General features: G+C 72.5%; 50 protein-coding genes and 4 pseudogenes (2 of these 54 cut by a window edge). 19 read left to right on the top strand and 35 right to left on the bottom strand.

Annotated features, from left to right (window positions below; all coding sequences use genetic code 11):
• The 3 genes from PSED_RS00530 to PSED_RS00520 all read right to left on the bottom strand — a co-directional run.
• A protein-coding gene (locus PSED_RS00530) for an MmgE/PrpD family protein (protein ID WP_013672319.1) crosses the window boundary here: on the bottom strand, window positions 1-1041 show its 5' portion. Its footprint begins 396 nt before the window's first position; 1041 of the gene's 1437 nt are visible here — the first part of the coding sequence; the start codon lies at window positions 1039-1041; its stop codon lies beyond the left edge, outside the window.
• On the bottom strand, window positions 1038-2129 hold the full coding sequence (locus PSED_RS00525) for a zinc-binding dehydrogenase (protein WP_013672318.1): 1092 nt from the start codon (window positions 2127-2129) through the stop codon (window positions 1038-1040). Before PSED_RS00525 ends, PSED_RS00530 begins: the two co-directional genes overlap by 4 nt.
• Window positions 2130-2269: 140 nt before the next feature.
• Complete coding sequence (locus tag PSED_RS00520; RefSeq protein ID WP_049803266.1) at window positions 2270-2812, bottom strand: MaoC family dehydratase; 543 nt, start codon at window positions 2810-2812, stop codon at window positions 2270-2272.
• 134 nt (window positions 2813-2946) lie between these two features.
• On the opposite strand from PSED_RS00520, the gene PSED_RS00515 reads away from it, so the two are divergent.
• Together PSED_RS00515 and PSED_RS00510 are read left to right on the top strand one after the other, a co-directional pair.
• Window positions 2947-3696, top strand: coding sequence for a FadR/GntR family transcriptional regulator (locus PSED_RS00515; protein ID WP_013672316.1), 750 nt, complete (start codon window positions 2947-2949; stop codon window positions 3694-3696).
• Between the two features lie 123 nt (window positions 3697-3819).
• Window positions 3820-4365, top strand: a complete 546-nt coding sequence (locus PSED_RS00510; RefSeq protein ID WP_013672315.1) for a dihydrofolate reductase family protein — start codon at window positions 3820-3822, stop codon at window positions 4363-4365.
• A 22-nt stretch (window positions 4366-4387) separates the two neighbouring features.
• On the opposite strand, the gene PSED_RS00505 is transcribed toward PSED_RS00510, so the two are convergent.
• The 11 genes from PSED_RS00505 to PSED_RS00455 all read right to left on the bottom strand — a co-directional run bounded on the left by PSED_RS00505 (window position 4388) and on the right by PSED_RS00455 (window position 14151).
• Complete coding sequence (locus tag PSED_RS00505; RefSeq protein WP_013672314.1) at window positions 4388-5068, bottom strand: trimeric intracellular cation channel family protein; 681 nt, start codon at window positions 5066-5068, stop codon at window positions 4388-4390.
• A 115-nt stretch (window positions 5069-5183) separates the two neighbouring features.
• Window positions 5184-6464, bottom strand: coding sequence for an RNA polymerase sigma factor (locus tag PSED_RS00500; protein ID WP_013672313.1), 1281 nt, complete (start codon window positions 6462-6464; stop codon window positions 5184-5186).
• 3 nt (window positions 6465-6467) lie between these two features.
• Window positions 6468-6890 carry a YciI family protein gene (locus PSED_RS00495; protein WP_013672312.1) on the bottom strand — a complete coding sequence of 141 codons (423 nt, stop codon included), beginning with the start codon at window positions 6888-6890 and terminating at the stop codon, window positions 6468-6470.
• Between the two features lie 117 nt (window positions 6891-7007).
• Window positions 7008-7355, bottom strand: a complete 348-nt coding sequence (locus PSED_RS00490; RefSeq protein ID WP_013672311.1) for a VOC family protein — start codon at window positions 7353-7355, stop codon at window positions 7008-7010.
• A 30-nt stretch (window positions 7356-7385) separates the two neighbouring features.
• Window positions 7386-8489, bottom strand: coding sequence for a lysylphosphatidylglycerol synthase transmembrane domain-containing protein (locus PSED_RS00485; protein ID WP_083845045.1), 1104 nt, complete (start codon window positions 8487-8489; stop codon window positions 7386-7388).
• Window positions 8490-8619: 130 nt separating this feature from the next.
• Window positions 8620-9624: a MerR family transcriptional regulator gene (locus tag PSED_RS00480; protein ID WP_013672309.1), complete on the bottom strand. Its 1005-nt coding sequence runs from the start codon at window positions 9622-9624 to the stop codon at window positions 8620-8622.
• On the bottom strand, window positions 9611-10279 hold the full coding sequence (locus PSED_RS00475; protein WP_013672308.1) for a HEAT repeat domain-containing protein: 669 nt from the start codon (window positions 10277-10279) through the stop codon (window positions 9611-9613). Before PSED_RS00475 ends, PSED_RS00480 begins: the two co-directional genes overlap by 14 nt.
• A gap of 65 nt (window positions 10280-10344) precedes the next feature.
• Window positions 10345-11982 (bottom strand): solute symporter family protein, encoded by a 1638-nt coding sequence (locus tag PSED_RS00470; protein WP_013672307.1) that lies wholly within the window; start codon window positions 11980-11982, stop codon window positions 10345-10347.
• Entirely contained in the window at window positions 11979-12329 is a 351-nt protein-coding gene (locus PSED_RS00465; RefSeq protein ID WP_013672306.1) for a DUF485 domain-containing protein, read from the bottom strand. Before PSED_RS00465 ends, PSED_RS00470 begins: the two co-directional genes overlap by 4 nt.
• Window positions 12330-12589: 260 nt before the next feature.
• Window positions 12590-13252, bottom strand: coding sequence for a hypothetical protein (locus tag PSED_RS00460; protein ID WP_013672305.1), 663 nt, complete (start codon window positions 13250-13252; stop codon window positions 12590-12592).
• A gap of 143 nt (window positions 13253-13395) precedes the next feature.
• Entirely contained in the window at window positions 13396-14151 is a 756-nt protein-coding gene (locus PSED_RS00455) for a GAF and ANTAR domain-containing protein (RefSeq protein ID WP_013672304.1), read from the bottom strand.
• 493 nt (window positions 14152-14644) lie between these two features.
• Here PSED_RS00455 and PSED_RS00450 point away from each other — a divergent pair, with 493 nt between their 5' ends.
• Window positions 14645-15652 (top strand): chemotaxis protein CheB, encoded by a 1008-nt coding sequence (locus PSED_RS00450; protein WP_013672303.1) that lies wholly within the window; start codon window positions 14645-14647, stop codon window positions 15650-15652.
• Window positions 15653-15701: 49 nt separating this feature from the next.
• Here the strand turns inward: PSED_RS00450 and PSED_RS00445 are convergent, their stop codons facing one another.
• Window positions 15702-16154 (bottom strand): Lrp/AsnC family transcriptional regulator, encoded by a 453-nt coding sequence (locus PSED_RS00445; RefSeq protein WP_013672302.1) that lies wholly within the window; start codon window positions 16152-16154, stop codon window positions 15702-15704.
• Window positions 16155-16261: 107 nt separating this feature from the next.
• Here PSED_RS00445 and PSED_RS00440 point away from each other — a divergent pair, with 107 nt between their 5' ends.
• Entirely contained in the window at window positions 16262-16894 is a 633-nt protein-coding gene (locus tag PSED_RS00440) for a LysE family translocator (protein WP_013672301.1), read from the top strand.
• Window positions 16895-16941: 47 nt separating this feature from the next.
• Here the strand turns inward: PSED_RS00440 and PSED_RS00435 are convergent, their stop codons facing one another.
• Genes PSED_RS00435 through PSED_RS00420 form a run of 4 tightly spaced genes read right to left on the bottom strand, consistent with a single transcriptional unit; the run spans window position 16942 to window position 21693 of the window.
• The gene (locus PSED_RS00435) at window positions 16942-18378 is read right to left on the bottom strand and encodes an ABC transporter ATP-binding protein (RefSeq protein WP_013672300.1); all 1437 of its coding nucleotides are present in this window, start codon (window positions 18376-18378) and stop codon (window positions 16942-16944) included.
• The gene (locus PSED_RS00430; RefSeq protein ID WP_233899252.1) at window positions 18375-19217 is read right to left on the bottom strand and encodes an ABC transporter permease; all 843 of its coding nucleotides are present in this window, start codon (window positions 19215-19217) and stop codon (window positions 18375-18377) included. The genes PSED_RS00435 and PSED_RS00430 overlap by 4 nt, the downstream gene beginning before the upstream one ends.
• Before the next feature lie 14 nt (window positions 19218-19231).
• Window positions 19232-20173 carry an ABC transporter permease gene (locus PSED_RS00425; RefSeq protein WP_013672298.1) on the bottom strand — a complete coding sequence of 314 codons (942 nt, stop codon included), beginning with the start codon at window positions 20171-20173 and terminating at the stop codon, window positions 19232-19234.
• Entirely contained in the window at window positions 20170-21693 is a 1524-nt protein-coding gene (locus PSED_RS00420) for an ABC transporter substrate-binding protein (protein ID WP_013672297.1), read from the bottom strand. The genes PSED_RS00425 and PSED_RS00420 overlap by 4 nt, the downstream gene beginning before the upstream one ends.
• Window positions 21694-21797: 104 nt before the next feature.
• Between PSED_RS00420 and PSED_RS00415 the strand changes: the two genes are divergently transcribed.
• A complete protein-coding gene (locus tag PSED_RS00415; protein ID WP_013672296.1) occupies window positions 21798-22553 on the top strand; it encodes a class I SAM-dependent methyltransferase in 756 nt (251 codons plus the stop codon).
• Between the two features lie 85 nt (window positions 22554-22638).
• On the opposite strand, the gene PSED_RS00410 is transcribed toward PSED_RS00415, so the two are convergent.
• Complete coding sequence (locus PSED_RS00410) at window positions 22639-23391, bottom strand: IclR family transcriptional regulator domain-containing protein (protein WP_013672295.1); 753 nt, start codon at window positions 23389-23391, stop codon at window positions 22639-22641.
• Window positions 23392-23533: 142 nt separating this feature from the next.
• Between PSED_RS00410 and PSED_RS00405 the strand changes: the two genes are divergently transcribed.
• The 7 genes from PSED_RS00405 (at window position 23534) to PSED_RS00380 (ending at window position 29434) form a co-directional block, all read left to right on the top strand.
• A complete protein-coding gene (locus tag PSED_RS00405; protein ID WP_202946335.1) occupies window positions 23534-24733 on the top strand; it encodes an aromatic ring-hydroxylating oxygenase subunit alpha in 1200 nt (399 codons plus the stop codon).
• On the top strand, window positions 24730-24864 hold the full coding sequence (locus PSED_RS35235; RefSeq protein WP_267939112.1) for a hypothetical protein: 135 nt from the start codon (window positions 24730-24732) through the stop codon (window positions 24862-24864). The genes PSED_RS00405 and PSED_RS35235 overlap by 4 nt, the downstream gene beginning before the upstream one ends.
• Window positions 24864-25328 carry an aromatic-ring-hydroxylating dioxygenase subunit beta gene (locus PSED_RS00400; RefSeq protein WP_013672294.1) on the top strand — a complete coding sequence of 155 codons (465 nt, stop codon included), beginning with the start codon at window positions 24864-24866 and terminating at the stop codon, window positions 25326-25328. The genes PSED_RS35235 and PSED_RS00400 overlap by 1 nt, the downstream gene beginning before the upstream one ends.
• Window positions 25325-26287 carry a PdxA family dehydrogenase gene (locus PSED_RS00395; RefSeq protein ID WP_013672293.1) on the top strand — a complete coding sequence of 321 codons (963 nt, stop codon included), beginning with the start codon at window positions 25325-25327 and terminating at the stop codon, window positions 26285-26287. Before PSED_RS00400 ends, PSED_RS00395 begins: the two co-directional genes overlap by 4 nt.
• Entirely contained in the window at window positions 26284-27291 is a 1008-nt protein-coding gene (locus PSED_RS00390) for a 2Fe-2S iron-sulfur cluster-binding protein (RefSeq protein WP_013672292.1), read from the top strand. Before PSED_RS00395 ends, PSED_RS00390 begins: the two co-directional genes overlap by 4 nt.
• Before the next feature lie 86 nt (window positions 27292-27377).
• The gene (locus tag PSED_RS00385; protein ID WP_013672291.1) at window positions 27378-28082 is read left to right on the top strand and encodes an alpha/beta hydrolase; all 705 of its coding nucleotides are present in this window, start codon (window positions 27378-27380) and stop codon (window positions 28080-28082) included.
• Complete coding sequence (locus PSED_RS00380) at window positions 28079-29434, top strand: MFS transporter (RefSeq protein WP_013672290.1); 1356 nt, start codon at window positions 28079-28081, stop codon at window positions 29432-29434. The genes PSED_RS00385 and PSED_RS00380 overlap by 4 nt, the downstream gene beginning before the upstream one ends.
• A 353-nt stretch (window positions 29435-29787) precedes the next feature.
• Here the strand turns inward: PSED_RS00380 and PSED_RS00375 are convergent, their stop codons facing one another.
• The 6 genes from PSED_RS00375 to PSED_RS00350 form a co-directional block, all read right to left on the bottom strand.
• Window positions 29788-30162: a VOC family protein gene (locus tag PSED_RS00375; RefSeq protein WP_013672289.1), complete on the bottom strand. Its 375-nt coding sequence runs from the start codon at window positions 30160-30162 to the stop codon at window positions 29788-29790.
• Window positions 30159-30893 carry an arsenate reductase/protein-tyrosine-phosphatase family protein gene (locus tag PSED_RS00370; RefSeq protein WP_013672288.1) on the bottom strand — a complete coding sequence of 245 codons (735 nt, stop codon included), beginning with the start codon at window positions 30891-30893 and terminating at the stop codon, window positions 30159-30161. Before PSED_RS00370 ends, PSED_RS00375 begins: the two co-directional genes overlap by 4 nt.
• Before the next feature lie 160 nt (window positions 30894-31053).
• Window positions 31054-32574, bottom strand: coding sequence for an FAD-dependent monooxygenase (locus tag PSED_RS00365; RefSeq protein ID WP_013672287.1), 1521 nt, complete (start codon window positions 32572-32574; stop codon window positions 31054-31056).
• Window positions 32571-33077: a DUF1269 domain-containing protein gene (locus PSED_RS00360; RefSeq protein WP_013672286.1), complete on the bottom strand. Its 507-nt coding sequence runs from the start codon at window positions 33075-33077 to the stop codon at window positions 32571-32573. The genes PSED_RS00365 and PSED_RS00360 overlap by 4 nt, the downstream gene beginning before the upstream one ends.
• 110 nt (window positions 33078-33187) lie before the next feature.
• On the bottom strand, window positions 33188-35995 hold the full coding sequence (locus PSED_RS00355) for an AfsR/SARP family transcriptional regulator (protein WP_013672285.1): 2808 nt from the start codon (window positions 35993-35995) through the stop codon (window positions 33188-33190).
• Between the two features lie 93 nt (window positions 35996-36088).
• Complete coding sequence (locus PSED_RS00350) at window positions 36089-37444, bottom strand: FAD-binding oxidoreductase (RefSeq protein WP_013672284.1); 1356 nt, start codon at window positions 37442-37444, stop codon at window positions 36089-36091.
• 123 nt (window positions 37445-37567) lie between these two features.
• Between PSED_RS00350 and PSED_RS00345 the strand changes: the two genes are divergently transcribed.
• Window positions 37568-39193, top strand: coding sequence for an FUSC family protein (locus tag PSED_RS00345; protein WP_041759134.1), 1626 nt, complete (start codon window positions 37568-37570; stop codon window positions 39191-39193).
• A 1797-nt stretch (window positions 39194-40990) separates the two neighbouring features.
• Here the strand turns inward: PSED_RS00345 and PSED_RS00340 are convergent.
• Together PSED_RS00340 and PSED_RS00335 are read right to left on the bottom strand one after the other, a co-directional pair.
• Window positions 40991-41158: pseudogene (locus tag PSED_RS00340) on the bottom strand (IS110 family transposase); the annotation flags it as partial.
• 31 nt (window positions 41159-41189) lie between these two features.
• Entirely contained in the window at window positions 41190-42392 is a 1203-nt protein-coding gene (locus tag PSED_RS00335; protein ID WP_013672282.1) for an IS110 family RNA-guided transposase, read from the bottom strand.
• A gap of 360 nt (window positions 42393-42752) precedes the next feature.
• Here PSED_RS00335 and PSED_RS00330 point away from each other — a divergent pair, with 360 nt between their 5' ends.
• On the top strand, window positions 42753-43937 hold the full coding sequence (locus PSED_RS00330) for an IS30 family transposase (protein WP_013672281.1): 1185 nt from the start codon (window positions 42753-42755) through the stop codon (window positions 43935-43937).
• On the opposite strand, the pseudogene PSED_RS00325 reads toward PSED_RS00330, so the two are convergent.
• The 4 genes and pseudogenes from PSED_RS00325 to PSED_RS00310 all read right to left on the bottom strand — a co-directional run.
• A pseudogene (locus PSED_RS00325) lies at window positions 43922-44256 on the bottom strand (transposase); the annotation flags it as partial. The gene PSED_RS00330 and the pseudogene PSED_RS00325 sit on opposite strands and share 16 nt — an antisense overlap.
• 107 nt (window positions 44257-44363) lie before the next feature.
• Window positions 44364-44668, bottom strand: a pseudogene (locus PSED_RS00320) (FtsW/RodA/SpoVE family cell cycle protein); the annotation flags it as partial.
• Window positions 44669-44707: 39 nt separating this feature from the next.
• Window positions 44708-44902: pseudogene (tatB, locus tag PSED_RS00315) on the bottom strand (Sec-independent protein translocase protein TatB); the annotation flags it as partial.
• 71 nt (window positions 44903-44973) lie between these two features.
• Window positions 44974-45750: a DUF1345 domain-containing protein gene (locus PSED_RS00310; RefSeq protein ID WP_013672279.1), complete on the bottom strand. Its 777-nt coding sequence runs from the start codon at window positions 45748-45750 to the stop codon at window positions 44974-44976.
• On the opposite strand from PSED_RS00310, the gene PSED_RS00305 reads away from it, so the two are divergent.
• Complete coding sequence (locus tag PSED_RS00305; protein WP_325176134.1) at window positions 45749-46972, top strand: cytochrome c oxidase assembly protein; 1224 nt, start codon at window positions 45749-45751, stop codon at window positions 46970-46972. The two genes, PSED_RS00310 and PSED_RS00305, sit on opposite strands and share 2 nt — an antisense overlap.
• A 9-nt stretch (window positions 46973-46981) precedes the next feature.
• Here the strand turns inward: PSED_RS00305 and ftsW are convergent, their stop codons facing one another.
• Both ftsW and PSED_RS00290 read right to left on the bottom strand, forming a co-directional pair.
• The gene (gene ftsW, locus PSED_RS00300; protein ID WP_325176148.1) at window positions 46982-48790 is read right to left on the bottom strand and encodes a putative lipid II flippase FtsW; all 1809 of its coding nucleotides are present in this window, start codon (window positions 48788-48790) and stop codon (window positions 46982-46984) included.
• An 88-nt stretch (window positions 48791-48878) separates the two neighbouring features.
• A complete protein-coding gene (locus PSED_RS00290) occupies window positions 48879-52880 on the bottom strand; it encodes a Pls/PosA family non-ribosomal peptide synthetase (protein WP_013672276.1) in 4002 nt (1333 codons plus the stop codon).
• A 584-nt stretch (window positions 52881-53464) separates the two neighbouring features.
• On the opposite strand from PSED_RS00290, the gene PSED_RS00285 reads away from it, so the two are divergent.
• The 4 genes from PSED_RS00285 to PSED_RS00270 all read left to right on the top strand — a co-directional run bounded on the left by PSED_RS00285 (window position 53465) and on the right by PSED_RS00270 (window position 56695).
• Window positions 53465-54301, top strand: a complete 837-nt coding sequence (locus tag PSED_RS00285; RefSeq protein WP_013672275.1) for a ZIP family metal transporter — start codon at window positions 53465-53467, stop codon at window positions 54299-54301.
• Window positions 54302-54377: 76 nt separating this feature from the next.
• Complete coding sequence (gene tatA / locus PSED_RS00280; RefSeq protein ID WP_083845043.1) at window positions 54378-54635, top strand: Sec-independent protein translocase subunit TatA; 258 nt, start codon at window positions 54378-54380, stop codon at window positions 54633-54635.
• A gap of 12 nt (window positions 54636-54647) precedes the next feature.
• Window positions 54648-55067, top strand: a complete 420-nt coding sequence (locus tag PSED_RS00275; RefSeq protein ID WP_013672274.1) for a twin-arginine translocase TatA/TatE family subunit — start codon at window positions 54648-54650, stop codon at window positions 55065-55067.
• An 86-nt stretch (window positions 55068-55153) separates the two neighbouring features.
• Window positions 55154-56695, top strand: a complete 1542-nt coding sequence (locus tag PSED_RS00270) for an LCP family protein (protein ID WP_233899250.1) — start codon at window positions 55154-55156, stop codon at window positions 56693-56695.
• A gap of 199 nt (window positions 56696-56894) precedes the next feature.
• On the opposite strand, the gene PSED_RS00265 is transcribed toward PSED_RS00270, so the two are convergent.
• Window positions 56895-56960: the final stretch of an IS256 family transposase gene (locus tag PSED_RS00265; RefSeq protein ID WP_013672244.1), read on the bottom strand. Its footprint extends 1212 nt past the window's final position; the window shows 66 of its 1278 coding nt (coding positions 1213-1278); the start codon falls outside the window, past its right edge; its stop codon occupies window positions 56895-56897.

Genomic DNA, 56960 nt, shown 5'->3' with positions numbered 1-56960 from the left:
CTCCACCCCCACCGCGCCGTGCGCGACCCGGGCCCCGAACGCGTACGGGATGCTGAACTTCGCGTCGTACGCGGTCCGGGGGGCCGCCTTGTCGGCGGCGGGTTCCAGCACGAGGATCACGCCCGTCTCGTCGGTGAACGCGGTGATCTCGGCGATGTCGCCGGCGCCGAGGTGCTCCTCGTCGAGGATCGCCGACAGCGCGTCGAGCGGAGCGTGCACGTAGTGGCACGCCGGATAGGGCTTGAACGCGATCTCGTCGGTGAGCCAGCGTTCGCCGAGGCCGTCGGTGACGCTCGACAGGTCGGGTTCCTCGCCGCGCAGGTAGGCACCGAAGAACCCGCGGTCGCCCTCGACGACCGTGGCCGGGCCGGTGGCGCCGTGCAGGGCGAACCAGACGGCGTTGATCGCCGCGTGGGCGGCCCACCCGGGATGGAACGGCTTGGTCTCCGAGCCGTCGGCCAGGAACTCCATCAGGCCGCCGGCCATGCTGCCCGCGATCCCGAACGCGTTGCGGGTCTGCTCGGCGTCGGCCCCGGCGAGCCGTGCCGCGGTGGCCGTCGCACCGAAGACGCCGCACACGCCCGTCGGGTGGAAGCCGCGGGCGTGCAGTGCGGCCCCCGCGGGCCTGCCCAGCCGCACCGAGACCTCGTTGCCGAGCGCGATCGCGGTCAGCACCTCGGCGCCGGAACGACCGGTGTGCTCGCCCATCGCGAGCGCCGCCGGCACCGTCGCCGCGCTGACGTGCACGATCGACCCGGCGTGGGTGTCGTCGTAGTCGAGTGCGTGCGCGAGCGCGCCGTTGACCATGGCCGCCATGTCGGCGGGCAGTCCCCCGGCCTGCCCGACGACCGATGCCGGTCCGCTCACCCCGCGCTCGGCGTAGGACGCCCGCACGTAGGGCACGGCGTCGAGACCGAGTGCGGCGAGGGCGCAGCCGAGGGTGTCGAGCGTGTGCATCGACGTCGCGGTCCGGGTGGCCTCGGGCAGCGCCGCGGGCTCGGTCCCGACGACCAGCTCGGCGAGCCGTCCCGAGATCGTCACCGCGCGTCCGGGCCCATCGTCAGCGCGGCCCGGTTGACCTTGCGCGCCTTCGAGTCCTCCATCGCCTGCAGCACGTCGTCGAGCGGATAGGTCGCGTCGACGAGCTGGTCGAACGGCAACCGGCCCACGTTGCGCGAGATGAAGTCCAGCGCCCCCTTCAAGAACCGCTGGTGGTAGCGGATCACCGGGTGAATGGTGACCGAGCGGCGCGTCAGCGACCCGATGTCCAGCCCGATCTCCACACCGGGCATGACGTTGCCGATCTCGACGTACGTCGCCCCCGGGCGGACCATCTCGACACCCTCGAGCACCGCCGAGCCGACGCCGGTGAGCTCCAGCCCGACGTCCGCGCCGCCGTCGGTGAGCTCCCGCACCCGGGCGATGCGGTCGCCCGGCTCGGGTGCCTCGTCGAACGAGACGACCTCGTCGGCCCCGAACGCCTTCGCCGCGTCGAGCCGGCGCTGCACCGCGTCGACCACGATGACGTGCGCCCCACGTTCCTTGGCGACGGCGACCCCCCACAGCCCCAGACCCCCGGCGCCCTGGATGACGACGGTGTCCCCGGCGGTGACGCCACCGCGGTCGACCCCCGCGGACACCTGCGCGAGCGCACAGTTCGCGCTGACCGCCGCGAGCGGGTCGACGTTGTCGGGGACCTTGAACAGGTGCTGGAACCGGCCCACGTAGTAGTGGGTGCCGAAGGTGCCGGTGAAGTGTGGGAACTCGTCCGGCGAGGCGATCCAGTGGTTGTAGGCGTTCTCGCACAGGTGCGTCAGGCCGCGGGCGCACTGGCGGCAGTGCTGGCAGAACGCGAAGTAGACCACCGAGACCAGGTCACCGGGGTGCAGCTCACGGCCCGCGGAGTCGGTCGGCCGGGTGGCCGGGTCGACCACCCGCCCGATCACCTCGTGCCCGAGGACGATCGACTTGAGCGGGTGCTTGTCGGCGAACATGTGCAGGTCCGACCCGCAGATGCCGGCGGCGACGGTCTCGATGAGCAGGCTGCCCGGCTCCGGGGTCGGCAGCTCGTACTCGCGGAGCTCCACGCTCCCGGGCTCGGGCATGTAGGCCAGGCGTCCCGTGGTCATGGGCACGTCCTTTCCGGTCCTCCGACGGTGGGCCGGACGACACGGCCGGTGCCGCGCCGCCCGTCGTGCTCGGGTCTGACTGTCGCTCACCGCACGCCCGGCTGCAGGGCGGCCGGCGACGGTCCCGAGACCGGCGCGGATCAGGAACCGGCGCGGGTTCTCGGCGCGATCTCGGGCATCGGCTCCTTGGCCTCCGGGAAGCGGGACTCACCGCGGGCGGCGCCCTTCTTGTGCACGTAGAAGGTGCGTTCGAACGAGCAGACGATGTCGCCGTCCTGGTTGAGGGTGCGGGTGTAGACCCCGACGATGCCCGCCTCGGGCCGCGACGCCGACTCGCGCTTGGCGATGACCTGCGACTCCGACCACAGGGTGTCGCCCGCGAAGACCGGGTGGGAGAACTTCACGGCGTCGAGGCCGAGGTTCGCGAAGGCGTTCTGGGTCACGTCGATGACGCTCTGGCCGATGGCGATGGCGAGGGTCAACGTCGACACGACGAGCCGGCGCCCGAACTCGGACCCTGCCCCGACCTGCTCGTTGAAGTGGGCCTGGTTCGTGTTCATCGTCAGCAGCGTGAACCAGGTGTTGTCGGTGTCGTCGACGGTGCGCCCCAAGGGGTGCCGGTAGACGTCGCCGATCTCGAAGTCCTCGTAGAACCGGCCCTGCCACCCAGGCTGGACTGTCACCGTGCTCCGCCCCTCGCTCCACACCGTCGTCGACCGGCCCCGGATCGTTGCCGCTCGCACGCTAAACATCAGACTTTTCCCCGTCAACCGTCGCACGCCGGTTGCCCGAAGGGAGTCGGCTACCGTCTCGGGCCATGTCCGCGCCCGGAAGCAGACGGCTCGAGTACGAGCGCGTCGCCGACGAGCTCCGCAGCATGATCGTCACGGGCGAGCTGCGTCCCGGCGACCGGCTGCCACCCGAGGGCGAGCTGACCGAGCGGATGGCGGTCAGCCGCAGCACCCTGCGCGAGGCCCTGCGGGTGCTCTCGACGCAGAAGCTGCTGACGTCGTCGCGTGGCGTGGGCGGGGGCACGTTCGTCGCCGAGCCGTCGACCGACGACGTCGCGGACTACCTCCAGACGTCGATCGGCATGCTGTCGCGCAACCGGCTGTCGGTGGGCCAGCTCCTGCAGGTGCGGACGATGATCGAGGTGCCGGGAGCAGGCCTGGCCGCCCGGCACCGCAGCGAGGCCGACCTCGACCGGCTGGCCGCGACCGTGGTCGTGGCGGGCGACGCCGCCGGCGGGAAGGAGGTCGACTGGTCGGCCAACAGCCGCTTCCACGTGCTGCTGCTGCGCGCCACGGAGAACCCGCTGCTGGAGGTCGTCGCCCGGCCGATCTTCACCGTCATGCGCGACCGGTTCCTGCGCGACCGGGCGGGCGCGGAGTTCTGGCGCCGGGTCGCCGTCGAGCACGCCGAGATCCTCGGGCACGTCCGCGACCGCAACGCCGCCGCCGCGAGCCGCGCCATGCGTAACCACCTCACCGCGCTGCGCGACACCTACACCCGCATCGACGTCTCCGACCTCGGCGGCACCGCCGACGGGACCGGCGGCGACCGATGACAAGGTCCGACCTCGGGCGCCCGACGAATCGCCCCACACCGGGCCGATGAGTTCCGCCGACGGCGACGGTCCCCTCTGCCGAACGCGCGTCGCCGACGCGCCCCCGACGAAGGAGCACACACCATGGGCGCCATCACCGTTCACGAGTTCATCACCCTCGACGGCTGCATCGGGGCGCCGATGTGGACGTTCGACTACCCGTTCACCGACGAGATGGCCACGACGATCGGCGACATCACCGGCAAGGCGACGGCGATCCTGCTGGGCCGTCGGACGTTCGTCGAGATGGGGCCGGCCTGGTCGGCCCGCACCGAGGAGGACGACCCGGGGGTCCCGTTCTTCAACAACACGGCCAAGCACGTCGTGTCGGCCTCGCTGACCAGTGCCGACGGCTGGAACAACTCGCACCTGCTGGGCGGCTACGACGCCGACGTGATCCGGCGGTTCAAGGACGAGACCGACGGCGCCATCTACGTGTCGGGCAGCGGCACGCTGGTGCGGGCGATGCTCGCCGACGGCCTCGTCGACGAGCTGCACCTGTTCGTCTACCCGGTCGCGCTCGGGACGGGCCCCAAGCTCTTCCCCGAGGGCACCGAGAGCACGCTCGCGCTGTTGGGCTGCGAGAGCTACACCAACCAGGTGGTGCACCTGACCTACGGCCCGCGCTGACGGTCGGTGCCGCGGCGGGGGGTCAGCCGGCCGGCGTCGTCAGCGCGGGGAGCCGCCATCCGAGGTACGCCGCGGCGAGGGAGAGCGCGGTGCACGCGACGGCCCCCAGGACGACGGCCACCTGCCGCCGCGCCCCGCACCGCAGCGTCACGATGGTGACGGTCGCGCCGGCCGCGGCCGCGACCGCGCTGACGTCGTGGCGCAGCACCACGGGGACCGAGCCGGTCATGATGTCGCGGATCGCACCCCCGCCGACGGCGCTCACCGTTCCCAGCAACACCGCACCCAGTGCCGACATGCGCTTGTCGAGCGCGACGATCGCGCCGACCCCGCACACCAGGCCGAGCCCGACGGCGTCGAACGGCACCCGCATCCCGGGCAGCAGCACCCCGAGCCCGACGTGGCCGAACGCCGCCAGCAGGCCGCCGACGAGCGCCGTCGCCGGGTAGGCGACGGAGCCGAGCGCCGCCGGCGGGTGGCGGTGCACGACGAGGTCGCGGACCAGCCCGCCCCCGAGCGCCGACACGAACGCGACGGCGAGGACGCCGACCAGGGCGAACCCCGCCGACACCGCCATCAGCCCGCCCTCGACGGCGAACAGCAGCACCGACACCAGGTCGAGGACGACCAGCCACAGTGGACGGTCGTCGTCGATCCCGTCCTGGGTGCTGCTGGTCAGGGACCGCAGGGTCGCGGCGGTCATGGTGGCGCCTCCTGGTGGTGGGTTCACCGTCGACCTTGCCCCCGCGGGCGCCGCCGCGCGGTCGGGCGGCCGGGCCACCCGGGGTGCGACGCCCGTATCGGCCGACCGGGGGACGTCAGCCCAGGGCGGCGACCTTCCGCTGCAGCACCGCGCGCTCACGGTCGTTGCGGCACAGCCGGATCGCGGCCTCGAGATCGGCCCGGGCGGCGTCGGCCCGGCCCAGGCGGGTGAGCAGCTCGCCGCGCACCGTCGGGAGCAGGTGCGAGCCGGTCAGCGCCCCACCGGCGGCCAGCTCGTCGACGATCGCCAGCGCCGCCGCCGGCCCCTGCGCCATCGACACCGCCACCGCCCGGTTGAGATCGACGACCGGCGACGGCGCGAGCCGGCCCAGCGCCTCGTAGAGCAGCACGACGCGCTCCCAGTTCGTCTCGGCGACCGAGCCGGCGACGGCGTGGCACTCCGCGATCGCCGCCTGCAGGCCGTAGTAGCCGAGCCCGCGACCCGCGGCGTCGACGCGGGCCAGCGCCGCCCGGCCCCGGCGGATCGCGGCCCGGTCCCACCGCCGGCGGTCCTGGTCCTCCAGCAGCACCGGCTCGCCGTCCGGCCCGATCCGTGCGGGGAAGCGCGCGGCCGTGAGCTCCAGCAGCGCCAGCAGGCCGTGGACCTCGGGCTCCTCGGGCATCAGCCGCGCCAGCACCCTGGCGAGCCGCTGTGCCTCACCGGCCAGGTCGAACCGGATCAGGTCGTCGCCGGAGCTCGCCGACGAGCCCTCGGTGAAGATCAGGTACACGACGCTGAGCACCGATCCGAGCCGCTCCCGACGGTCCTCGGGGGGCGGCACCGCGAACGGCACCCGTGCCGCGCCCAGCGTCTTCTTGGCGCGGGTGATCCGTGCCTGGACGGTCGCCGTCGGTACGAAGAAGGCCGTCGCGATCTCGTCACTGGTCAGACCGCCGACGACGCGCAGGGTGAGCGCGACGCGTGCCTCCGGCGACAGCGTCGGATGGCAGGAGACGAACATCAGCGCGAGCACGTCGTCGTCGATCCGGTCGGGGTCCCACAGCACGTCGTCGGCCTCCTCGGCCGGTCCCCCGCTCCCGCTGACGATGCCGCCCTCGCCCAGGTCGCGGGCGAGGGCGGCGTACCGCTCGTCACGTGCCGACCGGCGGCGGAACGCGTCGATCGCACGGCGCCTGCCGGTGGTCAGCAGCCATCCCGCCGGGTTGCGCGGGACTCCGTCGCGGGGCCACGTCACCAGCGCCTCGGCCAGCGCCTCCTGGGCGAGGTCCTCCGCGAGCGCGAAGTCGCCGGTGTAGCGGGTGAGCGCGCCGACGATCCGGGCCGACTCGATGCGCCACACCGCGGCGACGGCCTGCCGCCCGGTCGGGTCAGCCATCGCTCAGAGCTGGCCGTTGGCCTCGCGCCACGCCCGCTCCTTCTTGATCCACTCGTTGTCCTGCGGGAACTCGTCGATCGTCGTGACGCGCCGGATCTCGGTCTTGAAGCCCTTCCCGCCGAAGGCCGGCAGGCGCTTGGCCCACTCGACCGCCTCCTCCTTCGAGGCGACGTTGAGGATGTAGAAGCCGCCGAACAGCTCCTTGGTCTCCCCGTACGGTCCGTCGGTGACGACGGGCGCCTCCGCCGAGTAGTCCACGACGACGCCCTCCGACGCATCCGCGAGGCCCTCGGCGGCCAGCAGCACGCCGGCCCGGATCAGCTCGTCGTTGAAGCGGCCCATCGTCGCGATGACCTCGTCGAAGTCGAGGGCGCCCATGCTCGCGTAGCCCTCGTCGGTCGCCCGCATGATCAGCATGTACTTCACGGTGTGTCTCCCTGAGTCGTCGGGTCGCCCCTCGCGACCCTCTCATCCACGGGTCGAACGGGCATCGGTCCGGATCGACACGTCCGGGAAAAATCTTCCGCAACCTTCCTGCGGGGCTCAGCCCGGCCCGCCACCGACGCCGATCTCGTTGCCGTCGGGGTCGTGGAAGACCGCCTTGCGGACGCCGTTTCCGTACGTCTCCTGCAGGTCCGGGGTGATGCCACGGCTCGCGACGTCGCGGAGGAGCGCGTCGAGATCGTCGACGAACAGGGTGAGCAGCGAGTGCCCGGCGGCGGCCGGCTGCACGACGACGTAGACGTGGCGGTGCTCGCCGATCGTCCAGACCCGCTCGACGTCGTTGGGCGCGAACGTCTCGACCGCGCCGAAGAACTCGCCGAAGAAGCGGTCGAACCAGTCCACCGCCCGGGCCAGGTCACGTACCGCGATGCCCGCGAAGAGGTCCATACCGGTCCAGACCGCGCGACGGCCGGGAAGTCATCGGGACGCGGCGGTCCCGACCGCGGCGGCGCCGGGGCGCACCTGCTGCACGACGTAGCAGACCCAGCCCGCCGCCACGACCCCGACGACGCTGATCAGCCGGTACAGCACGACGACGGGCAACGCCGCCGCCACCGGGACCCCGCCCGCGGTGAGCGCGAGCACGAGCGTCGCGTCGACGACACCGATCCCGCCGGGCAGCGGCGACAGTCCCGACGTCGCCATCCCCGCGGTGTAGGCGACCAGCAGCAGCGGCAGCCCGAGACCGTGCACCCGCAGCGCCGCGGCGCACGCGGCGAGACAGCCGAGGTCGAACGCCCAGTTCGCGACCGCACAGCCGCCGGCGGCGAACCAGTCCGCCGGGCGTGGCCGGACCGCCTGGAGCTGGCCGACGAGGTCGTCGAGCGCCGCCGCACCCGCCGCCGGCTCGCGCCGGCGCAGCCGGTTCACCCGGGTCAGCACGTGCGCGCACGCGGCCCGGACCAGCTCCGGATGCCGGCTGAGATGGCGGACCAGCACCGCCACGGCCAGCAGTCCGACCAGCTCGCACACGCTGCCGACGAGCCCGCCGCTGCGTCCGGCCAGCAGGGCGCCGGCGAGCCCCAGCGCGACGAGCGACCCCGTCGCGAGCACGCCGCCCGCCACGAGGACCCACGTCCCGACGGCCACCGTGGCGCCCCGGTCGCGCATCCACCGGTAGGTGTACGCGGTCGAGAACGCGGCACCACCCGGGAGCGTCACGTGCAGGGCGTTGGCGACGAACGCCGCGGCCACCGACGCACCCGCCGGGGTCCGCACCCCGGCGGCGGCCAGCAGGCGGCGCCGGCCCAGGCCGAACATGCTCATCGACACCACCGTGGCGACGACCGCGACGCCGAACCAGTCGACGTCGATGGCCTGCAGTGCCGCGACGGCGTTGCCCACCTCCGGCGCGACCACGACGATCTCCACGACGACCAGCACCACCGCGGCGAGCGCGAGCAGCCGGCGGCCCCGTCGCGACCGCGTCCTCGGTGCCGGGCGTGCGCCGTCGGCCCCGCCCGCAGCGCCCGGTGACCGGACGTACTCAGGGCGCGGAGCCGGTACCGCCGGGAACGCCATACCACCGAGTCTGGCCCGGCGAGCTGTGCGGGACCTGTGATCGGGCTGTGCGTCCCTCCGCGGTCCCGCACGGGCGGAACGGGGAACGGGGAGCACCTCGGTGACCCTACGTTGCGGGCCGGGAGGCCCGTCAGTGGCGGGTCGCGGAGTGGATCGCGAGCAGATAGGTCGCGGTGACCGCCACCGCTCGGTCCCGGTCCTGGGTCAGGTCGGCGAGGGCGTGGTGTGCCTCGGGCCCCGGGATCTCGGCGAGTGCCTGGGTGAGCCGCGCCCGCGCGCCCGGCAAAGCGTCCTCGCTCGCCAGGCGCGCGACGACGACGCCGGCGAGCTGGTCGCCCAGCCCGTGCAGGCGCGCGAGCCGGCCGAGGATCTCGGCGGCGACGACGTCGTCGGAACCCCGCACGACCATCTCGAGCAGCTCGGGGACCACCTCGACGGCTCCCCTGCTCCCCAGCGCCAGCGAGGCGCGCTCGCGGACGACCCGGTCGGTGTGCCCCAGCGCGTCCCGCAGGGCCGACTCGGAGTCCGCCGGCTCCAGCTTGACGAGCGCCGCCACCGCCTGGCGCCGTGCCTGCTCGTCCGACGAGTGCAGGGCCTCGACGAGGTGTGGCAGGGCGTCGTCGGACGACCGGGTCAACGCCCACTGCAGGGCGCCGGCGACGTTCGGGTCGTCCTCCTCGAGCAGCGCGTCGACGATCGGCGCGGCGGGCACCGGGGTGCCGTCGGACAGCGCGGCGCGCTGCCGCCGGGACGGGTCCGACGAGTCGAGCCCCTGCATGAGCGCGACCAGGTCGAGGACGTCGCGCCACGACGTCGCCCCGCTGGCGCGCACGCCCTCCAACCGCCGCAGCAGGGCCTGCTCGCGAGCGATGCGCTCCCCCGTGCTGGTGATGAGCTCCTCGACCAGCTCGCTCGGCGCGACGTCCGCGTCGGCGAGCGTGTGCCGGATCGACTGCAGCGACAACCCCAGCGTCCGCAGGCTCTCGACCCGGAACAGGCGCCTGATGTCGTCGGGGGTGTAGTCGCGGTAGCCGTTGGCCGAGCGGCTGGTCGGCGACACCAGGCCGATGGCGTCGTAGTGCCGCAGCATCCGGGTGCTGATCCCCGCCAGCCGCGACAGCTCACCGATCCGCATCGACCCCGCCGGGCGCGCCGCTCAGCGCGACGATGCGCCGGGCCTCGTGCAGTGCGGCGTCGACGTTCGCGTCCGGGTCGTCGAGGAGCCGTTGCGTGACGAGCGCATGCGCCCGCACGTCGGCACCGCCGCGCGCCGCCGCCTCGGCCACGGGGGAACGCGCCGCGTCGCCGAGTGCGGCCAGTGCCCGGCTCAGGCTCAGTCGCAGGTCACGGCCACCGCGGCCGAGCTGCGAGGACAGCTCCCTGGCCAACCCGGCCTCACCCCCCTCCGGCACGAGCACCACCGCGGCGCGCCACGCGCTGCGCGCCACCTCGTCGTCGGGATCCTGCATCAGCTCGGGCGTGACGGCCGGCCACGCCGCGCGGTCGGCGATCTTCGACAAGGTGTGGAGGGCCTGGCTGCGGGCCTGCGCGATGTCGCGGTCGAGCTCGCGCACCAGCCGCGGCACGGTCAGCTCGACGGGATGGCGGACCAGCGCCCAGGTCAGCATGTCGCGTACGAAGAAGTCGGGCTCGACGGCGCAACGCTCGACGAGCGCGTCGACGTACTGCGGGTCCGGCCGCGTCCCCGCGGCGAGCGCGGCCTGCAGCCGGTCCGACGAGCGCGGCGCGGCGAGCCGTCCGGCCACACCGGACGGGCGAGTGGGTGTCATGGCGTCCTCCTGCCATGACACCCAAGACCTTCACACCGTGTGAAGGTCAACCCGTCCGGCGGCCATCAGTGCTCGACTGCCTTCTCCGAGCCCGCTCCGGTGAGCGACCGGACCTCCATCTCGGCGTACTTCTCGGCGTTGTGCTTCTCCCGGCTGCCGACGTAGGTGCCGATGACGCCGAGCAGGAACGACGCCGGGATGGACACGAGGCCGGGGTTGTCCAGCGGGAACCAGTGGAAGTCCACGCCCTGCAGCATCGATGCCGACCGGCCGGCGGCGTTCGGCGGCTTGCCCGAGACGGCGGGCGAGAAGACGATCAGCACGATGCAGATCGCGAGCCCGCCGTAGATGCTGAAGAGCGCGCCGGTCGTGTTGAACCGCTTCCAGTAGAGCGAGTACAGGATCGTCGGCAGGTTCGCCGAGGCCGCGACGGCGAACGCGAGCGCCACGAGGAAGGCGATGTTCTGCCCGTTCGCCAGGATGCCGCCGCCGATCGCGACGATCCCGATGACGACGGCGGTGATCCGGGCGACGCGGACCTCGTCGCGCGAGGTCGCCTGTCCCTTCTTGACGATGTTGGCGTACACGTCGTGGGCGAACGACGCCGACGCCGTGATCGTCAGGCCGGCGACGACGGCGAGGATCGTCGCGAAGGCGACGGCGGAGATCAACCCCAGCAGGAACGGCCCGCCCAGTTCGTAGGCCAGCAGCGGGGCGGCGGAGTTCGTCCCGCCCGGCGTGTTGGGGTCGCTGATCACCGCGGGTCCGACCAGCCACGCCGCGCCGTAGCCGAGCACGAGCGTGAACAGGTAGAAGATGCCGATCAGCCAGATCGACCAGACGACCGACTTCCGCGCCTCCCGGGCCGAGGGCACCGTGTAGAAGCGCATCAGGATGTGCGGCAGACCCGCGGTGCCGAGGACCAGCGCGAGCCCCAGCGAGATCAGGTCGACCTTGTTCTTGTACTGCAGGCCTGGGCCGAGGATGGCCTCGCCGTTCTTGGGGCTGTTCGCGACGGCGTCGCCGAGCAGCGTCGACAGGTTGAATCCCGTCAGCCCCAGCACCCAGATCGTCATCACCGCGGCGCCCGCGATGAGCAGCACCGCCTTGATGATCTGGACGTAGGTGGTGCCCTTCATGCCGCCGACCAGCACGTACACGATCATCAGCACGCCGACGACCGCGATGACGAGTGCCTGCTGCGCCTTTCCCGTCACCCCGATGAGCAGCGCGACGAGCCCGCCCGCGCCGGCCATCTGGGCCAGCAGGTAGAAGAACGACACGACGAGCGTCGACGTCGCCGCGGCCGCCCGGACCGGGCGTTGCCGCATCCGGAACGCCAGGACGTCGCCCATCGTGTAGCGGCCGGTGTTGCGCAGCAGTTCCGCGACCAGCAGCAGCGCCACGAGCCACGCGACGAGGAAGCCGATCGAGTACAGGAAACCGTCGTAGCCGTAGACGGCGATGGCGCCCGCGATGCCGAGGAACGACGCCGCCGAGAGGTAGTCGCCCGAGATCGCGGTCCCGTTCTGCGCGGCGGTCAACGAGCGACCGGCGGCGTAGTAGTCCGACGCCGTCGAGTTCGACCGGCCCACGCGGAACACGACGACGAGGGTGACGACGACGAACAATCCGAAGATGGCGATGTTGAGCCACGGGCTGCCGACGGTGGCGCCACCCGACTGGGCCAGCGTGGAGGTCATCGGGCCTGCTCCGCTCGCCGGGCCTCGATCTCCTCACGGAGCGCGGTCGCCGGCGGGTCGAGCCGCCGGTCGGCGTACCGCACGTAGACCATCGTGATGATGAAGGTCGTCACGAACTGCAACAGGCCGATGACGAGCCCTACGGTGATGTTCGAGCCGCCCAGCCGGGTGGCCATGAAGCCGGGCGCGTAGGACGCCAGCAGCACATAGGCCAGGTACCACAGCAGGAACGCGGCGCTCATCGGGAAGACGAACCGGCGCAGTCGCGATCGCAGATCGGCGAACGCCGCGCTGCGCTGAACCTCCTGATAGACCGTTTCGGTCTGTCGGTCACCCGTCGTACTCATCGCGTCGTCTCTCCTGCATCGTCGGAGGAGGCAGATTGTCGGCATCGTGCTCGACGCAGGAAACGGCAAACGTCCGGACCGCGCCATTTGTGCTGCTCCAGAGGAGTGATGTCCACCCGATCGAGCGGATCTCGGAACGGCTCCCGATGCCTCGTGTCAGCGCCCTCGGATGGTGGAGGGGCTCCTACGGCGCAGGACACACCCGTCCCCCGCGCGGGCGCTCCCTCCGGTCGCCCGCGTCGCCCCCGCTGCGGGACGGATCAGACGGCGTCGGCGTCGCCCTGACCTCGACGACGACTTCGCCGGTCGGTCTGGTCGAGGATCCGCCTACTCTCCGCGATGCGGTCCTGGCTGCTGAGCGTTGCCTGGTCGACCCAGGTGCGGGTGGCGTCCCGACCGGCTTCGGCCTGCCGTGCGACGGCACCGAAGTCGATCCGATGATCGGCCTGCTCGCGGTCGATGCACGCCTGGTCGCGGTCCGCGGCCGAGTCGTCGCGGTCGCGACCGGAGGCCCCCCGGTCCTGGGCGGCGGCGAGACGATCGCGCGCGGCGTCGCGGCGGTCCCCGGCCGACTGGGCGCGTACCGTCCCGGTCCTCTCCAACAGCGCGATCGCGTCGTCGAGCACGCTCCTCGCCGCGGCCGCCTCGTCGGCCGTCACGACCACCGCCCCCGGCGGCGCCTGACCGAAGGCGCCACCGGCGAGGTGTTCGCGCAGCGTCCGGAGCCGGGAGAGCACCCGTGCGCGCTCGGGGCCCGCCGCGTCGTCGCGGGTGCGGGCGGCGTCGTCGCGGAGGCCGGCGGCACTGTCCCGATCCCGGGACCGTGCGTCGCGCTGGTCGGCGCAGTCGTCACGGGCGGCCGCGGCGACGTCGCGATCGTCGGCAGCCGTACGGGGATCGCTGCTTCGGGAGGGACCGGTCATCGCCTGCTCCAGGTGCCGTGACGGCGTGCGAGAGCCTCACTCACGGTACCCCGCCCGGCCGCCGGCCGGATTCGAACAGGTCCGCCTTCGCGCGCCGAAGCGGGCGCGTTGCAGGCCCGGCGATCAGGCCCGCCCTGACAGGTTCATGCCGGCCGACGGCCGAACTCCCGCGCCAGGTGCGCGCGCACCACCTCGTCCGCGACGGCGACGAGCTTGACGTTGCGTTCCTGAGAGGCCCGGATGAGCCGGTCGAACGCCTCGTCGGCGTCGATACCGTGTTGCTGCATCAGCAGACCCTTCGCCTGTCCGATCATGTCGCGGGTGGCGATCGCGCGGGTCGCCGAGGCCGCACCCTGCACCTTCAGCAGCGCGAGGGCCGCCAGCGCCGCACAGGATCGTCCCGCCTCCACCACATCCGGACCGAACGCGCCGGGGGTGCCCGACACAAGCACCAGGGCGCCGGCCGGGCGTTGCTGGTTCCCACGCAGCGGCAGCGCGAGCACCGCCCGGACACCTGCGCCGACGACCTGGTCGCGGTAGTAGGGCCACCGCACGCCCGCTCGTCCGTCGAGCAGGTCCGGCAGGGCGACGACCGTCCCGGACCGCATCGCCTCGGTTCCCGGTCCCCGTCCGGTGTCCACCTCGGTGCGCAGGCTCGCCTCCGCTCGTGGGCCGAGGGTCGCCCCCACGTCGATCACCTTGCCGGTCCGCACCAGGGCGCCGGCCGCGCCGCCGTCGGGGACCAGGGATCGGAGGACGCGCAGGGTGGGCTCGAGCACCTCCGCGATGTCGGTCGCACCGACCAGCCTGCCGGCCAGCCGGTCGAGATCGAGCGGCCGGGCACCGCCCGCGCGGCCGTCGGTCTTGCCGCGGCTCGCCGCGATGAGCCGCGCCGCCACCCCCGGCTCGAGGAGTTCCGCTCACGGAGCACGGCGGTCGCCTCGGCGAGACTCGACGCTCGCCTCCGCAGCTCGGCGGCGTTCGCGCGGGCGATGCGGGCGGCGGCGAGGCGGACGTTCCGGTTCTCGGTCGCCGCCGGCGTGGGCCCGACGACCGAACCATCACCCGTCCGCCGGTCGATCTGCTCGTCCAGCAGCGCCAGGGTGTTCTCCACCAGCGCCAGGGTCTCCGCCAGGGCATGCACGTCGTACGGGTCGCCCGTCGTCATGTCGCTCTGCCCTCCGTGTCGTCCGTCGGCGTTCGTGTGCCGGCGTCGTCCGTCAGCGTCGTCCGTCGGGGCGGTGACCGCCGAACCATCCGTCAGAGGCCCGGTCGCGGACCTCGGGCTCCGATCGAACAAGACAGAGGGCTCCCGGACAAGCGACAGCGCGCACTCGGCGCCCGTTGCACGTCGTGAGGGTTGGATCGTCGTCCCGTGGGAAGGAGGTCGCCGTGCGGACACTGCCACTGGTCGTCGTCGGAGGTTCTGCCGGTGGGATCGAGGCCCTGCTCGAACTCGCGGCGGGGCTCCCGGCAGACCTCCCCGCGGCCGTGCTCGTGATCGTGCACACCTCGCAACGGCCCGACACCGCGCTGGCGCGCATCCTCGCGCGCGCCGGACCACTGCCGGCGACCCTGGCCGACGACGGGGCCCCGCTGCGCCCCGGACACATCCTGGTCGCCGGACCCGGACGACACCTGATGACCAGCCGGACCGGCACGGTGAACCTCAGCGCGGCACCGCGGGTCAACCAGCACCGCCCCGCGATCGACGTCCTGTTCGCGTCCGCGGCCAGGACGCACGGTCCCCACGTCACCGCGGCCGTGCTGTCCGGCGTCCTGGACGACGGGGCGGTGGGCGCCGCCCTGATCGCCCGGGCCGGCGGACGTGTCACGGTCCAGGACCCCGCCGACGCGCGGTTCTCGTCGATGCCCCGCGCGGCGCAGCGGGCCGTGCCCGACGCCGTCGCAGCCCGGGCCTCGACGCTCGGACCCGTTCTCGCCGATCTCGCCACCTGCATGGCGCACACGGAAGACGTACCGATGAGCGAACCTCGCGACATCGCCCCGGCGACCGGGGCCACCGCGCCGGCTGCCGGCGACCTCGACCTCGTACGCGACGACGGAACCGTCCCGTCACGCATCGTCTGCCCCGAGTGCAGCGGGGCGCTGGCCCGTATCGACCTGCCGCACATCAGCTACTACCGCTGCCACGTCGGCCACCAGTACGGCCCCCAGAGCCTGGAGGCGGCACAGCGCGAAGCGGCCGAGGCGAAGCTGTGGAGCGCGGTCGCTGCGCTGGAGGAACACGCGGCGCTGGCCCGGCACCTCGCCGAGAACATGCTGGACACCGTCCCCCCGGACTACGTCACCGCGGCCCAGCACTCCGCCGACCTCGCCGCGTCGCTCCGGGAGCGCATCGTGATCGCGACGCCGACGGCTCCACCGGACCCCGAGTAGCCGCCCGGGTTCGTCTCGCGGGTGCGTCGTCGTCCCGGGGCCTCGGGAGTCAGATGGGCAGTGGCCGGTTCTCCGCGACGGTCTTCATGACGAGCGTCGAGCTCACCCGCTGCACGCCCGGCAGGGCCGCCAGCCGGTCGTCGTAGAGCTCCTGGAACGCGGCGAGGTCGCGCGTCAGGACGCGGAGCATGTAGTCGGGGTCGCCGAAGAGCCGCTGGGCCTCGACCACGTTGGGGATCTCAACGACGGCGGCCTCGAAGGCGTGCACCGTGTCGCGGTCGGAGCCCCGCATCGTCACGAACAGCAGCGCGTCGAAGCCGAGGCCGAGTGTCGGCGCGTGGAGCTGCGCCCGGTAGCCGCTGATCGCTCCCGACGCCTCCAGCGCGCGCAGCCGGCGATGACACGGCGACACGCTCAGCCGGACCCGCTCGGCGAGCTCGGTGACGGACAACCGGCCGTCGTGCTGTAGCTCGGCAAGAATTTGTCGGTCGACGGCGTCCACGCGCCAGATTCTTCCCCATCAACGCCGTGTCCAGGGAAAACTTGGGAACATCTTCGGCCGCACGGTTCCTACCTTGTCCGTAGGAGTCGATGTGGCAGGAGGAGAGAATGGCGGCCGGCACCGTTGTCGCGTTCTGGGTGGTCTCGTTGGTGTTCGTCCTGACGCCCGGCGCCGACTGGGCCTACCTGCTCGCCGCGGGCGTGCGCCACCGCAGCGTCGTTCCGGCGGTCGGCGGCCTGGTCGCCGGACACCTGCTCGCGACCGTCGCGGTGGCCGCAGGGACTGCGGCGCTCCTTGCCCGGATCCCGGCGGTCATGGTGGGTCTCACCGTCGCGGGGGCCGCGTATCTCGTCTGGCTCGGTGGGACGGCGCTGCTCCGGCCCGCCGCCCCGCAGCTCGCGACGCCGGACGGCGGTCCGGTGCCGGGTTCGTGGTTGCGGCAGGCCGGGACCGGGCTGGGCACCTCCGGGCTGAACCCGAAGGTGTTCCTGCTGATCCTGGCGCTGCTGCCGCAGTTCACCGACCCCGGCGGGCCCTGGCCGGTGACCGCCCAGATCCTGTTCCTCGGTCTCGTGCACGTCGCCAACTGCGCACTGGTCTACCTCGGCGTCGCGACCGGTGCCCGCGTGGTGCTGCGGGCCCGACCGGCTGCCGCGACGGTCGTCGGCCGGATCTCGGGGGTCGTGATGGTCGGGCTCGGTGTGGCGATGGTCGTCGGGCAGCTCGTCCACCGGGTCTGACCGCGGCCCACCGGACGTCCGGCCCGGTCGCCGCGGCGGGGACGCGATCAGCTCGACGCCCGCCGCACCGGGTCCTCGGCGCGGAGGCACCCGTCGGCGACGAGGACGGTCCGGTCGGCGACGCGCTCGATCAACGGCAGGTCGTGGCTGATCAGCAGCACCGTCGTGCCGTGATCGTGGCGCAGCGCGGCGATCGCGGCGAGCAGGTGGTCACGATGTGCGGCGTCGAGAGCGGCGGTGACCTCGTCGCACACCAGGACGGCCGGACGCGCGACGAGCGCGCGAGCGACGGCGGCCCGCTGGAGCTGGCCGCCGGACAGCGTCGCCGGACGGCGGGCCGCCACGTCGGGCGCGACACCGAGTCGGGCCAACAGCTTCCCCGCCTCCTCCCGGGCCGCGGCGGCCGGGAGGTCGCGCAGCAGCGTCGCCGGGCGGGCGACCTGGTCGAGCACCGGGCTGCGGGCGAGGAACGTCGCGCGCGGGTCCTGGTGGACGTACTGCACCGCGCGACGCTGGGGCCGGCTGCGGCGGCCGATCCGGGCGGGCAGCGTGGCGCCGTCGACCCGGACCGTGCCGCGGACGTCGACGAGGCCGGCGATCCCGCGGCCCAGCGTCGTCTTGCCCGCCCCCGACGGCCCGACGACGGCGACCATCTCGCCGGCCGTCGCGTCGAGGTCGATGCCGCGCAGGATCAGCCGACCGGCCCGATCGGCCACGGTGAGCCCGCGGACCTCGAGCCGGGCCCGTCCGGGTACCGGGCTCGCCGGGACGTGCCGCGGTGCCGCGCATCCGAGCAGCTCCGCCACCGTCCCGCGGGCGACGACCCGGCCGCGGTCGAGCCGCAGCGCCCGGCCGCCGAGCGCGCGGGCGACCTCCTCGTCGTGGGTGAGCAGGACCAGCGCCGTCCCGGCGTCGCGCAGCGCGGCGAGCCGGTCGACGAGCTCGGCGGACGTCGCGGGGTCCAGGCTCGTCGTCGGCTCGTCGAGGACGAGCACCGCGGGTCCGGTGACCAGCGTCTGCGCCAGCGCCGCACGCTGCTGCTGTCCCCCGGAGAGCTGGTGCGGGAAGCGACGCAGCAGGGCCGGGTCGAAACGGGCTGCCTCGCAGGCGGCGCCGACCGCCTCGGCACGGGCGGCCCGGTCGTCGTGCCCGAGCGCCGCCAGCTCGCGCAGCACCCCACCGACGCGCCGTACCGGGTCGAGCACGGCACCGGGGTGCTGTGGCAGCAGCGCGACGCGCCCGGTCGGTCGTGAGCGGCGATCGTCGCCATGGCGGCCATCGCCGCTCACAGGACGGACGGTGCCGGAGAGTGCCACGCCGGGTGCCGACTCCCCGAGCAGGGCCAGGCCGAGCGTGCTCTTGCCCGCCCCCGAGTCGCCCAGCACAGCGAGCACCTCGCCGCGGTCCAGCACCAGGTCGACGTCGTGGAGCAGCCGGTGCTCCCCCGCGTCGGCGCACAGCCCGTCGACCTCCAGCACCGTCACGCTCGACGCTCCAGCAGGTCGTCGACCAGCAGGTTCGTCCCCGCGCACAGTGCGACGAGCAACCCCGCGGGCAGCAGCACGGCCGACGGCCGCAGGAACAACGCCGTCATGTTCTGGTCGACGACCACCGCCCAGTCGACCACCGCCGGATCGAGCCCGACGCCCAGGAAGTTCGCAGCCGACAGCAGCCCGACCACACCGGACACCCGCGTCGTCGCGTCGACGAGCACGGGCGGCAGCACCCGGCGCCCCGTCTCGACGATCCGCACACGCCACCAGGGCTCGCCGCCCATCGTCATCGCCTCGAGCGTCGCGAGGCACGACGGTGCCGCCGCCGCACCGCGCACCAGCCGCACGACGTAGGGCACCTGTACCAGCGCCACCGCGAGGACGAGCCAGCCGATCCCGTTCCGCCCGGTCGCGGCGAGCACCATCAGCACCAGCAACGACGGCAGCGCCAGCAGGACGTCGAGCAGCCCGATCGTCAGCCCCTCCAGGATCCGCCCGCGCGCGGCGACGAGCAGCCCGATCGGCACCGCGACGGCATAGGCGAGCACCAGCGACGCCAACGTCAGCGACACCACCGTCGTCCCACCGACGAGGACGAGGCCGAGCAGGTCCCGGCCGAGGACGTCGGTCCCGAGCAGATGCCCGGGCCCGGGCTGCTGCAGCGGGACGCCGCCCGGTGCCGTCGACGGCGCGAGTACCGGGCCGACGACCGCGACCAGCAGCGGCACCGCGAGCAGCACCCAGCCGAGCACCCGGAGTACCCGCCGGGTCGTCCGGCCGCGGAGCCGGGCGCGCCGCGGCATCGCCGGCGCGACGGCGAGCTCGGTCAACGGGCCGAGTGTCGTCACAGCCGTACCGCCTGCGGCACGAGCCGGGCCGACGCCAGGTCCGCGACCAGGTTGACCACGACCGTCGTCGCCGCGAAGAGCAGCGCGTACGCCTGGACGACCGGCAGGTCGCGGGTCTGTACGGCCGCCACGAAGCCGGACCCGAGACCGGGCAGCGCGAACAACGCCTCGACGACGAGCACCCCGCCGAGCAGCCCGTCGACGGTGCGGGCGAACTGCTGCAGCGACGGCACCACCCCGGCGGGCAGCACGTGGCGCAGCAGGACCGTGCGCTCGGCCAGCCCGAGCCGGCGCAGGTGCGCGACGTGCTCGGCCGCGTCCGCCTCCACGACGCCGATGCGGACCTGCCGGGCGAGCCGGCCCAGCTGGTTGGACACCAGGATCGCGACGGGCAGCACCAGCATCGGCGCCGTCAGCCCGGAGAGCCCGACGCTGCCCGCGGCCGTCGCCGGCAGCCAGCCGAGCTGGAGCGCGAACAGCGCGACGAGCAGCAGCCCCAACGCGAAGTCGGGAACGGCGTGCGCGACGGTCGTCGCCGCGGTGATCAGCCGGTCCGCCGGCGACCCGGGATGCCGGCCACCGTAGAGGCCGAGCACCACGACGAGCGGGACCAGGACCACCACGGCGAGCAGCGCCAGCACGACGGTGAGGCCCAGCCGCGACCCGATGTCGTCGACCACCGGGCGCCCCGTGGCGATCGACCTGCCGAGGTCGCCGTGCACGAGACCGCCCACCCAGTCGGCGAACTGCGCCCACACCGGCCGGTCGAGGCCCAGCTGACCGCGCAGCATCTCGATCTGCTCGGGCGTCGCGAGCGGGCCCAGTACCACCTCGGCCGTGTCGCCGGGCAGGAACGTCGTCAGCACGAAGACACCGACCGACACCGCGACGAGCTGCAGCAGCGCCAGGCCGACCCGCATCCCGGCCCGCGCGGTCACCCCAGCGACGCCTTGGCGAAGTTCGCCCAGTCGAACGTGTTGGGGCGAAAGCCCTGCAGACCCTTGACGTCTCCGTGCACGCCGACGATCCAGTCACTGATGCCCCAGATCGGCGAGGCGATGTTGTCGTGGATGCGGGTGAGCGCGCTGCCGATCGCGGCCGCGCGGGCACCCTCGTCCGGGTCGGCGAGGGCCTGCGCGTGCAGCCTGTCGATCTCGGGGTCGACGTACTTGCTGAAGCTGTTCGTGAGCGCCGACGACAGCTGCGTCGTCGCGATCCAGTTCTGGACGGGCAGCGTCCCGGTGCGACTGAAGTGCATGGTCGCGTTCTTGCGCACGTCGGCGAAGTAGGTCTCCGGCGGGACGTTCCTGACCTGGGCGGTCAGCCCGATCTCGGCGAGCTGGGCGACGATCAGCTGGGTCGCGGCCGGCCAGGACGGGTCGGTGACGCCGGTGGAGAGCTCGACCGTCGTCACGCCGGACTCGGCGACGAGTGCCTTCGCTCGGTCGACGTCTCGGGTTCGCTGTGGGACCGCGTCCGGGTAGTACTGCAGGCCCTTCCCGAACATGTCGTTGCCCGGCTGACCGCGGCCGAGGAGGGCGACGCGGGCGAGCGCCTCGCGGTCGAGGCCGAGCACGAGCGCCTGGCGCAGCCGGGGGTCGTCGAACGGTGGGCGGTCGTGCTTGACGTAGAGGAACTGGAACGCCGCGCCCGGGGCGGTGAGGACCTGCGTCCGCGAGTCCGACGCGAGCTGTTGCGCGCTGGTCGCGCGGATGTCGTGGGCGTACTCGATCTGACCGGAGAGCAGGGCACCGACGCGGGCGCTCTCGTCGGCGACGGGGAGGAACTCGAGCTCGTCGAGCGCGGGGGCGCCGTCCCAGTAGGCGTCGTTGCGTCGGTAGAGCGCCGGTCCGCCGGGGGTGAACGACACGAACCGGAACGGCCCGGAGCCGACGGGTGCGGCGAAGCTCGTCGTGCCCTCCGGGATGATCTCGCTGCCGTAGGAGCCGAGCGCGACGGGGAACAGGTGGTTGGGCGCGCCGAGCACGATCTCCAGCTCGCGGTCGTTCACCGCGCGGCTCGCGGCGAAGTCGATGCCCGTGAACAGTGCCGCGGCACTCGCCGTCGTGGCCGGGTCGGCGATCCGCCGGTAGGTGTAGAGGACGTCCGTGGCCCGGACGGGACGGCCGTCGTGGAACGACGCCTGCCGCAACCGGATCCGCCAACGGGTACCGGTGGCGTCGGGCTCCCAGGACTCGGCGAGCCGCGGCGTGCAGGACATGTCCTGTTCCCAGCGGCCGAGGGTGTCGAAGCAGGCCTTGGCGCGGGCCTGGTCCATGAACTGGGGCAACCTGTGCGGATCGAGCGTCTCCTGCGCCCCGCCGGCGACGAACGCCGCGCGCAGCCGTCCACCCGTCTGCGGCGCACCGCCCGCGCCGCCGTTCGCACAGGCCGCGAGCGTTGCGAGAGCACCCGCGCCGGCGACCCCGGCGAGGAAGGAACGGCGGGAGACGGGCACAGGGGACCTCCGAGCGTCGCAGCAGAAGCGCAGCGGTCAGAATACTCATCTGAGCAGACAAACAGATATAGTCCGGGCGAACCGGAGACACGGAGGTGCGACGGATGCCGACCCGCGACCGGGCCCGGTACTGGCTCGACCGGTGGGACCGCCAGCAGGAGCACTACATGCCCGACCGCGAGGAGCGGTTCGCGGTGATCGCGGACGTCGTGGAGGAGGTCGTCCGGCGCCCCGACCCGCTGATCGTCGACCTCGGGACCGGACCCGGCTCGCTCGCCGTCCGGCTGCTCGAGCGGCTCCCCGGGGCCCGGGTCGTGGGTATCGACGCCGACCCGCTGCTGCGCGGCCTCGCCGATCTCGCGCACGGCTCCGACCGGCTGCGGACCGTCGCCGGCGACCTGCGCGAGGACACCTGGTTCGCGGCGCTGGGCCTCGACCGGGCGCCCGACGCGTTCGTCAGCACCACGGCGCTGCACTGGATGAACCGGGGGCCGTTACGTGCGTTGATCTCCCGCTGCGGCGCGGAGCTGGCACCCGGCGGGGTGTTCGTCGACGGCGACCACCTCTACGAGGGCCCCGTCGCCCCTCGGCTCGACGCACTCGCCCGCTCGCTCACCGCCCGACGGGCCGTCCGGACCGGCACCGACCGCCCCGAGGACTGGCAGACGTGGTGGCGCGCCGTCGACGAGGCACCCGAGCTCGCCGACCTCGTCAAGGCGCGCGCCGGCGGTTTCGCCCACGTCGTCGACGACAGACCGACGGTCCACGACTACCTCACGTTCCTGCTCGAGGCCGGGTTCGCCGAGGCCGGGACCGTGTGGCAGGTCGGTGACGACCGGGTGATCGTCGGCATCCGGTAAGCGGCTGCAACCCCAGTGCTGTGCGGACGCGCGAGCGCGACGCTCAGGTTGCGCTCGGGCCTCGACGCCGACCTGAGAAGGCTGCTCAGAGTTTGCGCCCCAGCAGGTCGGCCTGCTCGTGCAGGATCGGCAGGAAGTCCTTGCGCATCCGGCTCATCGAAATCCGCGCGGCCGTCGCGCTCACCGACATCGCGGCGACCACGTGGTTGCGGGAGTCGAGCACCGGCACCGCGAGCGAGCGCAGCCCGTACTCCAGCTCCTCGTCGGTGAACGCTGCGCGTTCCTCGCGGGCCCGGTGCACGCGGTCCCGGATCTCGGCCGCGGTCCGCGGGGTCTTCGGCGTCCGCGGCTGGGGCGTGCAGCGAGCGAGGTAGACCTCGAGGTCCGCCTCCGTCAGGCCCGCCAGCAGCACGTGCCCGGTCGCCGACGCGTAGGCGGGCACGGCCGCCCCGACCCGGACGCCGGTGTTCACGATCCGCCTCGCCTCGCTGCGGGCGATGAACAGCGCGTCGTCGTTCTGCAGGACGGCGAGCGACGCGGACTCCTGCACGTTCTCACGCACGGCCGCCAGGTGCGGCTCCGCCAGCTGGGGCAGGGCGGTCGACTCGACATAGGCGTCACCCAGCCGCAACAGCCGCGGCGTCGGCGCGAAGTACCTGCCGTCGTGGGTGAGGTACCCGACCTCGACGAGGGTGAGCAGGCAACGGCGCGCCACCGCGCGGCTCAGCCCGGTCAACTCGGCGGCCTCGCTGATCGTGAGCGACGGTCTGGCCTGGCCGAAGTGTTCGAGGATCGCCAGTCCCTTGGCCAGCCCGGCCATTCCCTCGGCTGCGGGCATGGTCCTCCTCCGAGACCCGGGTTGACGACAGGGTCCACCCACGTCTTCAATGTGTTCGATATTCGGATCGTCGTTCGATTATCGAACACATTAGCAGGGGGCGCCGCGCCCGTCGAGCGGCGCCGGACGGGAGGAACCGACGATGGATCGCCTCAGCGGCACGGTCGTGGGGCGCGCGCCCGACAGGAGTTGGCCGCAGTCGCTGAGCCGCGTCCCGTACTGGGTGTTCCAGGACGAGGAGGTCTACCGTGCCGAGCAGGACCGGATCTTCCACGGGCCGACCTGGAGCTACCTCTGCCTGGAGGCGGAGCTCGCCGAGCCCGGTGACTTCTGCGCGACCTTCATCGGCGAGCAGCCGGTCCTCGTCACCCGCGACGTCGACGGCGAGATCTACGCATTCGAGAACCGCTGTGCCCACCGCGGGGCACTGATCGCGATGGCCGACCACGGCTCGGCCCGCGAGTTCACCTGCGTCTACCACGCCTGGACCTACAACCTGCAGGGCGACCTGACCGCGGTCGCCTTCGCCGAGGGCGTCCAGGGCCGGGGCGGCATGCCGGCCGGGTTCTGCATGAACGACCACGGCCCGCGCAAGCTGCGCATCGCCGTGGTCCACGGCCTGGTGTTCGGCACCCTGTCGAACGACCTTCCCGACATCGAGGAGTACCTCGGCGAACAGATCCTCGACCGGATCGACCGGGTGCTCGGCGGCCGGACGCCGGTGGTGCTGGGCCGCTTCACGCAGCGGCTGCCCAACAACTGGAAGCTGTACGCGGAGAACGTCCGGGACAGCTACCACGCGAGCATCCTGCACCTGTTCTTCACCACCTTCGGCATCAACCGGCTCTCCCAGCGGGGCGGCATCATCGTCGACCGCTCCGGCGGGCATCACGTGAGCTACTCCGCGATCGACCGCACCGCCGTGGCCGACACCGAGTACAGCCAGCAGAACATCCGGTCCGAGTCGGAGTACCGGCTCGCCGACCCGTCGATCCTGGAGGGCTCCAGCGAGGTCGGGGACGACGTGACGCTGCAGATCCTGTCCGTCTACCCAGGGTTCGTGCTGCAGCAGATCCAGAACTCCGTCGCCGTGCGCCAGATCCTGCCCCGTGGCACCGACGACACGGTGCTGAACTGGACCTATCTCGGTTTCGAGTCCGATACCGAGGAGCAACGCCTGGTACGGATGAAGCAGTCCAACCTGGTCGGGCCCGCCGGATACGTCTCGATGGAGGACGGTGGGATCGGCGGGTTCGGCAACGCGGCATCGCCGGCGCGTCGGACGAGTACGCGACGCTCCAGATGGGCGGCGAGACAGCGGAGTCGAGCGCGAGCCGGGTGACCGAGGCCTCCGTCCGCGGGTTCTGGCAGGCGTACCGCGCGTCGATGGGCTTCGTCGCCGACGACGCCGCACCGCTGCACGAGATCGGTGAGCACGAGCTGTCCCGGATCACCCGCGAGGGGCACGCGTGATGGACAACCAGACTGCGATCGCCCGCGCCCAGGCGCACTACGCCCGCTGCATCGACGACGGGCCGCTCGACGATTGGCCGCTCTTCTTCACCGAGGACTGCCATTACCGGATCACCACCGCGGACAACTACTCCCGCGGCCTGCCCGCCGGCGTGATCTGGGCCGACACCCGCGGGATGCTCCGGGACCGGGTGTCGGCGCTGCAGGAGGCCAACATCTACGAACCGCACGTCTATCGGCACATGCTGGGCCTGCCCGCGGTCCTCTCCGAGTCGGGCGGCGACGTGCGGAGCGAGACGCCGTTCGTCGTGATGCGCGTGACCGGCGGGGGCCCGACCGACGTGTTCGCGACCGGCCGCTACGTCGACCGGTACCACCTCGCGGACGGCCGGGCACTGCTGCGCGAACGGGTCGTGGTGTGCGACAGCAAGGAGATCGACACGCTGCTGGCGCTGCCGCTGTGAGCCGCGTGCTGCTGGCCGTCGGCGACCCCAACGGCATCGGCCCGGAGATCGCCGTCGCCGCGGCGGCCGCCGCGCAGGAACCGCCGGTACTCGTCGGCGACCGCCACGTGCTCGCCGGGCACGCGGCCGCGGCCGGGGTGCGGCTGCGCGAGCACGTCCCGGACGTACCGCCCGAGGCCGGCGTGCTGGACCTCGTCGACGTCGCCGCGCTGCCGGAGGACGCCTTCCGGCCCGGCACGGTCAGCGCCGAGGCGGGCGCGGCGACGGTCCGGTACGTCAGCACCGCGGTCGCGCTCGCACTCGGCGGCGGCTACCGCGGAATCGTGGCCTGCCCCCACTCGGAGACCGCGGTGCACGCCGCGGGCATCGCGTTCCGCGGCTACCCCCCGCTCATCGCCCAGCTCACCGGGGTGCCCGAGGACCGGGTGTTCCTACTGCTCTCCGGGGGCGGACTCGACATCGTGCACGCCACGCTGCACGAACGTCTCGCCGACGGCCTCGCCAGGCTCACTCCCGAACTCGTCACAGCTGCGGGGCAGGCGCTGCACGGCGCTCTGCGGTCCTTCGGGGTCCCGCAACCGCGGATCGGGGTGATGGGCGTGAACCCGCACGCGAGCGAGGGCGGCCTGTTCGGTGACGACGACGAGCGGGTCACGGTGCCCGCTGTCGCCGCGCTGCGCGAGCTCGGCGTCGACGCGGTCGGACCCACCGGTTCCGACGTGCTGCTCACCACCCCGGGCCACGACGGATTCGTGGCGATGTACCACGACCAGGGCCACGTGCCGGTCAAGCTGCTGGCGGGCCGCACGGCGACGGCGATGACCGTCGGTGCGGGGGTGGCGTTCAGCAGCGTCGGCCACGGTACCGCCTTCGACATCGCCGGGCGTGGCGTCGCCGATCCTGCCGCCGTGGTCCGTGCGCTGGCCCGGTTCGGACGAACGAAGGAGACCACCGCGTGAGCACCTCCACGATCGCCGTGGCGGGCACGGACATCCGGATACCCTGCGCACCGGGGCAGACCGTGCTCGAGGCGGCCGAGCACGCCGGCTGGGCGATCCCCTACTCCTGCCGCAAGGGCGTGTGCACCTCGTGCACCGGATCGTTGGTGTCGGGTTCGGCCGTGGTGCGCGGTCGGGGCGAGGTCGCCGGGCCCGCCGAGTCGGTGCTGATGTGCCGGGCCGAGCCCCGGGGGCCGGTCGTGATCAGCCCGCGGCGCATCGCCCGTGGCGAGGCGCCCCGCCGCAGGACGCTGACCGCCGTGGTGCACCGAATCCGGCGGCCCGCCCCCCGGGTGGTGGTGCTCGACCTGCGGTTCCCCATCGGGCGCCGGGCGCCGTTCCGCGCGGGCCAGTTCCTCGAGGTCCGGCTGCCCGGAGCCGAACCTCGGCCCTACTCCCTCGCCAACCCCCCGCAGCACAACGACGCCGCGCAGCTGCACGTCCGCACGGAGCCCGGCGGCCTCTTCTCCGATCTGACCGTCGGCGCACTGGAGCCCGGGGACACCCTCGAGGTCGAGACCCCGTTCGGCGAGTTCGTGCTGGACGACGGGGACTCCCCCGTCCTGCTGCTGGCCACCGGAACCGGCTTCGCACCGTTCCGGTCGATCGTGCTCGACCTCATCGCCCGGCGCCGCACCCGACCGGTCCATCTGTACTGGGGCGTGCGCACCGAGGACGACCTCTACCTGGCCGAACAGCCGCGCCGGTGGGCCGAGCGGCACCCATGGTTCACCTTCACACCGGTGCTCTCCCGACCCGGCCGCGACTGGGCCGGAATGACCGGCCACGTCCAGCACGCCGCGCTCACCGCCCACCCCGACCTGACCGCCCACCACGTGTACGCCTGCGGTGGCGAGGCGATGACCGCGGGGACGCACGCCCTGCTCACCAGCCGCGCAGGGCTGGCGTCCGAGCGCTACCACGCAGACACGTTCGTACCCGCCACCACCACGATCCGGGCCTGACACGGCCGACACCGCGGCGCGCACCGCGCGTCACCTGTCCGACAGCGCCGGCCGGACCGGCCACCACGGTTCAAGGGAGAATCACGATGCAACTCGTCCTCGTCCACGGCGCCTGGTTCGCCGGCTGGACCTGGTCGCGGGTCGCCGACGACCTGCGGTCGCGCGGCCACTCGGTGCACGTCGTCGAGCAGTTGCCCAGCGGCGCGGACGACCCGGCCGCCCGCGGTGACCTCGCCGCCGACGTGGCTCACGTCCGCTCGGTGCTCGACGGCGTCGACTCCGACGACGGCGTCGACTCCGACGACGGCGTTGTCCTCGTCGGCCACTCCTACGGCGGCATCGTGACCGGGGAGCTGGCCGCCCACCCCCGGGTGCGCCACAGCGTCTTCGTGGCCGCGTTCCGGCCCTCCGCCGGCAAGAGCCTGTCGGACGTGCGATCGCCGCACCCGGTCGAGTGGATCGAGGCGCGCGAGGACGGCAGCCTGCACGTCACCGCCGACCAGGCGGTCGCCCGCGACGTGCTCGCCGCGGACCTCGACGAGGCCGCGTTCGCCGACGTCCACGCCCGGCGCAACGGCCACGCCGCGATCACCTTCGCCCAGCCCGCCACCGCTCCCGCGCCCGCCCACCCGGTCACCTACGTGCTGTGCGCGCGCGACCGCGCGATCTTCCCCGCCGACCAGGAGCGGATGGCGACGGGCGTGGACCACCTCGTCCGGCTCGACGCGACCCACATGGCCCCGCTGACGCATCCGGCCCAGCTCGCCGGACTGCTGGCGTCGGTCCGGTGAGCGAGTCGGTACGGCTGACGGGCTTCGTCGACGACCGCCGGATCAGCCGGTTCCAGTACGTCGCGGTCGCGCTGTGCGGGACGGTGATGTTCCTCGACGGCTTCGACACCCAGGTCATCAACTATCTCGCCCCGCACATCGCCCGGGACTGGGGGTTGTCCACCGCGGTCCTCGGCCCGATCTTCTCCTCGGCGCTGGTCGGATTGATGATCGGCTACCTCGTCCTCTCGCCGCTCTCGGACCGCTTCGGTCATCGCAGGCTGGTGATCGCCGGCACCGCGGTGTTCGCCCTCACGAGCCTCGTGTCGGTGTGGGTCGGCGGCGTCACCGAGCTGGTCGTGCTGCGATTGGTCACCGGGATCGGCCTCGGCGCGGCGGCTCCGAGCGCCGTCGCGCTCACCGCCGAGTACAGCCCCAAGCGGGTCCGGGCCAGCTTCGTGCTGGCGATCTACTGCGGTTTCTCGCTGGGGTTCGTCGCCGCCGGCCTCGTGACGGGCTGGCTGGAGCCGACGTTCGGCTGGCGCTCGGTGTTCCTCGTCGGAGCCCTGGCCCCGATGGTGATCATCCCGGTGATGCTTCGGTTCCTGCCGGAGTCGCTGGCCTTCCTCACCGGTCGGGGCGCGGACCCCGAACGGGCGTACCAGCTCTGCCGGCGCATCGACCGGACCCTCCCCGTGCAGGTGCAGCCCGTGCTGGTCGACCCGACCGAGGCGGGCGGCCGGGTGAAGCTGCGGGCGGTCCTGGCCAACGGCGGGGTCCTCGGGACCGTCCTGCTGTGGGTGGTGTTCGCGGTGAACCTCGGGGAGTTCTACGCGCTGCAGAGCTGGCTCCCGACGATGCTGACCGATCTCGGCTTCGCCGGCGGCACCGTCGTCAGCGCCACGAGCCTGATCACGGTGGGCGGCATCGCGGTCGCCCTGGTCGTCGGCCCGGCCATGGACCGGTTGGGCGCCTTCGGCTCACTGGCCGTGCTGTTCGTGGTCGGAGCGGTGTTCCTGGCGGTGGCCGGGCCGGCGTTCGCGGGGCCGGAGTGGGTGATGCTGCCGGCGCTGTTCCTCGTCGGCTGCGGGGTCAGCGGCGGACAGAAGGCGCTGATCGCGCTCGCCGCGGTCGTCTACCCGGCGAGCGTCCGCTCGACCGGCGTCGGCTGGGCGCTCGGGATCGGGAGGCTCGGCGGCATCCTCGGACCACTGGTCGTGGGCGCCGCCCTCAGCGCGAACTGGTCACCGACCGCGGTGTTCCTCGCACTGGCCGGGCCCATGCTGGTGTGTGCGGGGATGATCGTCCACCTCGGCCGCCGCGCCCGTCGCGCGGCGACCACGCCCGCTCCCGAGCCCGTCGGTCCTCGATGACGCAGGTGCGCGAGCGTACGGGTCGACGGGACGGCCGGGCGGCACGTCAGCCGAGGGCGGCGGAGCGGGCGTCGGTCCCTGAGCAGCGCGTAGGCCAGGCGCCGGCCCAGGAACCGGGCCACGAACGCCACCCGCGCTCCCGACCGCCGGCGGCGGCGGGCTGAGCCACTCCACCGACTCGATGTTCGCGTACCAGGACGGGGCGTTCGACGGGTCGGCCGCGAACTCCGCGACCTCCTCGACCGGCCGCGGGATCACTGCGTCGACACTCACGTCGACCACCGCCATCCGGGGATCCTCACGGCTACCCCGTGCGTTGTCCAGGCAGGGTCCGGCGAGGACGGGTCGCGGGCTCAGGCGGGCTGGAACAGTTCGACGAGGTTGCCGGAGGGATCGCCGATCAGGATCTGCCGACCGCCCGGCCCGGAGATCGGCTCGCTGCGGAAGGGCACACCGGCGGCGTGCAGGCGCGTGATCTCGGCATCGAGATCGTCCACGACCAGATGGATGCGGTTGCGCCCCGCTGCGGCGAACTGCTCCGGGGTCGCCCGGGCCCCGGAACTGGCCGGCCCCGACAACAGCAGGCGCATCGGGCCACGCACGACGTCGGCGAACGCCGGCGCGACGTTGGTGTTCACGGTGAAGCCGAGCCGAGCCGTGTAGAAGTCGACGGCAGCCTCCACGTCGTCCACCAGATAGAGAACACTGGCGCGCTCGTCGGAACTCATGACGTGACCTCCTGCGTGGTGATGTCGAGTGTCGGGACGAGATGGCGAACACGGGTGGCGATCGCGCGGGCGCTCGCCACGAACGTGGCATCGTCACCGCCGGCCGGATCGGGCAGGCTCCAGTGCACCTGGCGGGCCGCGCCGCCGAACTCCGGGCACACCTCACGAGCCCGGTCGCACAAGGTGACCACGACGTCGAACCGCTGACCGGCGAACGCCTCGAGGTGCCGCGGTCGCTGTGCCGCGACATCGAGGCCGTACTCCTCGCGCAGCACCCGGACGACCGTGGGGTGAATCCGGTCCCTGGGATGACTCCCGGCGCTCACGACCTCGACGCGCTCGCCGCAGATGCTCCGGAGCACGGCTTCAGCGACCGGGGACCGTGCACTGTTCCCCGTGCAGATGAACAGAACCCTCGGCCGGACCGTCCGCTGCGCTGGTCGGACCGGTAGCGACGGAACCGTGCGAAGCGCGGCATGCAGGGCCGAGCCCGCCTCTCCGAGCGCCGTCGCGCACCGGTCCAGATCGAGGTGGTAGTAGCTGTCCCGAGCGTCGAACGTGCTTCGCCGGGACGTCACCAGACCGCCGTCGCGGAGCAGGCGTAGGTGGTACGAGACCAGATTCTGTCGCTCCCCCACGCGGCCCACGAGCTCCCGCACCCGCAGGTCTCCGCCTGCGAGCTCGGACATCAGACGCCAGCGCACTGGATGTCCCGCCGCGCGGACGAACATCGGCCGGGAGTCGTCGCGAACTGCCACAGCAGGGACGGTACATCAATCTTGTTTGATGCACACGGGTCAACGCCCACGTCCTCGACCCAGGGCGAGCGTCGACCTCGCCCCGGCTCTCGCCGCCGAAGCCGGCCGGTTGTGGAGCCTTCGAGCGGAACGGTCAGCTCGATGACGGCATCGCGATCCGCAACGCCGTCGCGAGGTAGTCGCGCAGCACATCCGGGTGGGCGGAGTCGGCGACGAGACCGAGGTAGCCGTCGGGACGGATCAGCGCCATGCCGTCGATCGGCCAGCCGTAGGCCCGGACGAGGGCGGCGTCGGCGGTCACGACGGTGCCGAGGTCGCCGAGGACCTCACGCAGCGCGGCCTCGTGCTCGGCACCGCTGACGACCAGCAGGAAGCCAGGTGTCGTCAGCAGGTCCTCGACGGCGACGGCGGTGCCCGCGGGGTCGGGGGCGTGCTCGCCGGCCTTGACCGCGGCGCGGCCGTGGTGCACCGACAGGGCGCTGTCGCGGTAGTTGATCGTCAGCTCGGCCATGGTCGAGCCGACGGCGTTGTTGATCACATGGACGTGCCCGACCAGGTACATCGCGATGTTGCGCAGGGCGGCCTGCGGGCCCGAGGCGGTACCGACGTCGGTCAGCGTCGTCGTCGTGCGGACCACCATGGCGCCGACGGGGTGCCGCTCGTCGTTGTACGTGTCGAGCAGTGCGGCGTCGGCCCGGCCCCGAGCGACGAGCGCGAGCTTCCACGCGAGGTTCGCGGCGTCCTGGATGCCGGTGTTCATGCCCTGCGCACCCGCCGGGCTGTGGATGTGCGCGGCGTCGCCGGCCAGGAACACGCGGCCGAACCGGTACTGCGGCACCTGGGCGTGGTGGACCTCGAAGTAGGTGAGCCAGCGCGGCGTACCCATCTTGACGGCGCCGCCCATCCGGACGTCGGCCATCGCCTGCATCTCCGCGAGCGTGGGCGCCGTCCTCCCCTCGGGCGGGGCGTCGACGAGGAACATGATCCGGGCCCGCGCGCCGGCCAGCGGGAACAGCATCCCCATGCCGTCGGGATGGGTGAACATCCGGATCGCGTCGGGCGCGTAGCTCGTCTCGACGTCGGCGTCGGCCATCGCGAAGTGCTGGCCGTGGAAGCCGCCGTCGAGCTCGGTGCCGACGAGGCGACGGGTCGTGCTGTGCCCGCCGTCGGCGCCCAGCACCCAGCCGACCCGGATGGTCGACTCCCCGTCGGCGCCGCGCAGGGTGACGTCGACGCCGTCGTCGTCCTGGGACAGCGCGGTGAGCGCGACACCCCGCTCGACGACGACACCCAACTCGGCCGCCCGCTCGGCCAGCACGGCCTCGGTGTCGGGCTGCGCGACGTCGAGCACGTAGGGGTGACGGCTGGCCGTGTCCCCGAGGTCCAGCCGGTTGCGGCTCCGGCCGGTCCTGCCGTCGACGACGTCCAGCGCCGGGATGCGACGGCCGAGCGCCTTGAGCCGCTCGAGCACCCCGAGGGACGCGAGCATCTCCAGGCTCCGGGCGTGCACGCCGACGGCGCGCGACTCGGTCGTCGGCTGCTCCAGCGCCTCGATCACCCGGACGGACACGTCGAAACGGGCGAGCTGGGCGGCGGCGGTGAGGCCGACCGGGCCGGCGCCGACGACCAGGACGGTGTCGGAGGTGGCGTTCATCGGGTGGCTCCAGTCGGGTCGGTGGACCGGGTGTCGGCGGAGAAGGCGCGGGTCAGCGCGTCCTTCTGGTGGCGGGTGAGGGTGCTGACGAGCAGGTCGGTGTGCGTGTCGGCGAACAGGTCGCGGACCGGGTCGAGCGCGGCGTCGTCGGCGAGCAGGAACAGCGCCGACGTGCCTGCGACGACGCGGCCGCGGGCGTGCCCGAGAAACTCGTCGGACAGCCCGAGGTGGGCGAGCCCGGCACCGGTGGCGGCCGCGGGGCGGCTGAGCGGGAGCAGGAACACCGTCCCGAACAGCAGGCCCCAGAACGCGCCGGACAGCGCGGCCGTCCCGGCGGCGGTCCCGGCCTGGTAGGTCCTGGGCCGTACCGCGTCGGCCGCCCAGGCGACGACGGCCACGTCGTCGACGTGGAGCAGCCGCTGGTGCTGGCGCCGTTCCAGCGGGCGCAGCGCGGCCTCGGCGCCGGCCTCGGTGGCGAACGTCCAGATGCTCAACGTGGTCATGTCGGGTACTCCGGTCCCGCTGCGGGCGGTGTCTCCGCTCGTCTGCCGACAACCGTGCCCCGGGTCCTCCAACTCGGCTCCAACTCGGTCCCACGGATTGAAGTCGCTGCTCAGGCCAGGAACTCGGCGAGGCTGGTGCGGGCCCCCTCGGCGCGGGCGCGGTCGGCCACCGTGGCGCCGAGACGTGTGGTGATGGTGGCGAGGAGCGTCGACATCTCCTCGTTCCGAGGCCACGGCACGCCTGCCGCGCGGTGCTGGGCCTCGGCCGCACCGAGGACGCGCAGTGCCGTGGCGTCCTCGCCGGACCGGCCGAGCGTGAGGCCGTACAGCTCCAGCGCGTAGGCGTTGTCGCGCAGGCCCGCGTCGGCCGACGCCTGCAGCGTCGCGCGGGCCCAGGGCAGTGCCTGGTCGGGCCGGTCGGCGGCGAGTGCGATCGTCGCGGCCCCCGCCGCGGCGCTCCATGCCGTGTAGAGGTTGTCGGCGGCGCGGGCGTCGTCGTGCAGCGCGGCGAAGCGCGCGACCAGCTCCGGGCGTGGATCGGCGGCGGCGTCGGCGACCAGCTCCGTGTGCCGGACGACGACGTCGAGCTCCGGGGCACCCGCGGCGAGCCGGCGGGTCGCGGCCGCCACCTCGGCGAGCACCTCGGCGTCGCCGACGCGGCGCAACGGGCCCGTCGTGACAGCGAGGTCGTCGCACACGATGACTGCGTCGTCGCCGGTCAGGGACTCCGCGACCGCCAGCGCGTCCCGAACCAGGACCCGTCCGACGGCGGGATCGCCCTGCACGAGCCGGGAGTTCGCGTTGCCGAGCAGGAGCAGCACCCGGTCGACCGGGTCCACGAGCTCGGCCCCCAACGTCCGCAGCGCGGCGTCGCGCCACCGGTCGCCCTCCAGCGCCATCCCGCTGAACGCCCAGTACAGCCCGAGGCGGGCCGCGAGGGTCGCGCCCAACGGCGTGGGGGCGTCGACGAGGGTGCGTTGCATCGTCGCGCGGATCGAGGCGAGGTCGTCGTCGAGCGCGGCGTACCAGCTCGCCATCGTGTGCGCGCCCAGCCGCGGCTTGGCACGGGCGAGACCCTCGACCCACGCGTCGCGCCGTGCCGCCGGGTCCTCACCGGCCCGGTCGGCCTCGTGGACGGCGTGCCCGCGAACCGTCGCGAGCTGGGCGAACCGCGACACACCACCGACTCGCAGCGGCCCGAGCGCCGACAGCATGGACCGGTGCACCAGCGCGGCGGTGCCGTCGACCGCGTCCGTAGTCGTCATCCCGGTCAGCGCCGCCGCGACGTCGACGGTGAACGGGCCCGGCACGGCACCGACGGCCCGGTGCAGCGCGGCGAGGGGTTCAGGGAGGTCGCGGTAGCTGGTGCCGACGGCGTCGCGGACCGTCCGGTGATGGTTCGTGCCGCGGCCGCGCCCGACCCGACTCAGCGTGCTGGCGTCGGCCCGGACCTGGGAGGCGATCTCGGTCAACGTGTACGCGCGGGCGCGGCCGGCGGCCAGCTCCAGCGCGAGCGGCAGCCCGTCGACGGCCTCGGCGATGTCGCGGACGTCGGCCATCGACTCGTCGTCGCGCACCCCGCCGGGCACGAGCGCGTCGAGCCGGTCGAGGAACAGCTCGACGGCGGCCGCCGACGTGAGCGGCGCCAGGGCCACGACCTCCTCGCCGTCGACCTCGAGCGGTTCCCGGCTGGTCGCCAGTACCGCGAGCTGCGACCCTTCGACCAGCATCTCCTCCACCAGCTCGGCGACGGCGTCGAGGACGTGCTCGCAGTTGTCGAGGACGACGAGCATCCGCCGGGCAGAGGTGAAGCGGCGCAACGCGTCCGCGGGCTCGACCGGGCCCGGGGCCGGCAGCTCCAGCGCGGAGGCGACCGTCTCGGGTACCCGCTCTGGGGTGGCGACCGTGAGGTCGACGAACCACGAGCCGCCGGGCGGCGCCGTCTCCCGGGCGACCTCCAGCGCGAGCCGCGTCTTACCGCACCCCGCCGCGCCCACGAGCGTGACCAGCCGTCCGGGCGCGACCAGCCCTGCGATCTCGGCCGTCTCCCGTTCCCGCCCGACCAGCCGGTTCCGCGCCGCGGGAAGGTGCTGCGGCGGCTCGGCCCGGGCGGGCGCGGCGACGGGCGCCGACGCGTCGTCACGCAGCAGTTCGGCGTGCAGCGCCTTGAGATCGGGCCCGGGCTCGACGCCCAGTTCGTCGACGAGAACCGTGCGGGCGTCGGTGTAGGCCCGCAGTGCTTCGGCGCGTCGGCCGGCGTCGCGGTACGCCGTCATCCGCAGCAGCCACAGCCGCTCCCGCAGCGGTTCCTCGGCCAGCGCCGTCTCCAGCTCGCCGAGGGCCTGCTCCGGGGCGCCGGTGCCCAACAGCGCCCCGATGTGGGTCTCGCGGAGGCCGGCGCGGACCGCGTCGAGACGGGCGACGGCGGCATGCGCCCAGTCCTCGTCGGCGGCCACGCCGTAGGGCCGGCCCCGCCACAGGGCTGCCGCCCGGGAGGCCTGCTGCAGAGCGCCGGCCGCATCGCCGGCGGCGAGACGATCGGCCGCGGCGGTGGCCAGCCGGACGAAACGTCCCGAGTCGGTCGCATCGTCCCCGGCCAGGACGAGCCGGTAGCCGCCCGGGTCGCGGACCAGGACCTTCGACGCGGCACCCCGCGCCCGGCCGGGTTCGAGCACCCGGCGCAGCCGCCAGACGTGGGAGTCGAGGGTGGACACCGAGCGGTCGACGCCGCGCTCGCCCCACATGGCCTCGCACAACGCGTCGACACCGACGGTGTGGCCGCCGTGGATCAGCAGCAATGCGAGCGCCGACTCCAGCCGGGCACCACCCACCGCGCTCACCTCGCCGCCCCGTTCGATCTCCAGCGGACCGAGGTCCCGGAAGCGAACGGGCGTTTCGGAAGGCGTGTCCGCGGTCATCGGCTCCCCTCACACCGTGAGTGAGCTCGTCGTCACGCTCCCGAATATGAACCAGACATGACCCAGATCACAACGCCTCTGCGGAGCCGGGCCTCAGGACACTGCCGCGGGTTCGGGGATCGTGACGCCGGTCCGGAACAGGTTCCGCGGGTCCGTCGCCGCCTTCACGTCCTGCAACCGGGCGAGGGTCTTCGCGTCGAACGCGCCGCGGGCGTCGACGGGCGCGCCGTCGGGCCGGGACGTGAAGTTGAGCAATGACCGGCCACCGCTCCACGGCAGCAGCCGCTCGTAGATCGCCGTCTGGATGGCGGCGGCGTCCGCGAACGCCGGGCCCGGATAGGCCGACGTGAACACATTGAGCGCGGCGTCACGATTGCCGACGGCGTCGGGCACCGCGGCCGGGCGGGCGAGCGCGCCGCCGAGGTGGCGCATTTCCAGCATGTGCGGCGTCGCCGGGCCGACCTCGTCGAGCAGCACCTCGATCGCGGCGTCGTCCCATGCCGGGAGCACCGCGCCGCCGCAGCTCACGGGCTGCGGGATGGTCGGGTCGCCGTGGATCGTGCCGAACTCGAGGATCGGCAGGCACCGCACGGTGTCGACGATCGGTGCCGCCACGGCGCGCAGGGGGGCGATCAGCCGCTCGGCCTCCACGGGCGCACCCGTGTACGCCACACGCAGGTGGGCGACGAAACGGCCGCGCAGCGGCGCCGGGACGGCGTCGACCGGCGGGAAGGACACGAAGGCCACGGACAGGCTGAGCGCGTCGGGCGCGCTCGCGGTGACGCGGCCGAACGCGGCCAACAGCTCCGGGGCGCACTCGCCCGGCAGGAACAGCCCGCCGCCGTACATCACGTCGCCGCGGACGAGGTCGAACTCCAGCTCCGTCGCCACACCGAAGCCGCAGCCGCCGCCCCGGACCGCCCAGAACAGCTCTGGGTCGGAGTCGGCGGTGATGTCGCGGACCTCGCCGTCGGGGGTGACGAGCCGGACCCGCCGGACCCGGTCGGCCGCCCAGCCGTACCGCCGGCCGAGCGGGCTCAGCCCACCGCCCGTCGTGTACGACGCCACGCCCACCTCGGGCGATGACCCGCACAGCGGGATCAGCCCGGCCGGCGCGCACTGCGCGAGGACCGGCGTCCACGTCGCGCCGCCGCCGACGACCGCGGTGCGCCGCTGCGCATCCACGCGGACCCGGGCGAGCGCGCGGATGTCGATCAGCACGCCGCCCTCGGCCCCGCCGACCGGGCCGTGGCCGGTCGTGCGGACCACGACGGGCAGGTCGCGCTCGGCGGCGAACCGCACCGCGGTGACGACGTCGGCCTCGTCACGGGCGGAGACCGCCACGTCGGGGGTGGGGATCGCGGACAGGTCGAAGCCATCGCGGGCCGCGTCGTAACCCGGGGTGCCGGGGGCGAACACGGTGGGGATGGCGTCGAGGGCGGTGGACATGGCCGGCTCCTGGGGACGGGGCCGCTCGTCGGCCCGCTCGACGACGACGGTGCGCGCCCCGGCTCCAAGGGTGCTTCAATCCGCATCCAGCAGGATTGGAGACGGCCCTGTCACGATCCGGACGTGCCGAGGAGCCCGTCCGCGCTGCGATCCGCGCTGGCGCCGTTGCCCGTGCCCTGGGGTGTCGCCCCCGGGCTGCGCGCGGCGCTCGCGGCCGTGCTCGTGCTGGGTGGGTCCCTGCTGGTCGCGGACCTGAGCATCGGTGGCATCGCCTACCTCGGGGTTGCGTGCGCGGCGAGCTTCATCGGGAGCGGCGACTACCGGGCCCGTGCAGTGCACGTCGTCGCCGAGACCCTCGGCGCAGCGGTCGGCATGACCGTCGGGGCGCTCGTCCCCGACACGGTGTCGTGGGTGCTCGTGGCAGCCGTCGTCGTCGGCGTGGCCGCGGGAATGGTCGGGTGCATCGGCCCGGCCTCGACCGGCGCCGCGGTGATGGCCGTCATCGGTGTCTCGTACACGCAGTTCGGGCGGCTGCCGATGCCGTGGTGGGAGCCCGTCGCGGCCTACGCCGTCGGCAGCGTCGTGCTGCTCGCGCTGAGCCTCGTCGGTGCGCTGCACCACCGGTCGCGGTACCGCCTCGCCGCGGTCGCCGCCGTCCTCGACGCCGCCGCCGATCTCCTCGACCATCCCTCCGACGACGCCCGGCACCGTCTCGCCCTCGCCTCCGCCGCCGCTCGCGACGCCGTCGCCGGTTACCGAGGCGCCGTCGCCGGCCCACTCGACGCGGCCTGGGCCGAGGCCCGCTCGGGGGCGGCCCTCGCGGCGCAGGCGGTGGCGGCGTCGACTGCTGCGCCGGCCGACCCGGCGGGCTGGCGGGCACGGGCGGTAGCGATCCGGGCAGGCAACCTCGGGGACGGTCCTGCTGGTCCGCCGCTGCCCGGCCGCGCCACCCGCGTCCGGGCCGCGTTGCAGGCCGCGTCAAACGCCGATGCGCTGTGGACGGGGGCACGGATCGGGCTGTGCGTCGGCGCCGCGACCGCGCTCGCCCTCGCGCTGCACCCGCCGGCGCACGCCTACTGGATCGCGCTGACCGTCGCCGTCGTACTGCGCCCCGAGTACGGCGCGGTGCTGGTCAGGGCGGTGCACCGGCTGGCCGGAACGATCGTCGGCGTCGTCCTCGTCGCAGTTCTCCTCGAATTGACACGATCGCCCGTCTGGCTCGCCGTGGCCGCTGCCGCGGCGCTCGGGCTGGCCGGCCTCGCGCGCCCCCGGCTCTACGGACTGGCCGTCGTCGGCATCACCGGGTCTGCGCTCTTCAGCGTCGCCATCGGCAACCCCGCCGCCGTCGAACCCTGGACCAGGCTCCTCGACACCGTCCTCGGCTGCGCCGTCGCGCTCGTCGCCGGTGTGCTGCTGTGGCCGCGCCGCGGCGTGCCCGACCAGCCGCGCAGGTTCTCCGCGGCCACCGCCGCGCTGTCGCGGATGCTGGGTTCCTCCGGAGCAGCGGCGGTCGACGACGCCTATCGCCTCGCCCATGGCTGGCGCGCCGAGCTCGAACGCGACCTCGCCGAGCCCGACCCCGCCCACGCTGCCGCGGCATGGTTGCCGGTGGCGCTGCAGCTGGAACACGTGGTCGATCTCGCCGCCGCGACGGGTGACCCGGCCGCCGCGGACCTGTTGCACGGTGCGACGACCCCGTCCGATGCACTCGCTCTGCTCACGGCCGTCGCCGCGCAGCTGAGGCCCTGAACACGGGGCGTCCGTCGCCGAACAGATCGAGCTCGCGGTACGTGTGGCGGAACCGTCGCGGCCCTCCGGTCCGGTGGTAGCTCGCCACGTTCGGGCGCCTGCGGCCACTACCGGCGGCGCGCCAGCATCTTCTATGCCTCGGCCTCGTCGGTCGACCCACGTAGGTAGAGCTGCCGCCCGGTGACCGGGTCGACGCCGGCGAAGAGGATCGCCCGGAAGGGGGTCCCGCGCCGCCGGATCAGGCCCTCGGCCCGGGGCTTCGCCGGGTGCTAGGCCACGTCGCGAAGCTAGTCATTGACATCAACCGGTCGGCGCGGGCTCAGCTGAGCGAAAGCGCTGGTCAGCGTGGTGGAGACGAGGGGAATCGAACCCCTAACCCCCGCCTTGCAAAGGAAATCGCTGATGTGAGCTGTGCTGCATTTTGCAGGTCAGAGAGCCGTTGACCGCGGCTCTGATGCCTCCAGTGGCATCGGCAGACTCCAGTTCATTGCCACCATCGGTGCCATTCATCCCCGCCGACACCGCGCCCGCTCGCATGAATCACCGGATCCCGACAGGCCGGAACCACACCCCGCTGCACCAGGCCCAACGGGCCGGATGAAGGTGGAGCCGGTCCGCAGGTCAGGCCAGTCCGCACTCAGCATGCCGCTCCGCCGGAAGTCCCCGGCTGCTCTCCCCGACGTCGGCTGAGGCTCCGTTCGCAACCCAGTCCTTTAGCCGGAGGCAGACTCCGAGACACCGAGGTCCGTTGAGTCCCCCGGCGAGGCGACCGAAGGTGTTCAAACCATCGACGAGCCGTCCAACGAGCCGGCGGGCCACTGAGGCCGGGCGCTGGAGTGTTTCCAAGTGACTCGCGGTTCTCACCTCCCGATAGGAGTCGACGTCGTAGGCGGGGCTATCGGACAGGAACATCCCTTCGCGCGTTGTGTGGCTACTGAGCCCACGCAGCCGATCCCCGTGAAGGCCGAACGTCCAACTTCCGCGCCAACCGGTCAGTTCCCCGAGCGCTGCCGCCCAATCGATGAGCCGCAGCGGGTACGCCACAGCCAGACCGTCCAAGATCACCATCTCGTCGCCCCGTCCCCCCGACTAGAGCCTGTCCTGCAAGTTCGTGCGCAGCCATAACACCGTGGATCCCCTGGCCCGCGAGGAAACGCGCCAGCCCGAACCCCGTCGGCCCTGCTTTATAGGTCACCGCGACCGGACCGGGCAACGACCGCAACCGGCCGAGGACCTCGCCGTGATCGGGCGCGAGCCGGCGCTCGAACAGCTGCCCCGTCGAACCGTCCAACCCGCACCCCACCACCGACTGAGCATGCACATCCAGACCGACGCTCGTCCGCTGACCGATCACCGTCGCCTCCCGCGTCGAGCCCCCGGGCCACCGACCGGCACCTGACCGAGCTGGCGCTCGCAGCCTGCCGACCGCACCCCGCCCTTCCTCCGTCCAGGCCGAATCGCCGTCGACGAGGAGCCGGTCAAGGTGGAGCGCCCGCAGCGCAGCGAGGACAAATCTCAATGTGCGTGTCAAGGCACCGAGGCGGCTGGCCTCCACAGCCCTCCGTGATCGCCGTGGGTCAGGACCTGTCGGGCCCGTCCCGGAGGGGTGGCGGGCGGTCTCCCCGCCACCGCCAGAGCGTCTGTGCGCGGCCGAAGAGGCTCGACATCACGGGCGACCGCCAGGTCGTCGGCGCCAGCCGACCGCGCAAGCGGCCCTTGATGTCGAGACGGCCGTGCGAAGCTCAGGGCACGGCAGGCGCCCCGCCGCAGGCGGGGTCCATCTCGTCCCCGACCGCGTCAGGCTGCCTGTACCCGTACAAGAGCGTTAAGCGTGAATGTTCTGTTGTCGCGCAACAGCGCCCACAGCACGTCGACGAGCCGACGCGCCAGGGCAAGCAGAGCCTTGGTGTGGACCCGATGCTCGCTGCGCTTGCGCTGGTAGAACGTTCGCGATGGGCCATCGATTGTCGCCGGATCCCGATTCTCAATCCCCTTGTCAAGCCGCCAGGTCGGTCAGCAGGGACGGTTCCTGGTACGGCTGGTCGTCGCGAACCATTGCCCACAGCACGTTTACTCGTCGTCGGGCGAGCGCGAGAACTGCTTGCGTGTGTCGTTTGCCTTCGGCGCGCTTCCGGTCGTAGTAGGAGCGCGATGATGGGCTTCGTTGAATGCTGATCAGGGCCGATGTATAGAACACTCGTTGCAATTGACGGTTGTAGCGTTTCGGGCGATGGAGATTTCCGGTCCGTCGGCCGGAGTCACGCGGTGCGGGCGCAAGCCCGGCGTAGCCGGCGAGGTGGTCAGCGGAGTCAAAACCCTCGAGGCCACCGCCGGTGGCGGCGACCAGCTCGGCGCCCAGGAGTGGTCCGATGCCGACCATGCTGGTGATCACCGGGGCGAGGCGGTGAGCATTGAATCGCTCCGAGATTTCTGCGTCGAGCGTGGCGAGCTGTCGGTCGAGGTCGAGCACGGTGACAGCCAGCGAGGAGATGATCCGAGCCGCTGCCTCCTCACCAACGACCCGCGTGCGCTGTGTCTGCGCGGCGCGCCTGGCCGCTGCGGCGAGCTTGGCCGCCGGACGAGCCTTGCGCTCACGTAACCACGCCACGAGGTCGGTCTCCTCGATGCCTATCACCGCGGCCGGAGTCTGGAAGCGGCTCACCAGCAGCAGTGGACCACGGTTGGTGAAGTCCAGTGCGCCCTCCAGAGCTGGGAAAATGCCGAGCAGCTGGGCTCGGAGCCTGTTGATCGCACGAGTGCGGTCAGCGGCCACGTCGGCTCGGTGCGCGGTGAGCAACTTCAGTTCTGCGACCGCGGCGTCATCCAGCCGCAACTCGCGGAGGTCTCGGCGCATGCGCGCCTGGTCCGCGATGATCGCGGCGTCCTTCGCATCGGTCTTGCCCTCGCCGCGGTACGCCGGAGTGACGCGGTTGACAGCTACGCCGGGCAGGTACAGCACCTGCTGTTGCTGCCCGAGCAGCAGCGCGATCATCAGCGCTGCTGGACCATCGGCGAGGTCGATCGCCCAGACCACGTGCTGGGCCAGTGCTCGCGCGCTGGCGATGGCCTGGTCGAGCTCGGGCTCGTCGTTGGCGATCCGACGAGTCAGCAGCTTGCGGCCGTCGGCGTCGATGACCACGAGGTGGTGATGACGCTTGCCGGCGTCGATTCCGGCCCACGCTCGCTGGGCTTGCGGCATTCAGTGCTCCTGTCGGTGAGGTCGTGGAGTTCGCCATTGACGTGCTCGCCGGCCATTCCCTACGCAGCGATCGGGGTCGCAGATCTCAATCAGCGGTCAAGACGTCGAAGGCGCCGGGCGGCCAATCAGGAGCAGCCATTCGAACGGCAGAAATCTGAGAGCCATACCCGGCGCCCCGGCTGCCCGGACTCTACGACCGGGACGATCAAGACGGTAGGGAAATCTGACCCCCTGGCGTTCGGTGGTTTCTACGGAGCGTCGCAACACTCCCATGATCGTTTAGGGGTTGTGTTGTCTTCGACGCGTCGTGTCAAGAAGGGGCCCGGACGGCGGCCTCAGTCGGCCAAGCGCCAGCGCTTCATGGAGCTGCGCGCCCGCGGCTGGAGCATCCAGGCCGCGGCACGGGAGGTCGGCACGTCCCGCACGTCCGGGGCGAACTGGGCCCGCGGCTACAAGACCTACCGCGACGGGCGGGTGGTCGGGTTCGTGGCGCCACTGGATCGCCTCGCCGTGCGCGAGATCAGCTCGCGCTACTTATCCCAGGACGAGCGTTTCCAGATCGCCGACCTGCGCCGGATGGGCTGGAGCATCCGACGCATAGCCGCCCACCTCGGACGCTCACCCTCGACCATCTCCCGCGAGCTGCGCCGCAACGCACGCAACGACGGCGGCTACCGCCCGTTCGACGCCCACCGCCGGGCCGTGGCCCGCCGAGCCCGCCAGCACCGACGCCGTCTGGACACCAACCACGAGCTGCGAGCCCTCGTTGGAGAGCTACTCGCACAGCGGTGGAGCCCTCAGCAGATCTCCCGTCACCTGCGGGCCCGCTTCCCGGAACTCCCGGGCATGCGTCTGTGTCACGAAAGCATCTACCAGGCGATCTATGAGCCCGGGTCCTCTCTCGTCCGGCCCTCAAGGGTGCCGTCGGTGCATCGATCGCCGCTGCGGACCGGGCGCGATCATCGCCGAGCGCACCAGAAGGTCGAGCGGCGCAGGCCCCGCTTCGCGCAGCCGATGCTGACCATCCACCAGCGCCCGTTCCGACCCGAGGACCGGTCCGAGGCCGGGCACTGGGAGGGCGACCTGATCGTGGGCAAGGACCACGGTTCGGCGATCGGCACCCTGGTCGAGCGCACGACTCGCCTGGTCCGGCTGCTACACCTTCCTCAGCGTGACGCACACACGCTGCACCGCGTCCTCGCGATGAGGATGGGCGACCTGCCACCGTCGCTGCTGCGCTCGATCACCTGGGACCAGGGCACCGAGATGGCGAGACACACCGACATCACCGCCACCCTCGCGGTCCCCGTCTACTTCTGCGACGCCCACGCGCCCTGGCAGCGGGGATCGAACGAGAACACCAACGGGCTGCTGCGTCAGTACTTCCCTAAGCGGACCGACCTGAGCATCCACAGCCCGCGGCACCTCAAGGCCGTCGAGAACGAGCTCAACACCCGCCCTCGAATGGTTCTCGCCGACCGCGCTCCCGCCGAGCTGTTCGCTGCGTTGCTAGCCTCTTCGTCCGAGCCATCGTTGCGACGTTGACTGGAACCCGCCGATCCGTTGACATCGATCTTCAGACTGGACAACGCCGCCATGTAAAACACCCGGCGTGCCGTCGGTTGTAGCGGGTGGCGCGACGCAGATTGCCCGTCACCCGCCCCGAGTCCTGCGGCGCCGGCACCAAGCCCGCGTATGAAGCCAGCCGCCCAGGGGTGGCGAAGCTGGTCAGATCACCGCCGGTCGCGACCAGGAACTCCGCGCTCAACAGCGGGCCCATCCCCGGTAGCGACTCGATGATCTCCGCCCAGGCGAGCACCCGGAAGCGCTCGCTGATCAGCTTGGTCGTGCCGGTGATCTGGCGGCGCGCAACCGCGACCGTCGCGAGGCGGAGCGGTCGTGATCGGCGGGAGCCGCCGCACGAACGTCCACGGAGGCGTCGAGCACCGGCCGGTGTCGGGTGCCCTGTGGTCAGGCCCGCCGCCGGGCTGGCCCACCCGGGCCGGGGGCGCGTCCGTCGGGCGCGCAAACCAGTTGGGTGGAGGCCTGATCCAGCGGAGCCAGCCGCCGCGGGGTGGCCGGAGCCGGTCTGCGGGCGGTGTCGGAGATCCGCAGCAGCAGCGCGACGAGGACGTAGTTGGCCAGCAGCGACGACCCACCGTAGGAAAGGAACGGGGTGGTCAGCCCGGTCTCCGGGATCAGGTTGGGACCCCGCCCACAGCGATGAGCACCTGCAGCGCGATGGTCACCGCCAGACCGGTGCCCAGCAGGGTCCCGTTGCGGATGGTGCGTAGTTCCTGGACGGGGAGCTCTGAGAGTGTTTCGCGGACTTCCCGCCATTCGGGTCCGATCTCGCGGTTCACCTGTTTCTGCGCGTCGGAGGCAAATGTCCTGACCGTGCGGATCGCCCGGCCGAGCCACTGTGCTGCCCCGGGGAGACGTTCCGGACCGAGAACGAACAGGGCCACGAGCGCGAGCACGATCAGCTTGGCGACGCTGATGTCGAACACGTGAGGTCCCTGGATGATTGCGGGGCGGAGTCTGTGTCGGTGGGCCCTTCATGGTCGTCACTGCAGGCTGCTCAGTGCAGGATGTTGACGGCGCGCGCGATCACCAGCGCGACCGTGGTGAGGGACACCAGCGACTGGAGCAGCATCAGCATCTTCGCCCATCGAGTCAGCGGCATGACGTCGGTCGGGCTGAACGCCGTGGCGTTGGTGAAGGAGAGATACAGGTAGTCGGTGAACGTGGGCTCCCACTCCAGCTGGTGCGGGTCGGTGCTCTGCATCTGGACGAACAGGAAGTCGGCATCGAGCCGACGGGCGTGGGCGCGCGCGGCGGGCCCGCCGCGGTCGAGCTCCCAGTACCAGATCGCGAAGGCGATGATGTTGGTCAGCCAGATCGCGGCGCCGGTGCTGAGTAGCGGGCCGGCCTGATCGCCGAACCGGTTCGTGATGATGCCGACGACCAGCAGCGTCGCCGACCACGCGTTCGCGAGGCTCAGCAGGCCGATCAGGCCGAGGCTGCCGGCGCGCAGCCATCGGGATTCCGGGTCGATGCCGCTGGGGCCGGCAACGAGCAGGGCAGCGAGGGTGGCCAGTTCGAGCGCCGGCAGGAGCCAGCGCGAAACGAGGGCCAGGCTGTCCGGGAGCGCCAGCTGCAGGCCGATGGCGACGACGACGGCCAGCGCCGCCGTCCGTCTGCTCTCGACGGGGGTGACGCGTCGCCAGGCCGGCTGCCGAGGACAGCGGTCGCCGGCGTCTCGAAGAAGTGCGCCCTCGAGCCGCGCGAGTTCGCGCCGGATGGCCTCGATCGCGTGATGGCGCGAGGCGTCGGCGGCCCCGGGACGGTCGTGCATGTCCGGGGGTTCGCAGGAATCCACCCGAGAAGTATCGCTCGGCCAAACGCGGCCGCGCCTCCGCCGGCCAGGTCGGGCGAAATCGTTGATTGGCTCATTCTGGGTGAATCGTGAGGTAAATCGTGATGAGGGGGCCGCCGATCGGCGACCGAGATTTGCCTTAACCTCGCAGGCAACGACGGGAGGGCCGATGAATACGGTCGCAATGGCGTCGTCAGTCCCGCCGTTGACGGCGTTGCGGGTGGTGACGGCGTGGCGTTTCGCGCCAGGTGTTCTTGGTGCGTCAGCAGTGCTGGCCGGCGGATACGCTGCCGGGCTCCGACGCTGGCGAGGTCGGTGGCCGCGGTCGAGGACGTGGTGCTTCGGGCTCGGGATTGTCGCCCTGCTGCTGGTCGGCTGCTCGTTCCTGGGCGTCTATGACGACACGCTGTTCTGGGTCCGGGCGGTGCAGAACATCGTGCTGTTGATGGTCGTCCCGATGTTGCTGGCGATGGGCGCTCCGCTGACGTTGCTCGCGGCTGCGGTCCCGTCGCCGCTGCGGGTACGGCTGTCGCGGATCTTGCACTCGCGGCCGCTGGTGTGGGCGACCGTGCCGCCGGTCGTGACGGTTCTGCTCATCGTGCCGATCCTGGTGCTGTACATGAGCCCGCTCTACGAGGCCACGCTGCGTGATGCCACGGTCTCGGGCGCGGTGGCCGCCATGCTCATGCTGGTGGGATTCGTGTATTTCTGGACGCGGTTCCGGGTCGACCCGACGCCACGGGCGGGCTCGTACGGTGTGACGCTGGCGATCACGATCGTCGAGATGGTCGGCGACGCGGTGCTGGGAGTCGTGGTGTGGCTCGGGCCGTTGATCGCAGCCGGCTTCTACGTCGCCCTGAATCGACAGTGGGGGCCCGATCTGCGCACCGACCAGGTCATCGGAGCGGGTGTGCTATGGGTGGGCGGCGACGTCGTGGGGTTGCCGTTCATCGCCATCGTGTTCTCCCGCATGGCTCGCGAAGACGAGCAGCGCGCCCGCGATATCGACGCCGAGCTCGACGCGCGGGCCCTCGCCCGGGGAACCGAGCAGGACGCCGAGGGCACCGCGGCGACCCACCGAGCTGCCGGCAGCGGCGAAGCCGGCGGCGTCGCTGAGGGAGGGCCGCCGGCGAGGCTGTGGTGGGAGGACGACCCGCAGATCGCCGATCGCTTCCGGCGCAGGGGATCGGGTCGGACATGACTCCCCGGCTCACGGCCCCGTCTGCTCAGTGGCGCGCGTTGCCGGCGCCGTCGCGGTCGCCCCTGGTGGCGGCGGCCTCCTCGGGCCGATGCCCGTCAAGCGGGACAGCCGTGGTGCCATGCCCTGGCGCAGCACCGCGTACGCCTCCGGTTCCCTGCAGGCGGCACCGGCGAGCACGCCGAAGGCGAACATGGTCACGACCAACGACGTCCCGCCGGAGGAGATCAGGGGCAGGGGGATACCGGTCACCGGCAGCAGCCCGACGACGTAGCCGATGTTGATCGCGGCCTGCCCGACGAGCCAGGTGGTGAGGGTCGCGACGACGACCCGAACCCACCGGTCACGGTTGCGCGCGGCGATCCTGAGCCCGACGTGGGCAAGCAGGGCGAACAGCCCGATCACCACCATTCCGCCGACGGTCCCGAGTTCCTCCCCGAGGATGGCGAAAATGAAGTCGTTCGAGGCGTTGGGGAGATAGCTCCATTTCGCCGCGCCCTGCCCCAGGCCCTGCCCGAACCAACCGCCGTCACTGAGCGAGTACAGCGCCTGCGTCGACTGATAGGCCGCCCCCAACGGGTCGGCCGTGTCGGGGCTGAGGAACGAGACGATACGGCTGTGCCGATATCCGGCCGTCAGCCCGAGGACCAGGCCACCCCCGACGATGCCACCGCCGATCATGACGAGCGCCCGCCGCGGAGCCTCGGCGTAGTACAGCAAGGCGATGACCAGGATCGCCAAGGACACTGCGGTGCCCAGATCGGGTTCGAGCACGACCAAGGTCAACATCAACGCCGCCGCCGGAAGCAGCGGCGAGAGCAGGTCCTTCCACGCGGGGCGGTGGAAGCGGGTCAGGATGTTGGCGCCCCACAGGGCCAACGCGATCTTCGCGGGCTCGGACGGCTGGAACGACAGCCCGGCGATCGAATACCACTTGCGGGCACCGGCGATTGCCGTTCCGACACCAGGGATCAGGACGCCGGCGAGCAGCAGGAGTCCGAGCAACAACAGGACGGGCGATGCCCGCCGCAGCCATGCCGGCTCGACGCGCATGCCCACGACGAACATGACCAGCCCGGCCGCGCAGAACATCAGCTGGCGGTAGAAGACGCTGTAAGAGGAGCCCGTGTGCAGCAGGGCCTCGACACTGGACGCCGACAGCACCATGACGAGCCCGAGCACCGTCAGCAGCAGGAACAGCCCGACGATCAAGGTGAACGACGCCAGCGGGCGCCCCAGCCACGACAGTACCCGCTCCCGTCCCCTCGACGAGGCCGTCCGGAGGGGGGCGGGCAGAAACGATCGCAGGATGCGGCGCATTGGAGAAATGCTCGGGAACCGAGCCGGAAAACCGCCGGAACCGGAGTGGGTGAGTCGCCGCCTTGGTGACGTTTCCGTACCACGACGGACCAATTTCCCCTTCGCCCGAGGTGAGGCGACGGTGAGGGAATGGCCAATTCTCGGCACCGGGTGCACCCACGACACCCGCGAGGTGGCGGTGTAGATCAGCGCCAGCACGACGCCGAAGATCGGCAGCGAGGCGCCGAGCTCCCGCTCGATCGCGAGGATCCTCAGCGACAACGCCCACGCCGCCACCAGCGGAGCGAGATCTCGCAGGCGGGGCAGCTCGGCGCCGAGGAACCGGCGCCCGGCGGTGCGGAACAGATCCCGCTTGGCGACCAGGAACGCCGCGGTGAACACGATGATCAGCAGCTTGGCGAACTCGCCGGGTTGGATCGACAACGGCCCCAGCCGGATCCACAACTTCGCCCCGCTGACCTCCGACAGGCTCGCCGGCAACAGGCCGGGGAGTGCGAGCAGGACCAGCCCGGCCAGCCCCTGGTGTAGGCGCCGTATGCATCACCAGGGGTCGGTCGGCGCGCAGTCGGCCTCGTGTGTAGGTCTAGATCTAGACCTCGGGCGTGGAACGTTCGCGCGGGTCGATTCGGACAATCTCGGGGCCTGTCTGGATTTGCGATCGTGTCCGCCGCTCAGCAGCGTGAAGCGGGCGGCTGCGAGGTGCCGCATGGCGGGGACCGACCCGGTACGGCCGTGGCGGCATCGGGTCCGGCGCACCGGCGATGGGATTTCCGGACCATCGGCCTCCGGCGGGGACGTGTTCGCCGCGCATGACCAGCGACAGCTGGCCGACGCTCGCGGCCTCGCCGAGTACGGCGGCGGGTAGCGCGATGCTGTGCGGGCCCAGCGTCGCGCCGGCCTGCAGCGCCACCCGGTCCAGCCGCATCACCCGGTCGTGGAACAGGTGCGTCTGGACCACGCAGCCCCGGTTGACCGAGGCGCCCTCACCGAGTTCGACCAGGTCATACTCCGGCAGCCACCAGGTCTCGCACCACACGCCACGCCCGACCGTGGCACCCATCGTCCGCAGCCACGCACCTAGCAGCGGGGTGCCGACCGCCGCGCCGGCCAGCCATGGGACCGCGAGCTCCTCGACGAACGTGTCGACGAGCTCGTTGCGCCATACGAACGAGCTCCACAGTGGGTGTTCGCCGGGGCGGATCCGACCGAGCAGCAGCCACTTGGCGGCGGTGGTCAGCAGGCAGGCCAGGATCCCGGCGAACAGCAGCAGCGCGCCGCTCACCGTGACCGCGGCCGGGAGGCCATAGGTCAGGCGGACCTCGCCGAGCGCGCCGGCGACGCCCTCGGCGAGCACCAAGCTCGTCGTGACCGGCACCAGGCGCATCGCCTCGACGGCGGCGCGGGCGAGGACCAGCCGCCGCGGCGGCGCGTAGGTGCGGGCCGGGTCGGCCTGACCGGGGCGGCGCGGCAGCTCGATCGCCGGCCGCCCCAGCCACGACGAGCCGATGGGCGGGTCCGGTGGTGTCTCGGACAGCACGCCGACCAGCCCGCCGTCGGGCACCGCGCGCCCGGGACCGACGATTGCGGAGTTCCCGACGAAGGCTCGTTCGCCGACGGCCGCGGCCCCCATGCGCAGCCATCCGCCACGTTGGGCGTGGGGGGCGAGCAGGCTGTCGTCGGCGAGGAAGCCGCCGTCGCCGACACGGACCAGGCCAGGTAGCCCAGTCATCGTCGAAGCCTCGACCCTGCGGCCGACCCGCGCGCCCAGCAGCCGCAACCACGCTGGCGTCAGCAGGCTCGCGTACAGCGGGAACAACGCGGACCGGGACTGGTCTACCAGCCGCTCGACCAGCCAGACGGCGAAGCCGACCCGACCGTCGGCGTGGTGGTCGCCGACGACGATCGCCCGCCCGGCAACCCGGACGACCAGCGCCACGAGCAGCGCATAGCAGGCGAAGGTGAGCAGCGCGGCGACCGGCGCGGTCGCCAGCAGCAGCGGCACCGCCTCGCCTGTCCCGACGAGCCCGAGCAGCAGGTAGGTCAGCGCGGCGGCGGGCAGCGCCGCCACTACCGACAGCAATGGCAGAGCGACGAGGGCACCGGCGTAGGCGAGGTCGTAGCGTCGGGACCGGGGCCCGCCCCGGGGAGCGGGCCAGTCCTCGCCAGAACGCCCGGTCTGGCGGGCCGGCGCGCCGGCCCACCGCTGGCCGGCGGGGACGTCGACGTCGACGCCGGAGCCGGGCGCAACCTCGGCGTCGTCGCCGATGTCGACGCCAGGCGCGACCGAGCTGCGGGCCCCGACCCGGGCGCCGCGCCCGATCGTGATCGCGCCGACGCGCAGCACGTCGCCGTCGAGCCACCACCCAGCGATGTCGACCTCCGGTTCGAGCACCGCGCCGTCGCCGAGCCGGGCCAGCCCGGTGACCGGAGGCCTCGTGTGCAGCACGACGTCGCGCCCGACCTGGCAGCCCAGCGCGCGTGCATATCGCCCAGCCCACGGCGTCCCGCTGAGCGCGGCGATGCCGAAGAGGGCCGCGACCCGCTCCGCGGCCCACAGCCGCAGGTGCACCCGCCCACCCCGGGGATGGTCACCGGGTCGAACGCCGCGACACAGCGCCCGGACCGCCGCCACGGTGATCGCGAACCGGCCGGGCGGGGTGAGCAGCAGGCCCCCACCGATCGTCACGAACCACCACGACGTGTGGGGGGCCCACGCCCCCGACGTCGCCACGTCGACCAGGTCCGCCGCGAACCCAAGCACCACCACCCAGCGCACCCCGGTGACCGCGAACGACAGCGCCAGCACCGCCAGCTGCACCGCGGCGGCGCGGCGCGGCACGGGCCGGACCCGGCCGGTGGCGACCGCGCCCCCGCCCAACTCGTCGAGCCGGGCCGCGAGCCCCCCGAGCGTCGGGTACCGGTAGACATCGGCGACCGACACGCCGGGGAACCGGGCACGCAGCACCGACACGAGCGAGGCTGCAGCAAGGCTGGAGCCGCCCGCCGCGAAGAAGTCCTGGCCGGTCCCGGTAACCGGAGACCCGAGCAGCTCCGTCCACCGGTCGGCGAGCCAGCCAGCGGTCCCGTCGGGGCGCGCACCGGTGCCGGGGTCCTCGGGCAGTGGCCATGGCAGCGCCGCCCGGTCGACCTTGCCGGAGCTGCGGCTGGGCAGCTCGGCCAGTACTGCCAGCCGAGGGACCAGCGGCGCAGGAAGCCGGTCGGCCAGGTCCCGCTGCGCCCCCGCCAGGTCGAAACCGGGGCTCGGAACGACGTAGCCCACCAGCACCGGGAGCCCGCTCGGCCCACTGCGAACCGCGGCGGCTGCCGCGACCACCCCCGGCACCGCGTGTAGTGCCGCGTCGATCTCCCCCAGCTCGACGCGCCGCCCTCCGATCTTGACCTGGTCGTCGACGCGGCCGACGAACACCAGCCCGGCCGGGTCCGCGCGGACCAGGTCGCCGGTCCGGTAGGCCCGCCGCCAACCCAGAGCCGGCAGCGCCGCGTAGCGCTGCGCGTCGCGATCCTGGTCGAGGTAGCGGGCCAGGCCGACGCCGCCGAGCACGAGCTCACCAGCGTCCCCCCACGACACCGGCTGGCCGGTGGGGTCGACGACCGCCGCCAGCCAGCCGGCCAGCGGGGTCCCGATCCGGACCTCGCCGTCGCCGGTCAGCTCGGCCGCGGTGGCCACAACAGTCGCCTCGGTGGGACCGTAGGTGTTCCACACCTCGCGCCCTGGCGCCGCAAGCCGCGCCGCCAGCTCGCCCGGGCACGCCTCGCCACCAAGGATGAGCAGCCGCACCGCCGCCAAGGTCTCGATGGGCCACAGGGACGCCAGGGTTGGCACCGTGGACACGACGGTGACGCCGCGTTCGACCAGCCACGGGCCGAGGTCGGCCCCGGTGCGTATCACCGCGCGCGGCGCCGGGACGAGGCAGGCGCCGTGCCGCCAGGCCAGCCACATCTCCTCGCAGGAGGCGTCGAAGCCCACCGACAGCCCGGCCAGGACCCGGTCACCCGGGCCGATCGGCCGGTGCCGCAGGAACAGCTGTGCTTCGGCGTCGACGAACGCCGCCGCCGATCGGTGGGTGACGACGACCCCCTTCGGGACCCCCGTCGAGCCCGACGTGAAGATGATCCAGGCGTCGTCATCGGGTGTGGTCGGCCGCCGCACCCCGCGCGGCGGGCGACAGACGCGCAGGGCCTCGCCGTTGTCCAGAACGGCCGTCACCGCCGCCTCAGTGAACACCAGCTCGGCGCGCTCGGGCGGGTCGTCCGCGTCGACCGGCACGTAGCAGGCCCCGGCCGCGAGAATCGCCAGGATCGCTACGTAGAGACCGGCGGTCCCGGACGGGATCCGGATCCCCACGCGGTCACCCGGGCCGATCCCGGCCGCCCGCAAGGTGCGCGCCGCAGCGGTGACCTCCGCCTGCAGGCCCCGATAGTCCAGCCGGACGTTGCCGTCGTCCAGCGCGGCCGCGTCCGGGCAGGCCCACGTCGTCGCGTCGAGAATGTCGAGCAGGGTGCGGGGCGGCGCCGGACGGCTGGCCGCGAATATCGCCGGCCCGTACCGCTCACCGACCAATCCGGACACCGGACCACAATTGTCCGTCACAACCGGTCTGTCTCAATCACGAATCGCAGCATCTCAAACCGCCAGGTGCCGACCGGAGCCGACCTCGCGGTCAGTGATCAACCCGACAACGACACGGCCGCAGGCTGCCCAAACACACCCCAAGGCGGGTCGCTGCGCTCGGTCGATGCCATTTATGAGTTGCGCGGCGCGTCGCCGCGCTGCCGGTCAGCCAACATGCCGCCTGCGCCACCTTGCGCGGCAGCAGAATGTGGGCGCCGCCATTGGACGTGGCACCGCTGCTTGAACTCGGGAGTAAAGGCGGACGATGCGGAGGTATTGAGATGGCAAGAAGACGGCCAAAACTTCGGCGTCGCCGTGTGGTCTCCCACATTGGTCAACATGGCGGCGGCTCATCCCGCGATGCGGCGTTCCCCGTCGCACCTGGGAAAACACCGCCAACGACGAGCGCCGCACCGCCGACCCCCGACCCGGGCGCGGGGACAATGAAGGATCAGATCGTCATATTCCGGACTCTTCTCAGGTAGTTGACCCGCACCTATCCAGAGGTAAGGGTTACCTGGCCGACCGGAGGAGTGAGGTCAATGGACGAGGGACAGACCCTACTGCTGGGGCTCGTCGCCGGCGCGACGATCATGCTGGGCCTTCCCCTGGGCCGGATGCGGGGACCATCGCCCCGGCTTCAGGTGCTGCTCAACGCCATCACGATCGGAATCCTGCTGTTCCTGGTGTGGGATGTGCTCTCCCACGCGTGGGAACCGGTCGATGCCGCTGTCGGAGCCCTCCACGACGGCACCGCCGGACTCGGACCCGTCATCGGGTTGGCGCTGTTGTTCCTGGTCGGAAACGCGGTCGGGCTCCTGGGCCTGGCCGGATACGAGCACTGGATGACACACCGCCGCGAGCCCGCGACCGGGCCGGGCGCGATGGCCGCAGCAGAACTCACGACCGGCCGACGGGTGACGCCCGCACGACGCATGGCACTGCTCATCGCGATCGGCATCGGCATGCACAACTTCGGCGAAGGGCTCGCGATCGGCGGTAGCGCGGCTCGTGGCGAGCTCTCCTTGGCCACGCTCCTGGTCATCGGTTTCGCGCTGCACAACGCAACCGAGGGGTTCGGCATTGTGGCTCCGCTCGCAGCCGTCGGTGAGCGTCCCGGCTGGAGCTTTCTCCTGCTCATGGGGCTGATCGGCGGCGGCCCCACGTTCATCGGAACGGCGGTCGGCCAGCAATTCACCAGCGACCTGCTCAGCATCACGTTCCTGACCTTGGCCGCCGGGTCGATCCTCTACGTGGTCATCCAGCTGGTCGGCGTTGCCGTACGGGCGGGCCGTCCGTGGGCCCTGTACGGAGGAGTCCTCGTCGGGTTGGCGGCCGGATTCGTCACGGACATGGTCGTGACGGCGGCCGGCGCGTGAGGTTCTGCTCCAAGCCCGAAACCACCCACGTAGCATCGGCCGGTGCTGGTCCATGCCGGGTGTGCGGAGGGCAGACATGGGTGCGTTGAGCCCGACTCACTGGCTGATCATCGTCGGTGTCGTGGCGCTGCTGTTCGGTGCGAAACGACTGCCCGAGGCCGCGCGCGGCCTGGGCCGATCCGCGCTGATCTTGAAAGCAGAAATGCGCGAAACGGAAACATCGAGCAGTAGCGCACATCCCGCCCCGCCCGTCTCGGCCGCGACCACTGCCCCGGTCACCGACGCGACAACAGCGGCCTCGGGGAAGGCCATCGGCCCCGCGGACGCGCGTTAGTTAGGCGCACCAGTGTTTGGGCTCAGTGTCGAGAAACTGTTCGTATTGGGCGTTGTCGCGTTGTTTGTCCTCGGCCCGGAACGATTGCCTGCGGCGGCGGCCTGGGTTGGACAAGCGGTGCGTAAGGTCAAGACGTTCGGCGAGGACGCTCAGCAGAAGCTGCACGACGAGCTCGGGCCGGAGTTCGAGCAGATCCGCGAGCCGCTGGCGCAATTGCGGGCCCCGCTACAGGAGCTACGCAGCCTGGGTGATCCGCGCACCGCAGCGATGCGGTACCTGTTCTCGAGCCCGGCCTCACCAGCGGCGCCACCGCGGGCGGCGTCGCATTCGCAGCCGACCGCCTCGCCCCCAGGTGGGGTGGACAGACCGACGCCTGGTGATGTCCACGGCGTCGGGTCCGGACCGCCGCTATTTGACCCTGACGCAACGTGACACCGCCGCGTGCCGGGCGTGCAGAGCCTTGGCGGGCGAGCGGCCCGGTGCCCCCGCAATACCGGGGCCGACCGCCCGGCCCGAACGTGGGCCGTGACCACCCTGCGGGCCGTCGCCCGGCGGACTCCGGTGAGCGAACCGAGCCCGAGCGCACCGCGCGCGCCGCGCAGGCCGGGCTGACGCGGGCTGGGAAGGCGGCCCGAATCATCACCGCGGCGCTCTCCGTGGTGGTGCTGGTGGTCACCGGCTACGGTTGGGCGATCTACCGCCAGCTCGGCTCGAGCTTGACCACAAGCGACGTCCTGGGTGCGCACCAGCCTTCGGACGGCGCGACCGACATCCTGCTCGTCGGGCTCGACAGCCGCACCGACGCCGCCGGCCGCCCGCTGCCCCAACAGCTGCTCGACCAGCTCAACGCCGGCCCCGACGAAGGCACCCTCAACACCGACACCCTGATCCTGATCCGGATCCCGAACGACCCGGCCAAACCGACCACCGCGATCTCGATCCCGCGCGACTCCTACGTCGACATCCCCGGCTACGGCACCCACAAGATCAACTCTGCATATGCGCGTGCGGGCAACGCCGAACACGCCCACCTGGCCGCGCAGGGTGTGTCCGGCCCGGAACTCGAGCAACGCGCGAACCAGGCCGGGCGACGCAACCTGATCGCCACCGTGCAACAGCTGACCGGGGCCTCGATCGACCACTACGCCGAGATCAACCTGGCCGGATTCGCCCAGATCACCCAGGCCGTCGGCGGCGTCCCGGTGTGCCTGAACAGCGCGGTCAAGGACTCCTACTCCGGCGTGGATCTGCCCGCCGGGCCCCAGACCCTGCAGGGCGCGCCGGCGCTGGCGTTCGTCCGCCAACGCCACGGGCTGCCCCGCGGCGACCTCGACCGGATCGTGCGCCAGCAGGCATTCCTGGCCAGCCTCGCCCACAAGGTCCTCTCCGCCGGCACGCTGGCCAACCCCGGGCAGCTGTCCGCGCTGATCGACGCGATCAGCCACTACGTGGTGCTCGACCAGGGATGGGACCTGCTCGCGTTCGCCGACCAGGTCCAGGGCCTGACCGGCGGCAACATCAGCTTCCGCACCATCCCCACCGGCAACCCCGCCCTGCGCACCCCCTCCGACGGACTCGCCGTCCAGGTCGACCCCGCCCTGGTCCAGGGCTTCGTCGCTGGGCTATCCGGACCCACCACGCCCCCGGCACCGGCCCCCGGCCCGGGGGCCCCGTCGGTGACCGTCGACGTGCGCAACGCCACCGCCCGCACCGGCCTTGGCGCGGGCGTGCAGAACCTGCTCGACGACCACGGCTTCATCCCCGGAGAACTGGCCAACGCCCCCACCGCCGCAAGCTCCGCGATCAGCGCACCCGCCGGCACCCGAGCCGCCGCCGACCAGATCGCGGCCCTACTCGGCGGGCTGGCCGTGCACACCGACAACACCCTGCCCGCCGGTCACATCCGGATACTGCTCGGCCGCGACTACCGCGGGCCCGACGGACCGGGCCAACAGAGCCCACCCACCCCGACAAGCCGGCCGACGACTCCCGGCGACGACGCCCCCGGGGCATCGTCCGCACCACCGATCACCGCCGCAGGTGTGCCGTGCATCAACTGACCCCCGCCACACACCCCTGCTCGACCCAACGCCTGTGACGCGAACGACCCAGTGGCTCACCCGCCGTCACTCCTGCAACCATGCGGCGCTGAGGAGCTGGGCTCCACCCTTTTCCGCTGGACGTTCTTGCCCGCGCCTAGTACTCCAGCCGCAGTTGGTGGGAGTGTCAGAGGAACGGTGTAACTGGCCGGGGTGGCGGCTAGTTTCCGTTGCTGGGGACGATACGGCCGGCGAAGGTGATCGCGAAGGCGTTCAGGGCCGGCTT

Origin of the sequence: Pseudonocardia benzenivorans CB1190, assembly GCF_000196675.2 — a bacterium.
GTDB lineage: Bacteria > Actinomycetota > Actinomycetes > Mycobacteriales > Pseudonocardiaceae > Pseudonocardia > Pseudonocardia benzenivorans.
Note: the sequence above shows the minus strand (reverse complement) of the source record. Positions and strands in the feature narration are given on the sequence as shown.

Bases quoted from the DNA above. Each gene is read 5' to 3' on its own strand.
- PSED_RS00285 (WP_013672275.1), top strand. From the start codon at position 53,465: ATGGACGAGGGACAGACCCTACTGCTGGGGCTCGTCGCCGGCGCGACG.
- tatA (WP_083845043.1), top strand. From the start codon at position 54,378: ATGGGTGCGTTGAGCCCGACTCACTGGCTGATCATCGTCGGTGTCGTG.
- PSED_RS00510 (WP_013672315.1), top strand. From the start codon at position 3,820: ATGGGCGCCATCACCGTTCACGAGTTCATCACCCTCGACGGCTGCATC.
- PSED_RS00515 (WP_013672316.1), top strand. From the start codon at position 2,947: ATGTCCGCGCCCGGAAGCAGACGGCTCGAGTACGAGCGCGTCGCCGAC.
- PSED_RS00415 (WP_013672296.1), top strand. From the start codon at position 21,798: ATGCCGACCCGCGACCGGGCCCGGTACTGGCTCGACCGGTGGGACCGC.
- PSED_RS00355 (WP_013672285.1), bottom strand. From the start codon at position 35,995: ATGACCGCGGACACGCCTTCCGAAACGCCCGTTCGCTTCCGGGACCTC.
- PSED_RS00405 (WP_202946335.1), top strand. From the start codon at position 23,534: ATGGATCGCCTCAGCGGCACGGTCGTGGGGCGCGCGCCCGACAGGAGT.
- PSED_RS00485 (WP_083845045.1), bottom strand. From the start codon at position 8,489: ATGGCGTTCCCGGCGGTACCGGCTCCGCGCCCTGAGTACGTCCGGTCA.
- PSED_RS00500 (WP_013672313.1), bottom strand. From the start codon at position 6,464: ATGGCTGACCCGACCGGGCGGCAGGCCGTCGCCGCGGTGTGGCGCATC.
- PSED_RS00475 (WP_013672308.1), bottom strand. From the start codon at position 10,279: ATGACACCCACTCGCCCGTCCGGTGTGGCCGGACGGCTCGCCGCGCCG.
- PSED_RS00480 (WP_013672309.1), bottom strand. From the start codon at position 9,624: ATGCGGATCGGTGAGCTGTCGCGGCTGGCGGGGATCAGCACCCGGATG.
- PSED_RS00360 (WP_013672286.1), bottom strand. From the start codon at position 33,077: ATGACCACGTTGAGCATCTGGACGTTCGCCACCGAGGCCGGCGCCGAG.
- PSED_RS00490 (WP_013672311.1), bottom strand. From the start codon at position 7,355: ATGGACCTCTTCGCGGGCATCGCGGTACGTGACCTGGCCCGGGCGGTG.
- PSED_RS00460 (WP_013672305.1), bottom strand. From the start codon at position 13,252: ATGACCGGTCCCTCCCGAAGCAGCGATCCCCGTACGGCTGCCGACGAT.
- PSED_RS00330 (WP_013672281.1), top strand. From the start codon at position 42,753: ATGGAGCTGCGCGCCCGCGGCTGGAGCATCCAGGCCGCGGCACGGGAG.
- PSED_RS00370 (WP_013672288.1), bottom strand. From the start codon at position 30,893: ATGTTCGTCCGCGCGGCGGGACATCCAGTGCGCTGGCGTCTGATGTCC.
- PSED_RS00350 (WP_013672284.1), bottom strand. From the start codon at position 37,444: ATGTCCACCGCCCTCGACGCCATCCCCACCGTGTTCGCCCCCGGCACC.
- PSED_RS00410 (WP_013672295.1), bottom strand. From the start codon at position 23,391: ATGCCCGCAGCCGAGGGAATGGCCGGGCTGGCCAAGGGACTGGCGATC.
- PSED_RS00305 (WP_325176134.1), top strand. From the start codon at position 45,749: ATGTCCGGGGGTTCGCAGGAATCCACCCGAGAAGTATCGCTCGGCCAA.
- PSED_RS00335 (WP_013672282.1), bottom strand. From the start codon at position 42,392: ATGCCGCAAGCCCAGCGAGCGTGGGCCGGAATCGACGCCGGCAAGCGT.
- PSED_RS00470 (WP_013672307.1), bottom strand. From the start codon at position 11,982: ATGACCTCCACGCTGGCCCAGTCGGGTGGCGCCACCGTCGGCAGCCCG.
- PSED_RS00400 (WP_013672294.1), top strand. From the start codon at position 24,864: ATGGACAACCAGACTGCGATCGCCCGCGCCCAGGCGCACTACGCCCGC.
- PSED_RS00375 (WP_013672289.1), bottom strand. From the start codon at position 30,162: ATGAGTTCCGACGAGCGCGCCAGTGTTCTCTATCTGGTGGACGACGTG.
- PSED_RS00310 (WP_013672279.1), bottom strand. From the start codon at position 45,750: ATGCACGACCGTCCCGGGGCCGCCGACGCCTCGCGCCATCACGCGATC.
- PSED_RS00385 (WP_013672291.1), top strand. From the start codon at position 27,378: ATGCAACTCGTCCTCGTCCACGGCGCCTGGTTCGCCGGCTGGACCTGG.
- PSED_RS00465 (WP_013672306.1), bottom strand. From the start codon at position 12,329: ATGAGTACGACGGGTGACCGACAGACCGAAACGGTCTATCAGGAGGTT.
- PSED_RS00440 (WP_013672301.1), top strand. From the start codon at position 16,262: ATGGCGGCCGGCACCGTTGTCGCGTTCTGGGTGGTCTCGTTGGTGTTC.
- PSED_RS00365 (WP_013672287.1), bottom strand. From the start codon at position 32,574: ATGAACGCCACCTCCGACACCGTCCTGGTCGTCGGCGCCGGCCCGGTC.
- PSED_RS00525 (WP_013672318.1), bottom strand. From the start codon at position 2,129: ATGACCACGGGACGCCTGGCCTACATGCCCGAGCCCGGGAGCGTGGAG.
- PSED_RS00505 (WP_013672314.1), bottom strand. From the start codon at position 5,068: ATGACCGCCGCGACCCTGCGGTCCCTGACCAGCAGCACCCAGGACGGG.